This window comes from Mesorhizobium sp. B2-5-3 (genome assembly GCF_006441005.1).
GTDB lineage: Bacteria > Pseudomonadota > Alphaproteobacteria > Rhizobiales > Rhizobiaceae > Mesorhizobium.
This window is the reverse complement of the sequence record NZ_VFUS01000019.1, coordinates 1-56,897: the sequence shown is the minus strand read 5'-3', so window position 1 is coordinate 56,897 and position 56,897 is coordinate 1. Positions and strand designations below refer to the sequence as shown.

At 64.0% G+C, this 56,897-nt stretch carries 54 protein-coding genes (1 of these 54 running past the window's edge); 23 read left to right on the top strand and 31 right to left on the bottom strand.

The features are described 5' to 3' along the window. Positions 1-728: the 3' portion of an amino acid ABC transporter ATP-binding protein gene (locus FJ867_RS27850; RefSeq protein ID WP_140498412.1), read on the top strand. It extends 19 nt beyond the left edge of the window; 728 of the gene's 747 nt are visible here — the last part of the coding sequence; the start codon falls outside the window, past its left edge; it ends in the stop codon at positions 726-728. A gap of 27 nt (positions 729-755) precedes the next feature. Continuing rightward, complete coding sequence (locus FJ867_RS27845) at positions 756-1,874, top strand: mandelate racemase/muconate lactonizing enzyme family protein (RefSeq protein WP_140498411.1); 1,119 nt, start codon at positions 756-758, stop codon at positions 1,872-1,874. A gap of 38 nt (positions 1,875-1,912) precedes the next feature. Here FJ867_RS27845 and FJ867_RS27840 read toward each other — a convergent pair whose 3' ends face one another. From FJ867_RS27840 to FJ867_RS27780, 13 genes are all read right to left on the bottom strand, one after another. Further along, entirely contained in the window at positions 1,913-2,806 is an 894-nt protein-coding gene (locus FJ867_RS27840) for a carbohydrate ABC transporter permease (RefSeq protein WP_140498410.1), read from the bottom strand. 1 nt (position 2,807) lies between these two features. Further along, complete coding sequence (locus FJ867_RS27835) at positions 2,808-3,746, bottom strand: sugar ABC transporter permease (RefSeq protein ID WP_140498409.1); 939 nt, start codon at positions 3,744-3,746, stop codon at positions 2,808-2,810. Positions 3,747-3,852: 106 nt separating this feature from the next. Continuing rightward, positions 3,853-5,178: an ABC transporter substrate-binding protein gene (locus FJ867_RS27830; RefSeq protein WP_140498408.1), complete on the bottom strand. Its 1,326-nt coding sequence runs from the start codon at positions 5,176-5,178 to the stop codon at positions 3,853-3,855. 38 nt (positions 5,179-5,216) lie between these two features. Then, on the bottom strand, positions 5,217-6,299 hold the full coding sequence (gene ugpC / locus FJ867_RS27825; protein ID WP_140819141.1) for a sn-glycerol-3-phosphate ABC transporter ATP-binding protein UgpC: 1,083 nt from the start codon (positions 6,297-6,299) through the stop codon (positions 5,217-5,219). 230 nt (positions 6,300-6,529) lie between these two features. After that, positions 6,530-7,507: a branched-chain amino acid ABC transporter permease gene (locus FJ867_RS27820; protein ID WP_140632373.1), complete on the bottom strand. Its 978-nt coding sequence runs from the start codon at positions 7,505-7,507 to the stop codon at positions 6,530-6,532. A gap of 1 nt (position 7,508) precedes the next feature. Then, positions 7,509-8,396, bottom strand: a complete 888-nt coding sequence (locus tag FJ867_RS27815; protein WP_140729364.1) for a branched-chain amino acid ABC transporter permease — start codon at positions 8,394-8,396, stop codon at positions 7,509-7,511. Between the two features lie 7 nt (positions 8,397-8,403). Further along, the gene (locus FJ867_RS27810; protein ID WP_140819139.1) at positions 8,404-9,108 is read right to left on the bottom strand and encodes an ABC transporter ATP-binding protein; all 705 of its coding nucleotides are present in this window, start codon (positions 9,106-9,108) and stop codon (positions 8,404-8,406) included. After that, complete coding sequence (locus FJ867_RS27805) at positions 9,101-9,901, bottom strand: ABC transporter ATP-binding protein (protein WP_181167435.1); 801 nt, start codon at positions 9,899-9,901, stop codon at positions 9,101-9,103. The genes FJ867_RS27810 and FJ867_RS27805 overlap by 8 nt, the downstream gene beginning before the upstream one ends. Then, positions 9,898-11,106, bottom strand: coding sequence for an ABC transporter substrate-binding protein (locus FJ867_RS27800; protein ID WP_140819137.1), 1,209 nt, complete (start codon positions 11,104-11,106; stop codon positions 9,898-9,900). Before FJ867_RS27800 ends, FJ867_RS27805 begins: the two co-directional genes overlap by 4 nt. A gap of 238 nt (positions 11,107-11,344) precedes the next feature. Next, a complete protein-coding gene (locus tag FJ867_RS27795) occupies positions 11,345-12,454 on the bottom strand; it encodes an ABC transporter ATP-binding protein (protein WP_140819135.1) in 1,110 nt (369 codons plus the stop codon). Positions 12,455-12,467: 13 nt separating this feature from the next. After that, entirely contained in the window at positions 12,468-14,678 is a 2,211-nt protein-coding gene (locus FJ867_RS27790) for an iron ABC transporter permease (RefSeq protein WP_246671706.1), read from the bottom strand. 78 nt (positions 14,679-14,756) lie between these two features. Beyond that, positions 14,757-15,803, bottom strand: coding sequence for an ABC transporter substrate-binding protein (locus FJ867_RS27785; protein ID WP_140498400.1), 1,047 nt, complete (start codon positions 15,801-15,803; stop codon positions 14,757-14,759). 35 nt (positions 15,804-15,838) lie between these two features. Then, positions 15,839-16,639 carry an inositol monophosphatase family protein gene (locus tag FJ867_RS27780; protein WP_181168461.1) on the bottom strand — a complete coding sequence of 267 codons (801 nt, stop codon included), beginning with the start codon at positions 16,637-16,639 and terminating at the stop codon, positions 15,839-15,841. 236 nt (positions 16,640-16,875) lie between these two features. On the opposite strand from FJ867_RS27780, the gene FJ867_RS27775 reads away from it, so the two are divergent. Continuing rightward, the gene (locus FJ867_RS27775) at positions 16,876-17,901 is read left to right on the top strand and encodes a substrate-binding domain-containing protein (RefSeq protein ID WP_140498399.1); all 1,026 of its coding nucleotides are present in this window, start codon (positions 16,876-16,878) and stop codon (positions 17,899-17,901) included. 41 nt (positions 17,902-17,942) lie between these two features. Here FJ867_RS27775 and FJ867_RS27770 read toward each other — a convergent pair whose 3' ends face one another. Next, entirely contained in the window at positions 17,943-19,274 is a 1,332-nt protein-coding gene (locus FJ867_RS27770) for an aspartate aminotransferase family protein (RefSeq protein WP_140560389.1), read from the bottom strand. Next, positions 19,271-20,155 carry a MurR/RpiR family transcriptional regulator gene (locus tag FJ867_RS27765; protein WP_140558647.1) on the bottom strand — a complete coding sequence of 295 codons (885 nt, stop codon included), beginning with the start codon at positions 20,153-20,155 and terminating at the stop codon, positions 19,271-19,273. The genes FJ867_RS27770 and FJ867_RS27765 overlap by 4 nt, the downstream gene beginning before the upstream one ends. 107 nt (positions 20,156-20,262) lie before the next feature. Here FJ867_RS27765 and FJ867_RS27760 point away from each other — a divergent pair, with 107 nt between their 5' ends. From FJ867_RS27760 to FJ867_RS27740, 5 genes are all read left to right on the top strand, one after another. Then, positions 20,263-21,492 carry an ABC transporter substrate-binding protein gene (locus tag FJ867_RS27760; RefSeq protein WP_140498396.1) on the top strand — a complete coding sequence of 410 codons (1,230 nt, stop codon included), beginning with the start codon at positions 20,263-20,265 and terminating at the stop codon, positions 21,490-21,492. A gap of 77 nt (positions 21,493-21,569) precedes the next feature. Then, positions 21,570-22,469: a branched-chain amino acid ABC transporter permease gene (locus FJ867_RS27755; RefSeq protein ID WP_140524813.1), complete on the top strand. Its 900-nt coding sequence runs from the start codon at positions 21,570-21,572 to the stop codon at positions 22,467-22,469. 10 nt (positions 22,470-22,479) lie between these two features. Further along, positions 22,480-23,460, top strand: coding sequence for a branched-chain amino acid ABC transporter permease (locus tag FJ867_RS27750; protein ID WP_140498394.1), 981 nt, complete (start codon positions 22,480-22,482; stop codon positions 23,458-23,460). Next, positions 23,450-24,205, top strand: a complete 756-nt coding sequence (locus FJ867_RS27745) for an ATP-binding cassette domain-containing protein (protein ID WP_140515007.1) — start codon at positions 23,450-23,452, stop codon at positions 24,203-24,205. The genes FJ867_RS27750 and FJ867_RS27745 overlap by 11 nt, the downstream gene beginning before the upstream one ends. Beyond that, positions 24,205-24,963, top strand: coding sequence for an ABC transporter ATP-binding protein (locus tag FJ867_RS27740; RefSeq protein WP_181168460.1), 759 nt, complete (start codon positions 24,205-24,207; stop codon positions 24,961-24,963). The genes FJ867_RS27745 and FJ867_RS27740 overlap by 1 nt, the downstream gene beginning before the upstream one ends. 9 nt (positions 24,964-24,972) lie before the next feature. On the opposite strand, the gene FJ867_RS27735 is transcribed toward FJ867_RS27740, so the two are convergent. Beyond that, the gene (locus tag FJ867_RS27735; RefSeq protein ID WP_140819133.1) at positions 24,973-26,388 is read right to left on the bottom strand and encodes an amidase; all 1,416 of its coding nucleotides are present in this window, start codon (positions 26,386-26,388) and stop codon (positions 24,973-24,975) included. Positions 26,389-26,468: 80 nt separating this feature from the next. On the opposite strand from FJ867_RS27735, the gene FJ867_RS27730 reads away from it, so the two are divergent. From FJ867_RS27730 to FJ867_RS27715, 4 genes are all read left to right on the top strand, one after another. Next, positions 26,469-27,302, top strand: coding sequence for a 3-keto-5-aminohexanoate cleavage protein (locus FJ867_RS27730; RefSeq protein WP_210239614.1), 834 nt, complete (start codon positions 26,469-26,471; stop codon positions 27,300-27,302). Between the two features lie 213 nt (positions 27,303-27,515). After that, positions 27,516-28,136: a (2Fe-2S)-binding protein gene (locus FJ867_RS27725; RefSeq protein ID WP_140498389.1), complete on the top strand. Its 621-nt coding sequence runs from the start codon at positions 27,516-27,518 to the stop codon at positions 28,134-28,136. A gap of 1 nt (position 28,137) precedes the next feature. After that, positions 28,138-29,157, top strand: coding sequence for a xanthine dehydrogenase family protein subunit M (locus tag FJ867_RS27720; RefSeq protein WP_140515011.1), 1,020 nt, complete (start codon positions 28,138-28,140; stop codon positions 29,155-29,157). Positions 29,158-29,159: 2 nt separating this feature from the next. After that, positions 29,160-31,439: a xanthine dehydrogenase family protein molybdopterin-binding subunit gene (locus tag FJ867_RS27715; protein WP_140558655.1), complete on the top strand. Its 2,280-nt coding sequence runs from the start codon at positions 29,160-29,162 to the stop codon at positions 31,437-31,439. Positions 31,440-31,653: 214 nt separating this feature from the next. Here the strand turns inward: FJ867_RS27715 and FJ867_RS27710 are convergent, their stop codons facing one another. Then, positions 31,654-31,935: a hypothetical protein gene (locus FJ867_RS27710; RefSeq protein WP_224619155.1), complete on the bottom strand. Its 282-nt coding sequence runs from the start codon at positions 31,933-31,935 to the stop codon at positions 31,654-31,656. A 93-nt stretch (positions 31,936-32,028) separates the two neighbouring features. Next, the gene (locus tag FJ867_RS28905; protein WP_140498386.1) at positions 32,029-32,244 is read right to left on the bottom strand and encodes a hypothetical protein; all 216 of its coding nucleotides are present in this window, start codon (positions 32,242-32,244) and stop codon (positions 32,029-32,031) included. Positions 32,245-32,307: 63 nt separating this feature from the next. Between FJ867_RS28905 and FJ867_RS27700 the strand changes: the two genes are divergently transcribed. The 3 genes from FJ867_RS27700 (at position 32,308) to FJ867_RS27690 (ending at position 35,002) form a co-directional block, all read left to right on the top strand. Continuing rightward, complete coding sequence (locus tag FJ867_RS27700) at positions 32,308-33,327, top strand: isopenicillin N synthase family oxygenase (RefSeq protein ID WP_140685113.1); 1,020 nt, start codon at positions 32,308-32,310, stop codon at positions 33,325-33,327. A gap of 324 nt (positions 33,328-33,651) precedes the next feature. Next, on the top strand, positions 33,652-34,341 hold the full coding sequence (locus FJ867_RS27695) for an SDR family NAD(P)-dependent oxidoreductase (RefSeq protein ID WP_140515016.1): 690 nt from the start codon (positions 33,652-33,654) through the stop codon (positions 34,339-34,341). A 409-nt stretch (positions 34,342-34,750) separates the two neighbouring features. Then, entirely contained in the window at positions 34,751-35,002 is a 252-nt protein-coding gene (locus FJ867_RS27690) for a DUF768 domain-containing protein (protein ID WP_140498383.1), read from the top strand. Positions 35,003-35,054: 52 nt separating this feature from the next. Here the strand turns inward: FJ867_RS27690 and FJ867_RS27685 are convergent, their stop codons facing one another. The 3 genes from FJ867_RS27685 to FJ867_RS27675 form a co-directional block, all read right to left on the bottom strand. Then, a complete protein-coding gene (locus tag FJ867_RS27685) occupies positions 35,055-36,173 on the bottom strand; it encodes a P1 family peptidase (protein ID WP_140819132.1) in 1,119 nt (372 codons plus the stop codon). Between the two features lie 8 nt (positions 36,174-36,181). Next, positions 36,182-37,813: an exodeoxyribonuclease VII large subunit gene (xseA, locus tag FJ867_RS27680; RefSeq protein WP_140566441.1), complete on the bottom strand. Its 1,632-nt coding sequence runs from the start codon at positions 37,811-37,813 to the stop codon at positions 36,182-36,184. A 76-nt stretch (positions 37,814-37,889) separates the two neighbouring features. After that, positions 37,890-38,846, bottom strand: a complete 957-nt coding sequence (locus tag FJ867_RS27675; protein WP_140498380.1) for a LysR substrate-binding domain-containing protein — start codon at positions 38,844-38,846, stop codon at positions 37,890-37,892. A gap of 177 nt (positions 38,847-39,023) precedes the next feature. Between FJ867_RS27675 and FJ867_RS27670 the strand changes: the two genes are divergently transcribed. Beyond that, complete coding sequence (locus FJ867_RS27670) at positions 39,024-39,314, top strand: DUF1127 domain-containing protein (RefSeq protein WP_140819130.1); 291 nt, start codon at positions 39,024-39,026, stop codon at positions 39,312-39,314. A 169-nt stretch (positions 39,315-39,483) separates the two neighbouring features. Here the strand turns inward: FJ867_RS27670 and FJ867_RS27665 are convergent, their stop codons facing one another. The 4 genes from FJ867_RS27665 to FJ867_RS27650 form a co-directional block, all read right to left on the bottom strand. Further along, the gene (locus FJ867_RS27665; RefSeq protein ID WP_140819128.1) at positions 39,484-40,530 is read right to left on the bottom strand and encodes a DUF937 domain-containing protein; all 1,047 of its coding nucleotides are present in this window, start codon (positions 40,528-40,530) and stop codon (positions 39,484-39,486) included. 99 nt (positions 40,531-40,629) lie between these two features. Next, positions 40,630-42,003: a glutamate--cysteine ligase gene (locus FJ867_RS27660; RefSeq protein ID WP_140819126.1), complete on the bottom strand. Its 1,374-nt coding sequence runs from the start codon at positions 42,001-42,003 to the stop codon at positions 40,630-40,632. A gap of 243 nt (positions 42,004-42,246) precedes the next feature. Next, positions 42,247-42,981, bottom strand: coding sequence for a 16S rRNA (uracil(1498)-N(3))-methyltransferase (locus FJ867_RS27655; protein WP_140515024.1), 735 nt, complete (start codon positions 42,979-42,981; stop codon positions 42,247-42,249). A 31-nt stretch (positions 42,982-43,012) separates the two neighbouring features. After that, positions 43,013-43,672, bottom strand: a complete 660-nt coding sequence (locus FJ867_RS27650) for a hypothetical protein (RefSeq protein WP_140819124.1) — start codon at positions 43,670-43,672, stop codon at positions 43,013-43,015. 88 nt (positions 43,673-43,760) lie between these two features. Here FJ867_RS27650 and FJ867_RS27645 point away from each other — a divergent pair, with 88 nt between their 5' ends. Together FJ867_RS27645 and FJ867_RS27640 are read left to right on the top strand one after the other, a co-directional pair. Next, positions 43,761-44,459: a type 1 glutamine amidotransferase gene (locus tag FJ867_RS27645; RefSeq protein WP_140656748.1), complete on the top strand. Its 699-nt coding sequence runs from the start codon at positions 43,761-43,763 to the stop codon at positions 44,457-44,459. A 281-nt stretch (positions 44,460-44,740) separates the two neighbouring features. After that, entirely contained in the window at positions 44,741-44,881 is a 141-nt protein-coding gene (locus tag FJ867_RS27640; RefSeq protein ID WP_181165325.1) for a hypothetical protein, read from the top strand. 40 nt (positions 44,882-44,921) lie between these two features. Here FJ867_RS27640 and FJ867_RS27635 read toward each other — a convergent pair whose 3' ends face one another. From FJ867_RS27635 to FJ867_RS27625, 3 genes are read right to left on the bottom strand one after another with little or no spacing between them, the layout of a single operon-like run. After that, positions 44,922-45,689 carry a metallophosphoesterase family protein gene (locus tag FJ867_RS27635; RefSeq protein WP_140498373.1) on the bottom strand — a complete coding sequence of 256 codons (768 nt, stop codon included), beginning with the start codon at positions 45,687-45,689 and terminating at the stop codon, positions 44,922-44,924. A gap of 39 nt (positions 45,690-45,728) precedes the next feature. Further along, the gene (locus FJ867_RS27630) at positions 45,729-46,865 is read right to left on the bottom strand and encodes an alpha-hydroxy acid oxidase (RefSeq protein WP_140819122.1); all 1,137 of its coding nucleotides are present in this window, start codon (positions 46,863-46,865) and stop codon (positions 45,729-45,731) included. A gap of 25 nt (positions 46,866-46,890) precedes the next feature. Next, positions 46,891-47,694 (bottom strand): FCD domain-containing protein, encoded by an 804-nt coding sequence (locus FJ867_RS27625; protein ID WP_140515030.1) that lies wholly within the window; start codon positions 47,692-47,694, stop codon positions 46,891-46,893. Positions 47,695-47,904: 210 nt separating this feature from the next. Here FJ867_RS27625 and FJ867_RS27620 point away from each other — a divergent pair, with 210 nt between their 5' ends. From FJ867_RS27620 to glcF, 4 genes are all read left to right on the top strand, one after another. Beyond that, on the top strand, positions 47,905-49,227 hold the full coding sequence (locus FJ867_RS27620) for a DUF3422 family protein (RefSeq protein ID WP_140819120.1): 1,323 nt from the start codon (positions 47,905-47,907) through the stop codon (positions 49,225-49,227). A gap of 159 nt (positions 49,228-49,386) precedes the next feature. Beyond that, the gene (locus tag FJ867_RS27615; RefSeq protein WP_140819118.1) at positions 49,387-50,883 is read left to right on the top strand and encodes an FAD-linked oxidase C-terminal domain-containing protein; all 1,497 of its coding nucleotides are present in this window, start codon (positions 49,387-49,389) and stop codon (positions 50,881-50,883) included. 217 nt (positions 50,884-51,100) lie between these two features. Continuing rightward, positions 51,101-52,306, top strand: a complete 1,206-nt coding sequence (gene glcE, locus FJ867_RS27605) for a glycolate oxidase subunit GlcE (RefSeq protein WP_140819116.1) — start codon at positions 51,101-51,103, stop codon at positions 52,304-52,306. Positions 52,307-52,316: 10 nt separating this feature from the next. Then, positions 52,317-53,642, top strand: coding sequence for a glycolate oxidase subunit GlcF (glcF, locus tag FJ867_RS27600; RefSeq protein WP_140819114.1), 1,326 nt, complete (start codon positions 52,317-52,319; stop codon positions 53,640-53,642). Positions 53,643-53,656: 14 nt separating this feature from the next. On the opposite strand, the gene FJ867_RS27595 is transcribed toward glcF, so the two are convergent. Further along, a complete protein-coding gene (locus FJ867_RS27595) occupies positions 53,657-54,577 on the bottom strand; it encodes a bifunctional 5,10-methylenetetrahydrofolate dehydrogenase/5,10-methenyltetrahydrofolate cyclohydrolase (protein ID WP_140498366.1) in 921 nt (306 codons plus the stop codon). Positions 54,578-54,828: 251 nt separating this feature from the next. Next, positions 54,829-55,563: a L,D-transpeptidase gene (locus FJ867_RS27590; RefSeq protein ID WP_140632322.1), complete on the bottom strand. Its 735-nt coding sequence runs from the start codon at positions 55,561-55,563 to the stop codon at positions 54,829-54,831. A gap of 214 nt (positions 55,564-55,777) precedes the next feature. Here FJ867_RS27590 and FJ867_RS27585 point away from each other — a divergent pair, with 214 nt between their 5' ends. Then, positions 55,778-56,416: a DNA-3-methyladenine glycosylase I gene (locus FJ867_RS27585; protein WP_140632320.1), complete on the top strand. Its 639-nt coding sequence runs from the start codon at positions 55,778-55,780 to the stop codon at positions 56,414-56,416. A gap of 2 nt (positions 56,417-56,418) precedes the next feature. Here FJ867_RS27585 and FJ867_RS29415 read toward each other — a convergent pair. Beyond that, positions 56,419-56,897, bottom strand: a 479-nt coding sequence (locus tag FJ867_RS29415) for a hypothetical protein (protein WP_348641451.1), incomplete at its 5' end; no start/stop codon positions are given.

Below are 56,897 nucleotides of genomic sequence, written 5' to 3'. Positions count from 1 at the left end.
CCTTTGTGAAACTGCGCGACGCGGTGAAGATGTTCGGCGGGTTTCAGGCGCTCGATCACGTCAGCCTTGAGGTGGCGAAGGGCGAAAAGATTGTCGTCTGCGGGCCGTCGGGCTCAGGCAAGTCGACCTTGATCCGCTGCATCAACGGCTTGGAAGACCTGCAGCAAGGCTCGGTGGAAATCGACGGCAAACCGCTGGTCGAGAAGTCCCACGGACGTATGGTTCCGCGCCGGGACATCGGCATGGTGTTCCAGCAGTTCAACCTCTTCCCGCATCTCAAGGTGATCGAGAACTGTACGCTGGCGCCCGTCCGCGTGCTCGGAAAATCCCGCAAGGACGCTTCGGAGAGAGCGCTGGAGATGTTGCACAAGGTACGGATCGCAGATCAGGCGGACAAGTATCCGTCCCAGCTTTCCGGCGGCCAGCAGCAGCGCGTCGCGATCGCCCGCGCGCTCTGCATGCAGCCCAAGATCATGCTCTTCGATGAACCGACCTCGGCTCTCGATCCGGAAATGGTCAAGGAAGTGCTAGACACCATGGTCTCGCTGGCATCCGAAGGCATGACGATGATCTGCGTGACGCACGAAATGGGTTTCGCCAGCCAGGTGGCCGATCGGGTCGTCTTCATGGACAAGGGCCGGATACTCGAGGAGGCCACGCCGAAGGAGTTCTTCGCAGCCCCGAAGCATCAGCGTGCACGCGAATTCCTCTCGCAGCTCCTTCATTGACAAATTCATATCCGCCAAGGGTCATAGATGAAAATCGCCTCCGTCCGCCCGTTTATTCTCCATCTTCCACTCACCTCGGACTCCATTTCGGACTCGACCCACAGCATCACCCATTGGGGTGTCGTGGGTACGAAGATCGTCACCACGGACGGGCTGGAAGGTTATGGCTTCACCGGCACGCATGCCCATCTGGCCGCCGACCGGCTGATAACGTCCTGCATCGGCGAGTGTTACGCGCCGCTTCTGGTAGGCGAAGACGCCTCGGATCATCAGCGTCTATGGACCAGGCTTGCGCGCCATCCTTCGCTTCAATGGGTCGGTCGGGCCGGCATCACGCATCTGGCGCTGGCCGCAATCGATATCGCGTTGTGGGATATGAAGGCGAAACGGGCGGGCCTGCCGCTGTGGAGTTATCTCGGCGGCGCGCGCACCGATGCCCTGGAGGCCTACAATACCGATATCGGCTGGATTTCGTTCGATCTGGACACGTTGCTGCGCGGCTCCGCGAAAGCCGTCGAGGAGGATGGATTCACACGCATCAAGATCAAGGTCGGCCATGACGACCCAAATGTCGACGTCGAGCGCCTGGCGGCTGTGCGCAAACGTGTCGGACCAAGGATCCGGATCGCAATCGACGGCAACGGCAAGTGGGATCTTCCGACCTGCCAGCGGTTCTGCGCGCTGGCGCGCGACCTCGATATCTACTGGTTCGAGGAGCCGCTCTGGTATGACGATGTCGCCAGCCACGCCACGCTCGCGCGCAATACATCGATCCCGATCGCGCTCGGCGAGCAGCTCTACACGATCGACGCGTTCCGCTCCTTTGTCGATGCAGGAGCCGTCGCCTACGTCCAGCCGGACGTCACGCGGCTCGGAGGAATAACCGAATACATCCAGGTCGCGGACCTGGCACTGGCGCATCGGCTTCCCGTCGTTCCGCATGCAGGGGAGATGAGCCAGGTGCATGTGCATCTGAGCTACTGGCATCCTGCATCGACGATCCTCGAATACATCCCCTGGATCAAGGATCACTTCGAGGAGCCGATCCGCGTCGAAGGCGGCATCTACAAACGGCCCGAACGGGCCGGTGCGAGCACGACCGTCCTGGCCGAAAGCTTTGCCCGCTACGGCAAAAGCCTGGGCTAGGGCATTCCAGGAAAAGCGCCCGCGGCATCGGGGCGGCGCTATTCCTTCACCGCGCCGGTCATCGAGGAGACATAGTGCTCGACGAAGAACGAATAAAGCACGACGACCGGCAGGGATCCGATCAGCGCGCCCGCCATCAGGGCACCCCACTCATAGACGTCGGAGCGGACGAGTTCGGTGAGCACCCCGACCGGCACGGTCTTGTTTTCGGACGACTGGATGAACGTCAAGGCATAGATGAACTCGTTCCATGACAGGGTGAATGCGAATATGCCCGCCGAGATCAGGCCTGGCACCGACAGGGGCAGCACGATCTTGCTCAGGATCTGCCAGCGGCTTGCCCCGTCTATGAGCGCACATTCTTCCAGTTCGAACGGGATGGAGCGGAAGTAACCCATCAGCAGCCAGGTGCAGAAGGGGATCAGGAAGGTCGGGTAGGTGAGGATGAGCGCGAAGGGTGTGTCGTAAAGCCCGAGGTTGAACACCATCACCGACAAGGGGATGAACAGTATCGAGGGCGGCACGAGATAGGCGAGGAACACCGCGAGGCCGACCTGCCGTGCCCCGGAGAACCGCAGCCGCTCGATCGCATAGGCCGCGAAAACCGACGCCACCAGCGACAGGAAAGTGGCGGCGGTCGAAATGATGATCGTGTTGAGCAGCCAGCCCGGATAGGACGTCTCGAAGAGAAGATAGCGGATGTGCTCCAATGTCGGATGCACGACCCAGAGCGGGTTGAAATTGGCATAGTCGGTCATTTCGACATTGGGCTTAACCGCTGTGATCGTCATCCAGTAGAACGGGAACAAGAGCACGATGACGAACACGAGCAGCGGGAGATAGACCGTCACCACACGGCGCGGCACGCTCTGCAAATAGCCCATGCCGCCTTCGTCGAGCTGCGGCTGTTTTGTCTTCCTGGTGGCAGCCATGTCAGTCTCCGCCCCCCTGCTGCCATTTGCGGCGCTGCAAGCCGAAATAACTGAACAGGATCGCGGCAAGGAGGAATGGGATCATGGCGACCGCGATCGCGGCGCCCTCGCCGAGCTGGCCGCCCGAAATGCCGCGCTGGAACGACAGCGTCGCCATCAGATGGGTGGCATTTACCGGTCCGCCGCGGGTCAGCACATAGATCAGCTGGAAATCCGTGAAGGTGAACAGCACCGAGAACGTCATCGTGATCGCGATGATGGGGGTGAGCAGCGGCAGCGTCACATGGCGAAACAATTGCCAGCGGCTGGCGCCGTCGAGCGTGGCGGCCTCGTAAAGCGATTGGGGGATTGTCTGCAAGCCGGCAAGCAGCGTGATGGCTACGAAAGGGATGCCGCGCCAGACATTGGCCGCGATCACCGAAGCACGCGCGTTCTCCGGATCGCCGAGGAAATTGATGCGATGGTCGATCAGCCCCATCTGCTGGAGTGCCCAGGACAGGATCGAGAACTGCGAATCGTAAATCCACCAGAAGGCGATGGCCGACAGCACCGTCGGCACCACCCACGGCAACAGGACAATCGCGCGGAAGAACGATTTGAAGGGAAGGTTCTGGTTGAGGATGAGCGCCAGCCAGAGGCCGAGCGCGAATTTCAGGATCGAGGCGCTGACGGTGTAGAGCAGGGTGTTGAAGACGGAGAGCCAGAAGACGGCGTCGCTCCACAGATATTCATAGTTCTCGATGCCGATGAAGATGCCGGGACGGCCGATGCGGGCATCGGTGAAGCCGAGCCAGACGCCGAGCCCAAGCGGATAGGTCAGGAAGACAAGCAGCAATGCCGCCGCCGGCAGCATGAAGCCGAAGCCAAGCGCGTTCCTGCTCTCGGCCAGGCGCGACAGCATCGAGGAACGCGGCTGAGCGGCGACGGACGGCACGGCCATGGGGCGGGCTCCCTGCAAGGGTCTCGTTGATCGGCCTGGCGGCCGCCCTGCGCTTCCGGAGGGTCGGATAGCGCGGGGCAGAGCCGCCAGGCTCAGCTGGCATGGATCAAACGCGATAATACCGGTTTGCGCGCTTCTCCGCCTCTTCCATTGCCTCCTGGGGCGTGGCCTGCCCCGTGACGGCCTTGGCGAACATGTCGACCAGGACATAGTCGGCCATGGTCGCCGCCGAGGCATAGCCGAGCGGCCCGGCATAGCCGTTGGGCCGCAGCGTCGCCGAAGCCTTGGCGTAAGCGGCATTGTTCGGATCGGCTGTCCACACCGGATTGTTGTCGAACGCCTTGAGCGTCTGGCAGCAGTAGCCCGCCGAGGAGGTGATCCAATCTGGCATTTGCGGGTCCTCGAACATGAATTGCAGATAGGCTTTGGCCGCGTTGGGGTAGGGCGTGTAGTCGAAGATGACGGCTGTGGTCACCTGGAACAGTTCGACGGATTTGCCGACAGGACCGATCGGCAGGTTGGTGGTGCGTATGTCCTTGGCCATTTCCGCCAGCTTCGGATCATTGTCCTTGTTGATCTTGGCCGTGTTGTAGGCGGAAATGCCATTGGCGATCACACTGAGTTCGCCGGCCAGGAAGGCGCGATTGTTGTTGACGTCGAGCCAGCTTTCGGTGCCTGGAATAAAAGTCTTGTAGAGTTCCTGCGCGTATTCGATCGCCTTGAGGGTCTCGGGGCTGTTGATCGTCACCTTGCCGCTCTCGTCGACCATCTGGCCGCCATGGCTCCACAGCAGCCAGTGCGCGTAGTTGTTGCCGTCGCCGACACCATGGCCGTGCGTGAAGCCGGCCGGATGCCCCTTCGCCTGCAGGGCCTTGCAAAGTTCGAGGAAGCCTTTCGTATCCTTGGGGAACTCCGAAAAGCCGGCCTCTTTCACCCAGCTTTCCCGATAGACGATGGCATTTCCGATGGTGGCGAGCGGCAGGCCGATGAATTTGCCTTCCCGGGTCGCATATTGCTTTGGTCCGTCGTGCCAGCCGCCATATTTCGACCCCAGATACTCGCCCAGTTCCGTCACGTCGTGCAGCTTGTCGGGATACTGATGCGGGTCGTCGAACCAGACGAACATCAGATCCGGACCTGAACCGACATTGGCGGCGACCGCTGCCTTGGGGCGAATGTCTTCCCAGCTTTCCTTGTCGACACGTACCTCCACGCCCGTCGCTTCGGTGAACCGCTTGGTGTTTTTCAGCCACTGGTCCTCGTCACCCTGCACGAAAGGCGACCAGCGCAGCAGCCTGAGCTTCGCACCGTCCTCCGGCTTGTACTTCAGCCCCTCCTGGGCGAATGCCGGAGAGCCGGCGAAGCGGCTTCCCAAAACGCCGGCAGCAGCGCCGGCCGTCGTGCGGATCACGTCACGTCTGGTGAATTTCATGCTCGTTCCTCCTGTTTGTTTCTCTTGCCCTTTGGTCTCTACAGCTTGCTGCGCGTTTGAAGCCGCTGCCCGGTTTCGCCGTGGAAGAGATGAATGAGGCCGGGTTCGGCGGTGAGCCGGATGGTTTCGCCCGGCGTGAAGGAATGACGTTCCCGGAAGTTGGCCACGATCTCTTCACCGCCGGCTGTCCGGCCGATGAGCTGTACCTCCGACCCGGTCGGCTCGATCACCGCGATGGTGACCGCAATGCCCTGGTCGGACAGCCGCAAATGCTCGGGCCGTATGCCCAGCACCACCGGCTCGCCGCCTTTGACGGACGATGCTGCGTCCAACGGCACGGAAATTCCGCCCGCGCCCCGAAAGGACGGCGACCCGTTCGTCGCGATTTCGCCCCGCAGCAAATTCATGGCGGGCGAGCCGATGAAACTGGCGACGAAGAGATTGTCCGGCCTGTCGTAGAGTTCCAGCGGCGGCCCGATCTGCTCGACGATGCCGTCATGCATGACCACGATCTTGTCTGCCATGGTCATGGCTTCGATCTGGTCATGGGTAACATAGACCGTCGTGGTTTTCAGGCGCTGGTGCAGTTCCTTGATCTCGGCGCGCATCTGCACCCTGAGCTTGGCGTCAAGATTGGACAGCGGCTCGTCGAACAAGAAAACCGCCGGATCGCGCACGATCGCCCGCCCCATGGCAACTCGCTGGCGCTGTCCGCCGGAAAGCTGGCGGGGATAGCGCGCCAACAGCGGCACGAGCCCCAGAATCTCCGCAGCGCGCTGGACGCCGGCGCCGCTCTCAGCCTTCGAAACGCCCTTCAGCACGAGCGAAAACGCCATGTTCTCGGCGACGGTCATATGCGGGTACAGCGCATAGTTCTGGAAGACCATGGCGACGTCGCGTTCCTTCGGCGCAACGTTGTTGACGACACGCTCGCCAATCGCGATCTGGCCCCGCGAAATCTTTTCCAGGCCCGCGATCATCCTGAGCAGGGTTGATTTTCCGCAACCCGACGGCCCGACCAGCGTGACGAATTCGCCGTCGTCGATGTTCACGCTGACGCCGTGCAGAACCTCGACGGTCCCGAATGATTTGTAAACCTCGCTAATCGCGACAGACGCCATCGATCCTCCTCCCGAACGATTCCCGCGACGTCTCTTCGAAGGAACCGCTGACCTCTCCCGGCGACGGCCCTCCAACCTTCATGTGGTCACGCGATACGGAGACGGTAGCGCTACCAAACCTGCCTGTAAAGCAGGCGCCTCGATAAACATCCAGGCTGCATTCCCGGTTGCTCACTGGACTGCCCACCACATGGCTGGAGACAGCAGGGAGATCGGCCACGGGATGAATATCAACCACTTCCACCGTCCGCCGGCCTGGGCAGCCGCGCATGGAATTCGCCGACGATGCCGCGCCGGAAGACGAGCACGCAGATCATGAATATCAGGCCGGTGGCGATGGTCACCGGAAAGCCGGAGGTGGCGAGTGTGTTTTCAAGGCCGACGACGAAGCCGGCGCCGACGACCGGCCCGACCATGGTACCGATGCCGCCAAGCAGCGACATCAGGATCACCTCGCCCGACATCTGCCATGTCACGTCGGTGAGCGTCGCGAACTGGAACACGATTGCCTTGACCGCGCCGGCAAGCCCGGCTAGCGCGGCCGACATCACGAAAGCGGCGAGTTTATACCTGGCGACGGAATAGCCGAGCGAGATGGCGCGGTTCTCGTTCTCGCGGATCGAGCGCAGGATCATGCCGAACGGCGAGTTGATGATCCGCCAAATGGCGAAGACGCCGATCAGGAAGATGGCCAATACGACATAGTACATGTTGACCGTAGCGTTCAAATCGATGATGCCGAAGAGGTTGCCGCGCGGAACGCCCTGGATGCCATCCTCGCCTTGCGTGAACGGTGCCTGCACGCAGAAGAAGAAGAACATCTGCGCCAGCGCCAGCGTGATCATGGCGAAATAGATGCCTTGCCGGCGGATGGCGAAGAAGCCCATGACCAGCCCGAGCAGGGCCGCGCCGGCGGTACCCAGCAGAATGCCTGCCTCTGGCGGCCAGCCCCATACCTTGACGGCATGCGCGCAGAAATAGGCGGCGCCACCGAAGAAGGTCGCGTGGCCGAAGGACAACAGGCCGGTGTAGCCGAGCAACAGGTTGAAGGCGCAGGCAAACAGCGCAAAGCACAGCATCTTCATAAGGAAGAACGGGTAGACGAAGAACGGCGCGGCGATGAGCGCCAATACCGCCAGCGCCACCAGCGCGCGTTCCAGCCGCACGGAGGCCGCGGCGCGCTTTTCGTGAAGCGTCAGCTCGCTCATCTCAGGCGTCCCTTCCGAACAGGCCGGCCGGCCGCAGTAGAAGCACGATCGCCATGATGACGAAGACGACAAGGTTCGACGCCTCGGGATAGAATACCTTGGTTAGGCCCTCGGCGAGGCCGAGCATGTAGCCGGTGACGATGGCGCCCAGGATCGAGCCCATGCCGCCGACCACGACGACGGCGAAGACGACGATGATCAGATCCGACCCCATCAGCGGACTGACCTGGTAGACGGGAGCCGCCAGGATCCCGGCAAAACCGGCAAGTGCCGCACCCAGTCCATAGGTGAGTGTCAAAAGCAGTGGCACGTTGACGCCGAAAGCCTGGACCAGTTCTGGATTTTCGGTCGCGGCGCGCAGATAAGAGCCAAGCCTGGTCTTCTCGATCAAAAGCCATGTGCCCAGGCAGACGAGAAGCGATGCCAGCACCACCCAGCCGCGATAGTTGGGCAGGAACATGAAGCCGAGATTGGTGCCGCCCGCAAGTAGCGCCGGCACCGCATAGGGATTTCCCGAGACGCCGTAATAATAACGGAAGACGCCCTCGATGACCAAGGCCAGGCCGAAAGTGAAGAGCAGGCCGTAGAGAGGGTCGAGCTGGTAGAGCCGCGAGAGCGCTGCACGCTCGACCGCAATGCCGAACAGCCCGACGGCGAGCGGCACCAGGATCAGCGCCGGCCAATAGCCGATGCCGAGATGGACAAGCAGCAGATAACCGATGAAGGCGCCCAGCATGTAGAGCGCGCCGTGGGCGAAATTGATGATGCGCAGCAGGCCGAAGATGACGGCGAGGCCAAGGCTCAGCATCGCATAGAAGGAACCGTTGATCAGCCCGACCAGCAACTGCCCGAGAAAGGCCTGGATAGGGATGCCGAAGATCATCGTCATGGCGCGATCATACTCCGAGCACCTCGTGAAGTTGAGCGTCGTGGGCGGCCAGTTCGCCGACCGGAAACCCGCTCAGCACCTTGCCGTGCTCCATCAGGTAGAAGCGGTCGGCAATGCGGGCGGCGAAACGGAAATTCTGCTCCACGAGCAGGATCGTCATGCCGCGCTTTTTCAACGTCGAAAGCAATTCGCCGATGCGCTGGACGATGACCGGCGCCAGGCCTTCGGTCGGCTCGTCGAGGAGCAGCATCCGGACACCCGTCCTCAGGATGCGGGCGATCGCCAGCATCTGCTGCTCGCCGCCGGATAGCCTGGTGCCCGGGCTGTTGCGGCGCTCCTTCAGGTTGGGAAAGAGCTCGAAGATCTCCTCGACGCTCATGCCGCCCTTGGCCACCACCGGCGGCAGGATCAGGTTCTCGTCGACTGTCAGCGTGGCGAAAATGCCGCGCTCCTCGGGAACGAAACCGATGCCTTGGTGGGCGACACGGTGCAAGGGCAGGCCGATCAAGTCGTTGCTGTTGAAGACGACACTGCCGGTGCGCTTGCGGATCAGCCCCATGATGGCGCGCAGCGTCGTGGTCTTGCCGACGCCGTTGCGGCCAAGCAGCGTCACAGTTTCGCCGCGGAACACATCGAGGTCGACGCCGTGCAGCGCGTGGCCCTCGCCGTACCAGGCATGGAGATCGCGCACGGCAAGCAGCGGCTCACTCATGCTCGGTTCCCATATAGGCTATCCGGACGCGTTCATCCTGGCTGACCGTCGGATAGTCGCCCGCGGCGAGCACCTTGCCGCGCTGCATCACGGTGATCCAGTCGCAAAGATCGGCAACGACGGTCAGATTGTGCTCCACCATGAGCACGGCCCGATCGCGGGCCAAGGCGCGGATGATCCCGGAGATCATGCTGACATCCTCGTGCCCCATGCCGGCCATCGGCTCGTCGAGCAGCAGCACCTTTGGATCGAGCGCCAGCGTGGTGGCGATCTCGAGCACGCGCTTGCGGCCATAGGAGAGATCGCCGGCGAGCCGGTGCGCCGCGTCGTCGAGGCCGACCGTGCCGAGAAGCTCGCGCGCCCGCGGCGTCAGTTGGTCGAGCGCCGAAAGCGGGCGCCAGAACTGGAAACCCAGCCCCCCTGGCCGCTGCAGCGCGACGCGCACATTGTCGAGCACGCTCAGATGCGGAAAGATCGCCGAGATCTGGAACGAGCGCACGAGGCCCATCCGCGCCACCTTGGCCGGCGGTGTCCGGGTTATGTCGGTGCCGAGCAGTTCAATCGTGCCGCTGGTCGGCTGCAGGAACTTGGTCAAAAGGTTGAAGATCGTGGTCTTGCCGGCGCCGTTGGGTCCGATCAAGGCGTGAATCCTGCCGTGATGAACGTCGAGATCGACATCCTTCACCGCAACGAACCCGGCGAAATCGCGCCTGAGGCCGCGGGCGGAAAGCACCACCCGCGGCACGGCTCCATCGCCGTCAGGCCTGACGGCCGCGGCGGTTGCCGTCGTCACTTGCTGACGAGCGGGCAGCCGCTATCCGTGGCCTTCATGAAGGCCTGGTCGCCCGGAATGGTCGCAAGATAGGTGTAGTAGTCCCACTCCTTCTTGCTCTCCTCGGGCTTCTTGACCTGATAGAGGTACATGTCGTGTACCATAGAGCCGTCGGCCTGCACCTTGCCGTTGGCGGTAAAGACGTCATTGACCGGCATCGAATGCAATTCCTTGGCCACCGCTTCGGTTCCGTCGGTGCCGGCCTTGTCGATGGCCTTGAGATACTGCGACACCGCCGAATACGTCCCGGCCTGGATCATGTTCGGCATCCTGCCGGTGCGTTTGAAGAAGCGGTTGGCGAACTCGCGGCTCTTGTCGTCGCGATCCCAGTAAAAGCCTTCGGTCAGCACGACGCCCTGGGCCGCCTGCAAGCCAAGGCCATGCACTTCGGCCAGCGTGAACAGAAGTGCCGCGAGCCGCTGGCCGCCGGCGACGATGCCGAATTCGGCCGCCTGCTTGATCGAGTTGGAAGTGTCGAGACCGGCATTGGCAAGGCCGACGATCTTGGCGCCGGAGGATTGCGCCTGCAGCAGGAAGGATGAGTAGTCGGTCGAGCCGAGCGGATAGCGCACTTCACCAAGCACCTTGCCGCCGCGATCCTTGACGAGCTTGGCGGTCTGCTCCTCGAGCGAATAGCCGAAGGCGTAGTCGACGGTGATGAAATACCAGCTGTCGCCGCCTTGCTGCACCAGGGCACCGCCTGTGCCGACGGCCTGGGAATGGGTGTCGTAGGCCCAATGGAAACCATAGGGCGAGCACTGCTTGCCGGTCAGGTCGGTCGCAGCCGCGCCGGTGACGATGTCGATCTTCTTCTTTTCCTTGGAAAGTCCCTGCACGGCGAGCGCCACCGAGGAGGTGGTCAGTTCCATTATGGCATCGACCTGCTCGGTGTCGTACCACTGGCGCGCTATGTTGGAGGCGATGTCCGGCTTGTTCTGGTGGTCGGCACTGATGACCTCGATAGGCGCATTCTGGACCTTGCCGCCGAAATCCTCGACAGCCATCTTGGCCGCCTCGACGGACCATTTGCCGCCGAAATCGGCATAGACACCCGACTGGTCGTTGAGGATGCCGATCTTGACCTTGCCGTCGGAAATTTCGGCTGCCGCCGCTGGCATCGCGGTCCCCACAAGCAGCGCGGCTGAGATGAGATAGGATGCTTTCACTGGTATTTCCTCCCTTGTGGCCACTGTCGAAAACGCCCATTGCGGCCCTGCGACGGCTTCGAGTGCACCGTCTGGTCCCGCGTGAAGAATACGTCCTGTGCTCGCCACAGTTCCAAAGTGCCCGGACACATGGTCACAAGCGCACATTCGGAATGCACAGAGATTCGTAACATCGACATGGAACGTCGAGAACCACTATTTTCGTATCAGCCGCACCGGTAGCGGTGTGCGCTGCTGGCTAGGACTTGTCGCGCGCTATCAGCACGATCTTTGCCGGATCGAAATCGACCGCGACGACGCTGCCTTCCGGCAGGGCGGGTGTGACGATCGGCGACGTCGCAAACAGCTCGACCGCCGGATCGTTTATCGCGACGCGGTATTCCATGTGGTCGCCGAGATAAGAACTCTTGACCACGCGCCCTCTCATCCCGCCGGCTGCCGGCTGGCCGGCGACGAGGCGCACGGCATTCGGCCGGACGGCCAGCACCGCCGGCCCCGCCGCGATGCCGCGATGCGGCATGTCGAGCCGCAGCGGCCCGATCTTTACCTCGGCATTCGTCCCATTGCTGGCGAGAACCTCGACATCGAGCAGGTTGGCGTCGCCCATGAAGTCGGCGATGAAAGAGTTCCTGGGTTCGTTGTAGAGGTCGCGCGGGGTCCCGTCCTGAGCGACGCGGGCAGCGTTCATGACGATGATGCGATCGGACACGGCCAACGCCTCCTCCTGGTCATGCGTCACATAGACAACGGTCAGCGCGAGGTCCTGCTGAAGACCGCGGATTTCATCGCGCACGCGCCGGCGCAACTTGGCATCGAGATTGGACAGCGGCTCGTCGAACAGAAGCACCTTCGGCTCCAGCACGATGGCGCGCGCCACGGCCACGCGCTGCTGCTGGCCGCCCGAAAGTTCGCTCGGCTGGCGCTTCTCGTAGCCGGACAGGCCGACCTGTGCCAGCTTCTCGGCGGCGCGCCCCGCGGCCTCAACCTTGCCGAGCCCGGTCGCCCGCAGGCCGTAGCTGACATTTTCTATGACGTTCATGTGCGGGAACAGCGCGTAGGACTGGAAGACCATGCTGACGTCCCGTTCGGCGGCTGACAGCAAGGTGACGTCCTTGCCGTCGATGACGACGCGCCCGTGGCTTGCGTGCTCCAGCCCGGCAATCAGCCTAAGCGTCGTCGTCTTGCCGCAGCCGGAAGGTCCGAGCAGCGTCACCAGGCTGGCCGGTGCGATGTCGAAGCTGACATTGTCGGCGGCAGTGACGGCGCCGTATTTCTTGGTGACGCCCTCGAAACGCACTGCCGGTCTGTCCACCACGCCGGGGGCAGCGTTCTTCGCCGTTTGATCCATACGCGTCTCCCGATCAGATTGGTGCCACGACGGCTTGCGCCTCGGCCCGGCGCCGGCCAAGCCGGCGTTCCCCGACCAGCAGCTGGATGCCGATCAGAATGATCATCATGACGACGATCAGCACCGCCGAATAGACGATGGCGATGCCGTATTCGCCGACATCGGCTCGCCCGACAATATAGACGGTGGCGAGATTGAAGCGGCCGGTCGCCAGGAAGATGACGGCGCTGACGGCGGTCACCGCACGCACGAAACTGTAGATCATCGCGGTCACGATAGCCGGCTTCAGGATCGGCAGGATCACCCGCCGCAAGGTGGCGAAGGAACGCGCCCCCAGTGTCAGCGATGCCTCGTCCAGGCTCTTGTCGATCTGCCCAAGATTGGCGAGGCCCGCACGGATCGCAACCGGCATGTTGCGGAAGATGAACGAGATGACGATGATCAGTCCGGTGCCGGTCAGTTGCACCGGCGGCACGTTGAAGGCGAGGATATAGCTGACGCCGACGACCGTGCCGGGAATGGCAAAGCTCATCATGGCGAGGAATTCGAACATCGTGCGCCCGGCGAAATGCTGCCGGTCGAGCAGATAGGCGGTCAGGATGCCGAGCGCGGCGGTGAACGGCATCGCCACCAGCGCAAGGCCGATGGTCATCAGCAGCGACGGCCAGGCCGACCCGCTCAGGAACCAGCCATTGACGCCTTTCTCGACGGAGAAAGCGGTGAGGAAATATTCGAGCGTCGGCGTGTTGTCGCGGCCGATCGATTGCACGAAGCCGCCGCCCAGGATGATGCCATAGACCACGATGGTCAGAAGCAGCCAGGGAATGACGGCGGCGTAGCAGCCGATGCGCAAGCCCTTGGGCAGCGTGGCCGGCACACCGCCATCGCCCTTGCCGGCGACGGTGACGTAGCTGCGGCTGCCGATCCAGCGGCGCTGGATGACGAAAGCGGCGAGCGTGAATCCCAGAAGCACGATCGCCAGCACCGCCGCACGGCCTTGATCATGCGCAGCGCCCACCACCGCAAAGAAGATGTCCGTCGACAGCACGTTGAAGTTGCCGCCCAGCACCAGCGGGTTGGCAAAGTCGGCCATGCTCTCGATGAACGAGATCAGGAAGGCGCTGGCCAGCCCCGGGCGGATCAACGGCCAGGTGATTGTGCTGAAAGTGCGCCAACGGCTGGCGCGCAAGGTCTGCGAGGCCTCCTCCATGCTCGGGCTGACGCCCTGCAGCACGCCGGCCAGGACCAGGAAGGCGATCGGCGTGAAAGCCAGCACCTGCGCGATGGTGATGCCGGCCATGCCGTAGATCCAGCGGCTGCGCGGAATACCGAGATGTTCTGACAAAAGATTGGTGACGATGCCGGCCCGGCCGAACAACAGGATCAGCGCCAGGCCGATGACGAAAGGCGGCGTGATGATCGGCAAGATGGAGAGGCCGCGCAGCAGCCATTTGGCAGGCAGCCTGGTGCGCAACGCAATCAGCGCCAGCGCCAGGCCTAGCGCCGTGCAGAAGAATCCGACCAGCACCGCGATCGCCACCGTATTCCACGCCACCCCGCAGGAACCGTCGCCGTAGAGGCAGCGCAGGCTCCAGATGTTGGCACTGAACAGCTTTTCGGCAAACAGAGCCGGCACGATATCGCCGTCATTGTCCTCGATGGCGGAAGCGAGGATCGACAACAGCGGATAAGCCACGAACAGGATCAGCGAAGCGATCACGATCAGCAGCGAGCCGACGACAAAACGGTCGCCCTTGCACCAGCCACGCGCGGCCAGCGCCTCGGCGATGAACATCAGCATCGTCACCGCGTACAGCACGGCACCCCAGCCGAGACCCGGCTGCACCGGCCCCGGCGTACTGGCGAGATGCCCAAGCCAGGCAAATCCCCAACCCGAATGGATGATGGAAAAACCCTCGATCGCCAGCCAGGCGAGACCGGCAGCGCCCGCCGTCGCCAGGCCGGGGAGGTTCCGGCGCGCGACGAGCCAGCTTGCCAGGAGAAGTGGCAGGATCAAGGGAAGCAGCCAGAGCCGACCGTTCAGCGACAGCAGGATGGCTGGTGCCGCCTCTGCCGGACGCGCCAGCCAGTCAAAGGAAAGCAAGCCGCCTTCGACTTGGTACCATGGCAGCACAATGAAGCTCGCCCATGCCAGCGCCAGCCATCCGGCGGCACTGCGCCCCGGGAGGTCATTGGCCATGGGATAGGGCGAAGCCCGTGCCATTCGACATCTTCCTTTGGTATGGTCGGGGTTGCGCCGGCTGCCCCGCAGGCAGCCGGCGGATCGGCCGTACGGACCAGATCAGCCGCCGTTGCGGACCTCATCGGTGAATTTCTTCAACAGCCGCTTGCGCTCCGCTGACGATCCGTATTTGGCGAAGTCGTAGTCGATCAGCTTGATCTTGCTAAGGTCCGGCGCCTCGGGCGGCACCGGGGTGCCGGTGTTCGACGGGATCTGGTAGCTGCCGTTCGGAGCCGCCAGTTTCTGCGCGTCTGGCGTCAGCGCCCAGTCGTAGAATTTCCGCGCCTCGTCGATGTGCTTGGCCCCGGCAACAATGCTCATCGACCCGATCTCGAAACCGGTGCCTTCACAGGGCGAGACCACCTTGACGGCCGGGTTCTGCTTGGCGGCGTTGATGACGTCGTGCTGGAAGGAAATGCCGACCAGCGTCTCGCCCTTGCCCACGGCGAGCGCGGGTGCGGCGCCCGCCTTGGTGTATTCGGCGATGTTCTTGTTGAGCTGCTTGAGATAGTCGAAAGCCTTGTCCTCGCCCATCAGTTGCACGATTGTCGCCAGCATCGTCCAGGCGGTACCCGAGGAATTGGGGTCGGCCATCTCGATCTCGCCCTGGAAATCGGGCTTGACCAGATCCGCCCAGCAGGCCGGCGCCGTCAGGCCGCGCTGTTTCAGGTCTTCCTCGTTGTAGCCGTAGCCAAGCGCGCCGAGATAGATGCCGACGGTGCGGTTCTTGGCGCGTTCAGCCTGCCTCAAAGCCCAGTCGCGCAGGTTCGCCAGCTGCGGCGACTTGTATTCCTGGGTGAGACCTTCTTCCGCCGCCTGAAGATGCGGGTCGCCGGTGCCGCCCCACCAGATGTCGGCTTGCGGATTGTCCTTCTCGGCCCGCAGGCGCGCATAGATCTCGCCGGCGCTCATGCGGGTCATGTCGACGCTGACGCCGGTTTCCTTCTGGTAGGTCGTGGCCATGGCCCGGCACCAGGCTTCGTCGACGCCGCAATACATCACGAGGTTGCGATCCGCCGCATGGGCGCCGCCGGCCAGACCGAAAATGGCCAGCACCGCAAGGCCAAGCCACGTCCTGCCTTGTCTGCGATCAAATGGACCTTTCATCGATAATTCCTCCCTTTCATGCTCTCTGGAATTGGTTATTCGTCGTCGAGCGGCACTCCGATCACCTGGGACAATCTCGCCGCCACACCCGGCGCCGCAGCAAGCACCGGATTGCCCTTCGCCATGCCGTCGCCGTCGAGAAAGCGGTTGACGCGCCCGCCGGCTTCCTCGACCAGCAGCAATCCGGCCAGGCAGTCCCATGCATTGATATGAAGCTCGGCATAGGCATCCGAGCGGCCGTCGGCCACATAGGCAAGGCCGAGCGCCCCCGAACCGGAGCGGCGCACATTGGCGCCCAGCGACCAGACCAGGGCCACCTTGTCCAGATAGTCGCGGTTGGGAATCCGCGGCGACCAGCCGAACTCCACGGAGGCGCGGTCGAAGGCCTGGGTGCGCGAAACATGGATCGCCGCGCCGTTGCGCGTCGCACCGTGCCCGCGGCGGGCAAAATAGACCTCCCCGATGGCCGGATTGGCGATGCCGCCGATCTCGCTGCGGCCGTCCTGGACGAAGGCGATCGAAACGCAGAAATGCGGAATGCCGCGCATGAAATTCGCCGTACCGTCGATCGGGTCGACGACCCACATGCGATCAGAGCCGCCGCTGCCACCGGTTTCCTCGCCCAAAAACCCGTCCTCGGGAAAGGCCGCGGCCAACGTCGTGCGGATGTGATGCTCGACCTTCCCGTCGGTCTCGGTCAGGAAATCCTGCGGGCCCTTCATCTCCACAGGCTGCGCGGCGTCGATTTGGCTGTAGCCCTGCATCGCCATGTTTCCCGATGACAAGAGCAGTTGCCGGCAAACATCGGCGCGCCTGTCGAGTTCGGCTTCGGACATCCGGCTCGGTTTCGGCCGCACCGCCACGCTGTTCATGCTGTCCGTCCAGGCGATGGCAGCTTCGATGCGGTCCGCGAAGAAATGGACAAGGTAGCCTCCGGCGCCGGCTTCATGCACGGCTGTGCAAAGCTGTTTCATTTACGCATGTGTGTCAAGGCCGGCGGTGACACCTGTGACTGGCTTGCGCTATGCTGCACGTGCGTGCAACGAATCGGCGAACGCCAGTGGGAGTGTGCATGACGACGCCAAGAGGCCGTATTGGCTTTTCCAGTGCCCAGCAGGTCGCGGAGCTTGCCGGCGTTTCGCGCTCGGCCGTGTCGCGCACCTTTACGCCCGGCGCCAGCGTTTCGGAAGAAACCCGGGAGCGGGTGCTGCTGGCGGCCGAGCAGCTCGGCTATCACGTCAACCATCTGGCGCGCGGCCTGATGCGGGCATCGACGGGCATCGTCTGCCTTGTCGTCGCCGATGGCGACACGCCCTATCAGGCTCGTATCCTGCGGGCGCTGACACAGCATTTGAGGGATGCCGGCAAAGTGGCCATGGTATTCAACACGTCGGGCCCCAGCCACCATGTCGACCAGGCGCTGCGCAACACGCTGAACTACCGTGCCGATGCGACGATCGTGCTGTCCGGCACGCCGCCGCAGGAGCTGATCCGAACCTGCCTCGAGAACGGGCAGCGCCTGATCCTGATCAATCGCGACGACCGGTTCGACGGACCGCATAACATCGGCGTGGACAACGCCGCCGCCGCCGAGGCGGCACTTCACGCCTTTCTTCGTGCCGGTTGCACCAGGCCTGCCCTGGTGACGTCGGCAGCCGGCACGCCCAGTCTGGTGGCGCGCGAGACGGCCTTTCTTGCCGCAGCGCGCAAGGAAGGACTGGAGGTGATCCAGTGGCGCGAGGGCCGCACGGGTTATGCGACCGGGGCAGAAGGCGCAAGGCGCCTGCTTTCGGGCCGGCAGCGACCGGATGCGGCATTCTGCGTGACCGACCTGATCGCCTGCGGTTTTCTGGACGCGGCGCGCCACGAGTTCGGCGTCGACGTCCCGCGCGATCTCTGCGTCGCCGGCTTCGACGACATCGAGCAGGCTGACTGGGCTTCCTACCGGCTGACGACCTTTGCGCCGCCGATTGAGGAGATCGCCACGCACGCCGTGCGACTGGCCGCCGGTTCGCGCGAGGAAGCAGGCGCCGGCAGTCGCCTGACCTGCCACGCGCCGATGGTCTGGCGCGGCACTGTGAGGCCAGGTCGGGGCTGATGCCGATTGGACCAGAGTCCGGTCGGTGAGCGTCTCATGCGCTAGATCGCAATGCTGCCGATCGCGGCATCGACGGCGTCGCCCAAACGGTCGACGATAATATCGACCGTGCCGTCGTCGACGATGAATGGCGGTGCAAGCAGGACGTGATCGCCGGCCCGCCCATCGACGGTGCCGCCCATCGGATAAACCATCAACCCCCGCTGCATCGCTTCCGATTTTATCCGGGCATGGACCTTCAGGCGCGGATCGAACGGGGCCTTGGCCGAGCGATCCGCGACAAGTTCGATGCCCTGGAAAAGGCCGCGCCCGCGAATGTCCCCGACATGGTGATGGTTGCCGAAGCGCTCACGCAGCCGTCGTTCGAGCGTGGCGCCTCGCGCCGCGACATTGGCAAGCAGACCATCACGCTCGATGACCCGCTGCACGGCGAGGCCGGCCGCACAGGCGAGCGGATGACCGATATAGGTGTGACCGTGCTGGAAGTCGCTGCCTTGCGAAAAAGCATCGAATATCCGGTCGGATGCCAGCACCGCCCCGAGCGGGGCATAGCCGCCGCCGAGCCCTTTGGCGATCACCATGATGTCGGGTGCGACGCCTTCCTGGTCGCAGGCATGCAGTGTTCCGGTACGACCCATGCCGCACATGACTTCGTCGAGGATGAGCAGCACGCCGTGGAGATCGCAAATCTCGCGGATGCGCCTGAAATAACCGGGTGCGGGTGGCACGGCGCCGAGAGTCGCTCCAACCACTGTCTCTGCGACAAAAGCAATGACCGTTTCCGGCCCGAGTTCCTGCAGCTTCGTCTCAAGCGCATCGGCGGCGCGCAGCCCGTAGGCCTCGCTGCCTTCATCCGGCCGCTGATGCCGATAGGCATAGCATGGTTCGATATGATGGTTTTCGATCAGCATGGGCTCGAACGGCGCCTTGCGCCAGGCGTTGCCTCCCACCGAAAGCGCGCCCAGCGTATTGCCATGATAGCTCTGCTGACGGGCCACGAAGCGGCGGCGCTGCGGCTCGCCGCGCTCGACGAAATATTGCCGCGCCATCTTCAGGGCGGTCTCGATGCCTTCCGATCCGCCGGAGACGAAATAGACGTGATGAAGATCGCCCGGCGCGTGAGCGGCAAGTTCGTCCGCCAGTTCCTCCGCCGGCCGGGTGGTGAAGAAGCTGCTATGCGCATAGGCGAGCCGGTCGAGTTCGGCATGCATCGCGGCAAGAACAGCCGGATGCTGATGGCCAAGACATGAGACGGCCGCACCGCCGGAGGCGTCGATATAGCGGCGTCCCTTGCTGTCGATGACGGTGACGCCATCGCCGCCGACGGCAACGGGATAGTCGTGGTGGATCTGGCGATGGAGGATATGCGTCATGACCGTTGCCTGGTTTCGTAGATATGGGTGGAAAGGGTATCGAACTGACGTTCGACGTCGCGCATGGCGGCCAGCGCGCGATCGCCGGCGGCGGCCGCCAGGATCGCGGCCAGCGTTTCGGCGATGGCAAAGGCCGGCGCCATGGTGTGGAAAAAGGACGGGCTCTCGGTTGGCACGATGATGACGGCGCCCGCCCGGTTGACGAGAGGCGAGACGACGCTGTCGGTAATCGCCACGATTTCGAGCCCACGGCTGCGTGCATAATCGACGAGTTCGACGGCGGCGCGCGTATAGGGCTTGACGCTGATCGCCAAAAGCACGTCGCCCGCTCCCGATTCCCACAAAGGATCAGGTCCGGTTCCGCCGACGCCGTCAAGCAGACGCACCGCGCCGCCGGCGAGGCCATAGACGTAGGCGAAATGGCAGGCGACGGGGTAGCTCGACCGATAGCCCAGCGCATAGATGCGCTTGGCGCCTGCCAGCACCGAGGCTGCCCGGGTCACCGCCTCCAGCGTCGCCGGATCGCAAAGCTTCGCCATATGGCGCTCGAGCGTTTCGGCCAGCTCGAAGGCCAGCGCGCCGTCTCCTCCGCGCTTGCGCCGCGCCATCAATGCTTCGGCCTTGCCCAAGAACTCCTTCTCGCCGCGGCGAAGTTGCTCGGCGTAGAGGTCGCGCAGGCTATCGTAGCCGTCGAAGCCCATGCGCTGGGCAAGCCGCGTCATCGATGCCGGGGTCACCCCGGCGCGCTGCGCCTGGACGCGCATCGACAGGAGGGCAACGTCACGCGGATTGTCGAGCACCCATTGCGCCGCCGCGCGAAGCTGGCGCGGCATCGTCTCGAAACTCTCGAGCAGGCGCGAGCGGAAGGCGGGTTCCAACATGGCGCGAATTTACGCCGGCCGTTGACGAGCTGCAATGAATATTTCAATCTGCCAGAAATGAGCGTAGTGTTTCATTCAATCAGAAAACAAGAACAGGGGAAATTCGCATGAAACAGACCATATCCAGTCATTTGGGAGCGCTGGCGGCACTCGCGCTGGCTTCCTTGCCGTTCGCAGCCGCACCGGCTCTGGCCGAGGATCCAATCGCGCTAGGCTGGGTGGGGCCGCTGTCGCCGCCCGGCAACTATTCCGGCGGCCAGGAAATGCAATGGGCGGTGCAGCTCGGAGTTGACGAGGTCAACAAGGCCGGCGGCGTGCTCGGCCGTCAGCTGAAGGTGAGCTACGAGGACACCAAAGGGCAGCCGGCCGACGGCAGCGCGGCGGCGGTTCGGCTCATCACCAAGGACAACGTCGCCGCAATCTTCGGCGAATTCCATTCCTCGGTCGCCCTCGCCGAAATCGAGGAGGCGCACAAATACGGCGTCGCCTGGGTCGGTACAGACGTATGGGCGGATGCCATCACGGCCAAGCAGTATCCGGAAGTCTATCGTCTCGCTCCGGCCAACTCCCTCGTTTACGTCAAGGCGGCCGACTGGACGGTCGAGCAAGGTTTCAAGAACATTGCCATTATCGCCGAAAACACGGATTTCGGCCAGGGCGGGGCCAAGGTCATCGCCGATGAGCTGAAGGCCAAGAACGTCCCCTATACGCTGGCGACGATCGACCTCAACCAGCAGGATTTCACGCCCGCGCTGCTGCGGCTGATGAATCAGAGCCCGAGGCCCGATGCGATCCAGATGGTGATCGCCGGACAGGCGCAGTATCAACTCGTCAAGCAGGCCTGCCAGCTCGGCCTCGCACCGACTGCCGAAACGGCCCTCATCGGCTCCTCGGGTCTGCTGCAGAAGGAAGTGTGGGAAGTCGACGGCGAATGCGCCAACAATCTTCTCATCGTCAACGTCGCGCAGCCCAAGTCGCAATGGAACGACAAGGCCAAAGCATTCGTGAAGGCGTTCACCGAACGCTACAATAGGGCACCGACCGGCGTGGCCATGGAGGCCTATGACACGTTCGGTGTCGTCGTCGAAGCGATCAAGAAGGCAGGCTCGGCTGACCGCGCGGCGATCGTGAAGGCACTGGAAGAGATCAAATATGAAGGGGTGAACGCCACCTACACCTTCCCGACCACCAAATCTCCCGACTGGGCTTTCCATCAGTTCGTCGACGTGCCGTTCACGATCATCCAATACACGGCCGTGAACCAGGCGCCGGAGGATGCTGCGATCGTCTATCCGAAGAAGTGGGCCACCACCGACAAGGTCATGCCCGGCAAATGAACGGCACGCCGGCGGCTCCATAGCCGCCGGCGGCCGCTTCACTGGACAGGCGGCCGACAACGAGGTGATGTGAACCCATGAGCTATTTCCTCCTCCTGGCCGTCAACGGCCTGGTCATCGGCCTCATTTTCGCGCTGACGGCGGCGGGGCTCACTTTGGTCTTCTCGGTGTTGAAGGTCGTCAATTTCGGCCATGGATCGCTCTATATGCTGGGCGGCTATGCGTCCTACTACATCATCGCCTGGTTCCATGCGCCGCCGCTTGTCGGTGTCGCCGGCGCGATGGTGGCCCTGTTCATCTTCGGCGTGCTCTTCGAGAGGCTCGTCATAGCGCCGATGTATACCGACAAGGTCGAGCGCAAGGACGAATACGCCATTATCGTCACCTTCGGCCTCACCATTCTGATCACCAATCTCGGCCTTGTCGTCTTCGGTCCCTTCGCCAAGGCGCCGCCGTCCTTCATGACAGGAGCGCTGATCCTCGGTCCGTTGATCCTGCCTTACGACCGGCTGATCGCTGCGGTCGCTGCCGTCGTCCTGCTTGTCGGTCTGACGCTTTTCCTGAAGCGCACCTCGCTTGGCCAGGCACTCGATGCGGTGAGCCAGAGCCGCGAGTCCGCCGCGGTCATCGGTATCGATCCACGCCGCATGTACACCATCGCTTTCGGCATCGGCTCGGCGCTTGCCGGCGGGGCAGGGGCGTTGATCGCGCCGATCTTCGCCCTGTCGCCGTCGATGGGTGAGTTGCCGGCCGTGCAGGCCTTCATCATCATCGTGCTCGGCGGCATGGGTTCCGTCGGCGGAAGCATTACCGGCGGCATCCTGCTCGGCCTGGTGCAAGGGCTGGGTGTCGGCTATCTGCCGGATCCCAATCGCGCGCTTGCCTATACGCAGGCGTTCGGAGCGCTGCTGCTCGTCATTGCGTTGCTCTTCCGGCCGACCGGCCTGTTCGGCCGCTCGCATCTGCGGCTGGAATAGGGGCACGGCAATGATCCGTCCAACATTCTCGCAATCGGCTCAGGCGATTCTGCTCGTGGTAGCGTTGCTGGTGCCGCTCGGCGTCGGACCATACTGGACCCACGTCGGCGCCATCGCCTGGTACTATGCGCTGCTTGCCGCGAGCTGGGCGCTGCTTGCCGGTTTCGCCGGTCAGTTCTCCTTCGCCCATGTGGCTTTTGCCGCGCTGGGCGGATATGCCTCGGCCTTGTTCGTTGGCCAGATCGGCATGCCGCTGCCGCTTGCCATTCTTGCCGCCATCGCTCTTGCCGTCGTGGCCGGCGCCCTGATCGGCGCGCTCGTCCTGAGGCTTTCCGGGCCTTATCTGGCCCTCTTCACGCTTGCCATTTCGGAAATCTTCCGCCTCGTTCTGGTCGCGGAGGAGGACATCACACGCGGCATGCTGGGCTTGCCGGTGCCCGGCCTCTTTTCCGGTCGATCGGACCTGCCTTATTACTATCTCGGCCTTGCGCTCGTCGTCCTGGCGGTATTGGGAATGAATGCCTTGTTGGCGACCCGCGTCGGTCTTTTTCTACGTGCCATCCGGGAAGACGAGGGCGCCGCGCGCGCCAGCGGGGTGGATACCACGCGCTACAAGATCCTCGTCTTCGTGGTAACCAGCGTGATCGCGGCGATAGCCGGCATTTATTACGGCCATTTCATCGGCATCCTGACGCCCAACATGGCTATCCTGCCGGAGATGGGTCTGGTTATCGCGATGGCGGTGATCGGCGGCATCGAAAGCCTGCCCGGCGCCGTGGTCGGCGCAGTCGTCGTCTTCCTGCTTTCCGAGACGCTGCGGTCCTACGGCGAATGGCGTTTCGTGCTGATGGGTCTGGCGCTTATCCTGGTGCAACGCTTCGCGCAGAACGGCCTGTATCCGATGGTCGAAAACTGGGCGCGCTTCCGCGCGCGGCCACGGGAACAAGCGCCTGTTCCAACTGCTACCACCGAGGAACCCCATGCCGGTTGAGAAGGACACCGCTTTTTTCTCGGTCAGTGGTCTTGCCAAGCATTTCGGCGGCATCCATGCCGTCGAAGGCTTATCCTTTGCCTTGGCCCGCGGCGAAATTGTCGGGTTGATCGGTCCCAACGGCTCGGGAAAGACAACCACCATCAACATGGTGACGGGCGCGCTCAAACCCGACGGCGGTGCCATCCTCGTCGAGGGCACCGACATGGCGCGCTCGCCGGCCAATCTTTTCGCGCGCCGCGGTGTTGCCCGTACTTTTCAGGTTCCCCGCCTGTTCCGCCGCATGACCGTCCTGGAAAACCTGATCGTGCCGGCGCTTTCCGACCCGGCGGAACGGCGCGCCGCGGCAGAGGAGCGCGCCCGTGGGGTTCTTGCTTTCCTGAGGCTCGACCATCTCGCCGACAGTTATGCAAGAGCGCTTTCCGGCGGCCAGCAGAAGCTGCTGGAACTCGGCCGGGCGCTGATGCTCAAACCGAGATTGCTGCTTCTGGACGAGCCCTTCGCCGGCGTCCACCCGCGCCTGCTGGAGGAGATCATCGAGCACATAAGGAGCCTCAATCGCGACGGTCACACCATCGTCGTTGTCGATCACAACCTCGAGGCTATTCAGTCGGTCGTAACGCGCGTCATGGTGATGGCGCGAGGGCGCAAGATCGCCGACGGCGCGGTCGCCGAGGTGCTGCGCAATCCCGAGGTCGTGCACGCCTATACGGGATCCCGCGCAACGCATCGGGAAGCACGATGATGGAAACCGCTTCCCTGCCATCGACCCCGCCGCTGATCGCCTGCGAGAACCTTGTCGCCGGCTATACGCGCGACATCGACATATTGCGCGACGTTTCGGTCAGAGCCTGGTCTGGCAGCATTTCCTGTGTGGTCGGCCCGAACGGCACGGGCAAGTCGACGCTTCTCAAGGCGTTGTTCGGCTTTCTGAAACCGAGTGCTGGCCGGGTGCTTCTGCGAGACGTGGACATCACCGGAAACCCGCCCTTCCGGATGCTGGGCCTTGGCCTGGCCTACCTGCCGCAGCGGCCGAGCCTCTTTCCTCATCTCTCGGTCGAATCGAACCTGAAACTCGGTCTCTGGCATGCCAGGCCGAAGAAGACGGTGCTGACCGAGAAACTGGAACATGTCTATGAGCGGTTTCCCGTCGTTCGGGAGAAACGCACGCAGCCTGCCGGCCAGCTCTCGGGAGGCCAGCAGCGACAGGTCGAGATCGCACGCAGCCTGATGGCCGATCCGTCGGTCTACCTGATCGACGAACCGACCGCCGGCGTCGATCCGCAGACCAGCGAGACGATCTACGACATCGTCCGCGATCTTGCCCGCGAACTCGGCAAGGCCGTGCTGCTGGTCGACCAGGATATTCGCGCCGCGCTTGCCATCACCGACTACGTCTATGTGGTCAAGAACGGCACGGTTTTTTCCGAAGGCGCGCGCGCGGATTTCGGTGCCGACACCGACGCTCTTGTCGCACGTTGGCTGTATGCGAGCGGTGAATGAACGGGCAGCTTACGGCGTGGCGTAGCCCGGCGGCTGTTCGAACAGGCCGCCGCGCCGGATCTCGAGCGCCCGCCCGATCCTCAGCGCCAGCGGATCCTGGAAGCGGCGAACCGCGATCTGCAATCCTGCGGGCAGACCATTGACGAGACCGATGGGGACGCTGAGCGCTGCCATGTCGAGGAGGTTCACCATGCGGGTAAACGTCCCAAGCGGCGTCGTTGTCTCATCGATGTCGGCCAATGGCGGCGCGGTAATCGGCGCCGTTGGCGTCAGGAACGCATCGGCGCCTTCGAGATCGCGATGAAACTCGATCTGCGCGGCCCGGCGCCTTGCAATCAACTCGTGATAAGCGGCGAGGCCGATTTCCCTGCCCTTGAGAACCCGCATGCGGATCGCCGTGCCGACGCCGCTGTCCGCGGGTTCCACGTAACGGCCGAGATGATGCCAGGCTTCGACGGCCATGATGTCGCCGGCCAGGGCCTTGTAGGTGTCGTAAGATTGCGGCATCGGCATCCGATCGACATTGGCACCGAGCGCCTCCAGTTCAGCGACGGTGGAGTCGAAGCGGTCCAGGATGCCGGGGTCTACGCCGGCAAGGTCCACGGCCGAGGGGATGCGCAGGCGAAGGCCCGATATGCTCCGCTCGAGCCCGTCGAGCGGCGAGGTCGGCGCCACGCCAAAGGTGGCCGGATCGCCGGGATCGGGACCCTCGAGCGCGGCCAGCAGAAGGGCTGCATCCTCCACCGACCGGGTCATGGGACCGATGCTGTCGAAGGACATGGCAAGCGGCAGCAAGCCGCCGCGCCCGATAAGGCCGAAGGACGTCTTCAGGCCCACGATTCCGCACATGGCGGACGGATTGCGGATGGAGCCCGTAGTGTCGGTGCCGAGCGCGACCGGCACCAGTCCGGCGGCGACGGCCACGCCCGAACCGCTCGACGATCCGCCCGGCGCGCGCGGGATGGCGCTGTCACGCGGGTTCAGGGGCGTGCCGGCGACCGGGTTGGTCCCCCAACTGCCAAAAGCAAATTCCACGGTGTGCACCTTGCCCAGCAGGATCATCCCGGCCGCGACAAGGCGTTCGATTGCCGTTGCCGTGGCGGTTGCGGGTTCGCCCGCAAGCGCTTTCGAGCCTGCCAGGGTCGGATAGCCTTCGACGTCAAGCAGGTCCTTGGCCGCGAAAGGGATACCGTCCAGCGGCCCTTTCGAGACGCCGCGACGGCGACGCTCGTCGGCTTCGCCGGCGGCCTGGAGCGCAGCCTCAGGAAACAGCCGGACGAACGCATGCAGCGAATTGTCATGAACGTCGACACGATCCAGCGCGCGCCGGACGATCTCGGTCGAGGATGTGTTGCCATCGGCGAGCGCGCGGCCGAGTTCGGCGGCGGTGGCGAAGGCGGAAATCCCTTGGGCGGTGGCGTTCATGCTGTCCTACCTGTGCGAGTCGGTGAAATGAAGCATGGAAAACCACGTTGCGGGAGAGCCAATTGGGCCCGGAGATGAAATTGAAGCCGTTGCTGATCATGGTTGCGCCGAACGGAGCGCGCAGAACGAAGGCCGATCATCCGGCTCTGCCGATGACCGCCGACGAACTTGCCGAAACGGCGAGGCAGTGTCTCGCTGCCGGCGCCGCCGCCATCCATGTGCATGTCCGCGATGCTTCAGGCCGGCACACGCTTGACGCCGCGCTTTACCGGGATGCCATCGCGGCGATCCGGGAGCGGACGCAGGGCGTCATGGCGATCCAGATCACGACTGAAGCGATCGGGCTCTATTCGCCACGCGAACAGATGGACCTTGTTCGGGCGCTTCATCCGGTTTCCGTCTCGATCGGCTTGCGTGAGATAATCAGCGATGGCGAGGCGGAGCCGGCCCGCTTCTTCGCGTGGGCCGGTCGGGAAGGCATCGCGGTCCAGCACATTCTCTATGATCGGGCCGATCTCGACCGTTTCATCGATCTGCGGCGGCGAGGCATTCTGGCGGAGCCCACAAGCCCCCGGCTGCTGTTCGTCCTTGGACGCTATGCCGCCGATCAGGAAAGCCGGCCCGAAGACCTCGATGTCTTCCTTGAAGGGCTCGATGCGCATGGTCTTGAAGGCGCCGTATGGTCGGTCTGCGCCTTCGGACGGGGCGAGACCTTGGCGCTGACGGCGGCGATCGCGGCGGGAGGGCACGTGCGGGTCGGCTTCGAGAACTCTCTCTGGCACGCCGATGGCAGCCTCGCCCGCGACAATGCCGAACGGGTCGCGGCAATCGTCGAAGCCGCTGGCCGCACGGGGCGCCCGATTGCTTCTGCCGCGCAGGCGCTTGATATTCTCGGAATTGCCCGCCAGCAGTGAGGGCCCGCGCGCCTTGTTAGGGGATCGGCCGCGCGCCTGCAAATTCGCCAGGGTAGGACGGGCACGGTCTCGAACGGACCCGTCATATCCTTGCATCCAAATCGGGCGGCTTGCCTTGCGAGCCGTCTTCCTTGTGCGTTTTATCGCGGATGGCCCGGAACAATGGCCCCGATGAGGGGTTTGGTCGCGACATAGCGAGCGACGGAGCCAGCGATGTCCGAGCATGTTCCCCCAAACTCCTCCAGTCTCAGCAGACGAAGCTTTATGACCGCGACCGTCTCCGCGGCTGCGGTGACTCCGCTTCTGGCCTCGACAGCCAGGTCCGAGGAGCCTCCGGCTGCTGCCGCCAAGCCAAACGAGCCTGTCATGACAACACTGACCATCAACAAGCAGCCATACAATCTGGCGCTCGACAGCCGAACCAGCCTGCTCGACGCCTTGCGCGACCATGTCGGCCTGACGGGCACGAAGAAAGGTTGCGATCATGGCCAATGCGGTGCCTGTACGGTGCTGGTCGATGGCCATCGCGTGCTCTCCTGCCTCAGCTTCGCGGTGATGAACGAGGGCAAGGCGGTAACCACCGTCGAAGGGTTGGCGTCGACGGATGGCGGCCTGCATCCGATGCAGCAGGCCTTCATCGATCACGATGCGTTCCAGTGCGGCTATTGCACGCCCGGCCAGATCATGTCCGCGATCGGCTGCGTCCACGAAGGACATGCCGGTTCAGAGGACGACATTCGCGAATATATGAGCGGCAACCTTTGCCGATGCGCGGCATACCCGAACATCGTCGCGGCAATCGTCCAGGCCCGCGACCAGATCAGGAGGGCCTGAGATGCATCCTTTCGTCTATGAGAGGCCCGCCAGCCTCTCCGCGGCGGTCGCCGTCGCCTCGCGCTCGGCCACCAGGCATCCGCCGACGCAAGCCCCCGCGCAGTTCATTGCCGGTGGCACCAATCTCGCCGACTATATGAAACTCGGCGTCGCCCGGCCGGAACGCTTGCTCGATTTGAACGGTCTCTCCGAACCGGCATTGCGGCGGATCGAGACCGATGGTGAGGGTCTGCGCCTTGGCGCTCTTGTGCGGATGGGCGACGCGGCCGAGAATGCCGAGATCAAGCGTCGGTATCCGGTGATCGCGGAGAGCCTGCAACTGGCGGCAAGCGGCCAGCTGCGCAACATGGCAAGTCTTGCCGGCAACATCCTGCAGCGCACCCGCTGCGAATATTTCCGCGAAACCTCATGGCCATGCAACAAGCGCGAGCCAGGCTCGGGCTGCGCCGCGATGGACGGGTTCAACCGCCAGCATGCCGTGCTGGGGACCAGTGAGAACTGCATCGCGACCTATCACGGTGACTTTGCCCAGGCCCTGATCGCGCTTGACGCCACGGTTCATGTCCAAGGCCACAACGGGCGGCGAAAGATTCCGTTTGCCAGCCTGCATCGCCTGCCCGAGGACAGCCCTCACATCGAGACCGACCTGGCACCCGACGAGATCGTCACCGCCATAGAGGTGCCCGCCGGCGCATGGACCAGGCGTTCGCGCTATCTCAAGATCCGCGATCGGCAATCCTATGCGTTTGCCCTTGCATCGGCCGCGGTCGCCCTCGACCTCGACGGCGAGACCGTGAACGAGGCGCGCATCGCGCTTGGCGGCGTGGCGACCGTACCCTGGCGGGCAAGAGCGGCGGAGGAGATCCTGCGCGGCAAGGTGCTCGACGAGGCAGCGGCGGCCGAGGCCGCCGAAGCCGCGTTCGCCGAGGCCCAGCCGCGTCGGCACAATGCATTCAAGATAAAACTCGGCAAGCGAACCTTGATCAGGGGGCTGCTCGAAACCCGTGACATGAAGGTGTGATCATGAACGTCGCCGCTCCACAGCCGAAGGAAAACATGGGACAGCCGCTGCCGCGTATCGATGCGCGGCTGAAAGTGACCGGCCAGGCCGAATACGCGGCGGATCTCCCGGCTGCCAACATTGCGCACGCCGTGCTCGCGACGAGCAGCATCGCCAAGGGCAAGGTCGCCAGGCTTTACCTGGATGACGCGCGCTCGGTGCCCGGCGTCCTCGACATCGTCACCTATGGCGACCTCGACAAGGTCGAGACGCCGAAATTCGGAAATACCGGCGCGAGTTCTATCGGGCCGCTGCATGACAAGGCGATCTTCCATGACGGTCAGATCATTGCGCTGGTGGTCGCCGAGACCTTCGAAGCAGCCGAGGAGGCGGCGCAAAGGATCCGCGCGGACTATGCCGAGGAAAAGCCGACCGCCAGTTTCGACATGCCGGGGACAAAGACCATCGACGCCGCCGGCAAAAGCCCGTTGTTCAAGGAGGACGTCAAGGCCGGCGATTTCGATGCCGCCTATGAATCGGCCCCGATGAAGATCGATGCGCGGTATTCGACGCCGACCCAGCATCACAACCCGATAGAGCTGTTCTCGACCACCGCTGTTTGGCAAGGCGACCAACTCACCGTTTACGAGCCCTCCCAGAACGTGACCGGCTGGAAAGTCGAGTTGGCGCGGCAATTGAGGCTCGACCCAGCGAATGTGCGCATCGTCTGCCCCAACGTAGGCGGCGCATTCGGCTCGAAGGGGCCGATGACGGCGCGAACGGCCATCGTGGCTGTGGCCGCCAGGCGGCTTGGCCGGCCGGTGCGCTGTGTGGTCAGCCGCATGCAGGCGTTCGGCACCCAGACCTATCGGGCCGAAACCCGGCACCGCATCCGCATCGGCGCCGGCAAGGACGGCCGCATCACTGCTTTCGGCCATGAGGGCTGGGAGGTGACCTCGAGACCCGATTCCTATGTCGTCGGCGGGACTTCGGCCACCGGTCGCATGTATGCTTATGGCTCGGTGCTGACGCATGTCTCGCTGGTGCAGGCGGATCGCAACACGCCCGGTTATATGCGCTCGCCGCCCGAGACGCCCTACGTCTATGCCCTCGAGAGCGCCATGGACGAAATGGCCGTCGCACTCGGCATGGACCCGATCGAATTTCGCCGGATCAACGAGCCCCAGAAGGAGCCGATCGGCGGCAAGCCGTTCTCCAGCCGGTCGCTAATGAAATGCTACGATCAGGCCGCTGATGCCTTCGGCTGGACGAGACGGGATGCGAAAGTCGGCTCGATGCGCGACGGCGACTGGCTCGTCGGCATGGGCTGTGCGACGGCAGTCTACCCGACCGCTGCCGCGCCATGCGCGGCCCGCGTGCGCCTGACCGCCGAAGGAGACGTGCGCGTGCAGTGCGGCTCGCATGAAATCGGCACAGGTGTGCGAACCGTTGCCGGCCAGATGGCGGCGGAACGTCTCGGTGTCGACATCGGCAAGGTCGCCGTCGAGATGGGCGACAGTGCCTTGCCGCCGGCGCCGGTATCGGGAGGTTCGATTTCCACTGCCAGCGTCTGTTCGGCCGTGCTCAAGGCGTGTGATGCTGTGCGCACGAAATTGTTCGCCGCAGCGGTCGCGGAGGGTGGCCCTCTTGCAGGCTCGCACAATGAGGAACTGGACCTCCACGGGGGACGGATCCTCACCAAGGGCGGGGCGTCGGCAAGCACCGCCGATATATTCAAGGCCATGCAGGTAGGCGCCATCGAGGAATATGCCGAATTCGCGCCGAAGGGCTCGACCCCCGAAGCGCTCAAGAAGCTCTATGCCGGCCAGTCGGAATTCCACGGCGGCGAGTCCGACGCGGATTCGGTGAAATATGCGTTCGGGGCCGAATTCGTGGAGGTGCACATCAACAGCTACACGCGCGAAATCCGTGTGCCGCGCATCGTCGGGGCGTTCGCGGCCGGCCGCATCATGAACACGCGCACCGCGCGCAGCCAGCTGATGGGAGGCATGATCTGGGGCATCGGCCAGGCCCTGCATGAGGCGACCGAGATCGATACCCGCTATGCCCGCTATGTGAACCGCGACCTGCAGGATTATCTGGTCCCGGTGAATGCCGATGTCAGGGACCTTGACGTCATACTGGTTCCGGAGATCGACCATGAGGTCAATCCGGCTGGTGTGAAGGGCCTGGGCGAACTCGGCAATGTCGGCACCGCCGCTGCCGTCGCCAGCGCTGTCTACCACGCGACCGGCAAGCGGATCCGCGACTTGCCGATCAGAATTGACGATCTGATCGTTTGAGGACCGAGACAAAGAGGATTGCTCCGCCGCAACAAGCGTGGGTTTGTCCTCGCCCAGTTTCACTGCCTTGCGGATCGGGATGCTGATGCGTCAGGAACCGACTGTTTCATGCCAGGGTGATCCGGAACAGCCGGAACCCTTCTCGCCCCATCGAACGGAACTGACCGTAGGAGCGCTCAGCCTTGGCCGCGCAGGATGCTGACGACGAGCAGCGTCAGCGCCGTATTCCACAGCGCCGGCTCGGCCCGGTATTTGCACCGGCAGCCACCACGCCCTGCGCCTGGTCGATGGCGTGTCCCAGCAGGCGCGGAATGAAAAGCTGCAGCGTCGCGGCGATGAAGGTCGAGACGATGGTGATGGCGACCTGCCAAGGGTGGCGCAGCGTCATGCGCATGATACGTAGCAAGGTGCCAGGGCCCTTGCCCCAGGAGGCTTGCGCCACATGGGCAAACGATTTGCCGCGCCCCGCCGCGCTGCCGATTGCTTGCGTGTTCAAGGACCTATCCAAACCGATCCGGACTTTAGCCCGGACGAATGAAACAGATTCAAATTCAAGTGCCACGATGTTACGCGCCTCCCGCGCGGCCGTTCAAGGGCCAATGACAGCTTCGCGCTGTGCCTGAAATGACACGCCGCTGTTTCGCGCAATGATCGCGCTCATCGTCAGGCTGCCCGCCCAAATAGAAAAATTGTTCGTCCCGGCGGCATCGAAAAGCCGATCGTTCCTTTCCCGGCGCACTGAACTCCGTGAGATTTGGGGCATCGATGGCGGCTTCGGCCGCTGGAAAAGGAGCAGCACATCCACGGGCCCGGGTTTCCGGGCGAAGTTTTCAAGCAGCACCCGGAAAGAACCCGAAAAGGAGCTGACATGCCCAGAATAGTGCCCGTGCTCGATCTGAGCCGTCTCGAACAAGGCGCATCGGAGCGCCGGACGTTTCTGGCGGATCTGCGCTCCGCCTCGCGCGATATCGGTTTTTTCTATTTGGCGGGCCACGGCATCCCATGGGCCGACATCAGCGAGACGCTCGCCGCTTCGCGGCGTTTCTTTGCCTTGCCGGAAGCCGACAAGCTGTCGATAGAGATGGTCAATTCCTCGCAGTTCCGCGGTTATACCCGCGCTGGCGGCGAACTGACCAAGGGCAAGGCCGACTGGCGCGAGCAGCTCGACATCGGCGTCGAGCGCCCGCCCATCGCGCAAGGCCCGGGAATTCCTGCTTGGACGCGGCTGCAGGGGCCGAACCTGTGGCCGTCGGCGTTGCCGGAGCTGAAGCCGGCGCTGCTGGCCTGGCAGGCGAAGGCGACGGCCGTGGCCATTCGTCTGCTCAAGGCCTTCGCGCTGTCGCTCGACCAGGCCGAGGACGCTTTCGATCCGATCTATGGCGGCGAACCCAATCATCGCATGAAGATCGTGCGCTACCCCGGCCGCGAAGCGACCGGCGGCGACCAGGGCGTCGGCGCGCATAAGGATGGCGGCTTCCTGACGCTGCTGCTCCAGGACGACAACAAGGGCCTGCAGGTAGACTATGACGGAAGCTGGGTGGACGTGGATCCGATTCCCGGAACGCTCGTCGTCAACATCGGCGAGCTGCTGGAGCTCGCCTCGAACGGCTATTTGAGAGCCACCGTGCATCGCGTCGTGACGCCGCCCGCCGGCGTCGAACGCATCTCGGTGCCGTTCTTCTTCAGCGCCAAGCTCGATGCCACGATACCGCTGCTCGAGCTTCCCGAGGAACTGGCGGCGCAGGCGCGCGGGCCGGCCAGCGATCCCGACAATCCGCTGTTTCGCGATGTCGGAACCAATGTGCTGAAGAGCAGGCTGCGCTCCCATCCCGACGTTGCGCGGCGTCATTATGCCGATCTGTTTGAGCCCGAGACCCGGGCAGGCTGAGCCATTCGGCAGGTAGAAATTTTTGTAGGGCAGCAAAATTTTAGAATTCTATTCGTCGTCAGCGCGCGAAAATGGGCTCAAGATAAAATTATCGTTCGAGGTTTCCTCCCATTCCCCCGAACGGTGTTCCCCTCTGAAGGTTATGACCTTCTTTCTGGCCGGGCGTCTTCGCGCCCGGCCATTTTTCTTTGCCGGGAACAGTTTTTGCGGCCTGGGAGCGCGCCACGACGACACGCCATTTTCTTGGAAATGCTTTCTCTTGCGTTCCACTTGGGAAGGCGCAACCCTCTCCAATCCAGTCACCACCGCGAAAGAGAGATGCTCATGACATCCAATGTCGCCGTCATTGCCGGAGCGGGATCCGGATTGAGCGCCTCGCTTGCGCGCCTTCTCGCAAGGGAAGGTTTTCGTGTCGTGCTGGCCGCCCGCAACGTCGAGAAGCTCGACCCGTTGCTGGCGCAGACCGGCGCCCAAGCCGTGGCAACCGATGTCTCCGATGCCGCGTCGGTGCAGCGCCTGTTCGAGGTCGCTGACAAGGCCGGCCCGCTGTCGCTCGTGGTCTTCAATGCCAGCGGACGCGCCCGTGGCCCGATAGCCGAACTCGATCCAGAGGCTGTCAGGCAGGCCTTGCTGGTGGGGGCCTATGGCGGCTTCCTGGTTGGCCAGCAAGCAGCCAACCGGCTGCTTTCGCAAGGCTCGGGCTCGATCTTCTTCACCGGCGCGACGGCAAGCGTCAAGGGATTCGCCGGCTCGGCCGGTTTCGCGATGCCCAAATTCGGCTTGCGTGGACTGGCGCAATCCATGGCTCGCGAACTGGCCCCCAAGAACATCCATGTCGCGCATTTCGTCATCGATGGCGCCATTGCCTCGACCGTGCCGGGAGGGGCTCCCGACCCGCAGGATCGACGGTTATCGCCGGACGCGATCGCCGAGGCCTATCTCGGCATCCATCGCCAGAACCGCAGCGCCTGGACCTGGGAACTCGAGCTCAGGCCCTGGGTCGAGACCTTCTGATCGGCACGGTGACCTATGCAGCTTTCGCGGGGCTTCCATGCAAGGCGGCGGAGAGAGTCGACATTGCATGGGGATGTCACTATATAGCGGCGGCTTCGATGGCTTGTGCCTGGAAACGGCAACGTCATCGGGCAGCTGTTGTGACAGCCATTGAGATGCAAGCGGACCTGAAAACCGTAAGAAGCAAGTAGAAGCAGCCTCTCGAGGCGGGACAGGATTCCCGCCAAACGATACCCGCCCCCCAGAAACAGAAAATGTTCTTCAATCCTCTATTTCCTTTGGCTCTGTGGACCTTGGACGACATCGGCTTGCCGTCCGGTGGCGACTCGGCTGGAATGGGGACATGCATCCTTCACCGGATGCCGACGTTTATGATTACCAACCGGCTTCGCCGCCAGGGAAAAGCAATATGAGTGAGCACGCCATCGAATTCTTGCAGGGATGGATTGGCGAAAAAGTCCATTGCCAGTCCCACGCCAGGATCGAGAAGCAGGCCGAGACGCTGGCCAGGGAATGCGCTGCCAAGGCGGCCGAGGTCGGCATACCGCTGGAGGATATCCAGGAAGAAGTCGGCGACATCCAGGAACTCATCGCCTCCCGGCTCGAGGAAGCGGCCGAGGCCGACGAGCACCAGCAGGCCGCGAGCAAGGCCGCGGAATAATTCAGGAGCAATCCTGTATGAATACGCGGACCATTCGGTCCGCGTATTTGTCTCAGCCGAATTTCTCCTTCAGCCACGCCTTCGGCAGCGCCGGCACGAAATTGCCGTCGCGGCCGGTCATGTCCTCGTTGGCGACCATCGCATTGAGGACGGCTTCCTCGACGCCCTGGACCACGGCATCGAAGAACGGATCGATGTCGCTGTCGGGGATAAACTCGGCGCGAGCGATCCGGCCCGGCGGCGCCAGGGCCGCGTCGGGATTGGCGGTAGAGAAGGCGAGGAAGATGTCGCCGGAACTGTGATAGCCGAAGCCGCCGGTCATGGCGACGCCGAGCGGCACACGGCGGGCCAGCCGCTTCATCTGATGCGGCAGGAACGGTGCGTCGGTGGCAATAACGGCGATGATCGAGCCTTTTTCGGCACGTGGCGTGCCTTCGCGGATCGCGGGTTCGACGAGCTCCGGCCCGGCGCGCAGGCCTCGAAGCGTGAAATTGCGCCGCTTGCCGAAATTCGCCTGCACGAAGGCGCCGACAGTATAGGCACGCCCTTGCCATTCGGTGATGCGCGACGCGGTGCCCGAACCGGCCTTGAAGCCGAAGGCGATCATGCCGGTGCCGCCGCCGACGCTGCCTTCCTCGATCGGTCCGCTGGCGGCACAGTCGAGCGCCTCGGCAACATGCCCTGATGTCACATGGTGACCGTTGATGTCGTTGAGGAAGCCGTCATAGGTTTCCGCTGCCACCGGCAGTCCCCAGCCGCTGTCGAGTGCGGCTGGCAGCACCTTGCTCATCCAGCGCAGCGTGCCGTCGCGCGAAACGCCGCAGGAATGCGTGTTGGTGACGGTGATGGGGAAGTTGAAGGCGCCGGTCTCCTCGACGATATGCGAGCCGGTCAGTTCGCCATTGCCGTTCTGGCTGAAGATGCCGGCGAAGACCGGTGTGGCAAGGTCGGCCCGCGGCCTGGGCAGGATCGCGGTCACGCCGGTGCGCACCGGTCCCTGGCCCACGACGAGCGGGCCGTCGCCTGAAATCAGCGTGGAATAGCCGACCGACACTCCAGCCACGTCGGTGATCGCGTTGAACGGGCCGGGCGTGCCGTCGAAGCCGATACCGAAGCTTCGCGCGCGCGGCTTGCCGGAGGGCGTTTTGTGATGATGCGGATTGTCTGTCATGTCACGGTTCAGAATAGGGAGCCCTGGCTGCCGGGCTCCTTGGCCTTGGTCGCGGTTTTGGCGACCGGTCGTGGCCGCGCCGAGCCGCTGGTCGCGACAGCATCCGCCGTGCCGTCGGCGAACTCCAGGGACAGCGCCATCCCCGCCGTCAATTCCGCCGCACGCTTGACGACGGCGCCGTCGGCATCCTTCACCAGGGCGAAGCCGCGTGCCAGCACGGCCTTGTGCGACAGCGTCGCCAGCAAGCGGTCGGCCTGGGCGACGCGACTGCGCAGCCGCTCCAGCCTCAGCGATGCCGCATGCGTGCTGCGCCGCGTCAGCGCGGTCAGGAAATCCCTTTGGATCCGCTGCCGCCGCGCCGTGGGCTCTATGGTGATGCGGCCCTGCAGCGCCGCCAATTGCTGCCGGTGCCGCTGCAGCGACGCCCGGGCGCATTTCGGCAACTGATCCGCGGCGCGATTGAGCTCCGCGCGCCGGGCCCTCGTCAGCGTGCGCAACGCGCCCTGTGCCCGCAGGAGATTGCGCTCGTTGGTCCGCCACGCCTCGGCAATTCGCTGCGACAGCATTGCCGGCGTCAGTTTCAGGGCGAGGAAGCGTCCGCGCTTTCGTTCGGTCGAAACCATGAGGCCGCGCCCGAGCCGGCTCGCCGCCTCGTCGAGGCGACGACGTGGCAGCGCCAGCAACTGATCGGGCGAGGGCAGCGCACGCGCCGCCGCGCGCACGGACTGGCGCTTGCGCTCGAAATTGCGCGAAACCGCAGCCTTGAGCCGTGCGCCGAGACTGGCGAGCGTCGCTTCGAGGTCGGCCTTCACCGGGACGGCGATTTCGGCCGCCCCCGTCGGCGTCGGCGCTCTCACATCCGCGACGAGGTCGATCAGCGTCCAGTCGGTTTCGTGGCCGACGGCCGAAATCACCGGAATGGCGGAGGCGGCGACGGCGCGGGCCAGCGCCTCGTCGTTGAAGCCCCACAAGTCCTCGAGGCTGCCGCCGCCGCGCGCCACGATCAGCAGGTCCGGGCGCTCGATGGTGCCATCCCTTGCCAGCGCGTTGAAACCGGCGACGGCGGCGGTCACCTCGGCGCCCGCGGTTTCGCCTTGCACCCGCACCGGCCAGACGAGCACATGCAGCGGAAAACGATCCTTGATCCGGTGGATGATGTCGCGGATGACGGCACCCGTCGGCGAGGTGACGACGCCGATGACGCGCGGCATGAAGGGCAGCAACCGCTTGCGGCCTCCCTCGAACAGTCCTTCGGCCTGCAGCCGGCGCTTGCGTTCCTCCAGCAGCGCCATCAAGGCTCCGGCGCCCGCCGGTTCCAGATTGTCGATGACGATCTGGTAGTTGGATTTGCCGGGATAGGTGGTGAGCCTGCCGGTGGCGATCACCTCCATTCCTTCTTCGGGGCGGAATTTCAGCCGGCCCATCGTGCCTTTCCACACCACGGCGTCGAGCCGAGCGCGGTCGTCCTTCAGCGTGAAATAGGCATGGCCGGAGGAGTGCGGCCCGCGATAACCCGAGATTTCACCGCGCACCCGCACATTGCCGAAGGCATCCTCGACCGTGCGCTTCAGGGCGCCTGATATTTCGCTCACCGTATATTCGGTGGCGTTGCTGCGTGATTCGGATGCTGCTTCGCTCATCGGCCGATTGGGGGGTGGTTGCGCGCCGGCGTCAAGCTGGCTGTTTTCAGGTCAGCGTTCAGATGCGTCTGATCGCCTACCAGCCCGGCAGGATCTGGTTCGGCTTGGTTCGCCGCATCTTGCTGAAGGCGAGTGCCGCGAAATCGAACGTTCCCGCCTCTTCGCCAAGCGGCACCGAGATGTTGTCCAGGCTTTCCGAGATGTGCCGGGCCAGTGCATCGACGATCTCCGGCCGCGAGGTTTGGCCGCGCATGATGCCGATGCGGCAGTCGGGCAGGGCGCCGAAGCCGTCGGCCTCGCCCAGCACCCGCATGCCGGGCCTGAGCGCGCATTCCGGCAGCACCGAGATCGCCAGGCCCGACAACACCGCAGCGGTGATGACCGTTGCGGAAAAACTGGTGAACAGGATGCGGTAGTCGCGGTTCTGCTGGTCAAGCACGTCGACGGCGGCGCGCCGCCAGATACAGTTTGGCCGGCCAAAGGCCATCGGCAGCGTTTCCTGCTCGTGCGTGGCATGGTTGGCCGAGGTGACCCACAGCAGCGGTTCGCGCCGCACCACCTCGGACTGGCCGCGCACGTCGTTATGCGTCACCAGCGCCAAGTCGAGATTGCCGCGCTTGATGTGTTCGACCAGCCCCGGCGTCGGTTCGCAGACGACGGTCAGTTCGACGCGTGGATTGGAACGCGTGAAGCGCGCCATGATCTCGGGCAGGAAACGGTCGGCGTAGTCGTCCGGCGTACCGATCCGGATGGTGCCTTCGAGTCGCCGGTCGTCGAAGGCAGCCAGCGTTTCGCGGTTGAGATAGAGCAGCCGTCTTGCGTAGGAAAGCAGTTTGTCGCCTTCCTCCGTCAGTCGGTTGCTGCGCCCCTCCTTTTCGAACAGCGGCTTGCCGATCCGCTCCTCCAGCCGGCGCATCTGCATCGACACCGCCGACTGGGTGCGGTGCACCTCTTCGGCCGCCCGGGTGAAACTGCCAGTGTCGGCGATCGAGATGAAGGTCTGCAACTGATCGAGATCGAGCGGCGCTTTCATCGGCATGATCCATCACTGGTGTTGATGCTTAAGATTAGAAACATTCGTTGGATTAATCAATCGAGCAATGGCAAATTACTGATGTCCACATGAAGGCATGTGAATCGAAGCCGGAACGGCCGCTGTCGCCAGCGCCGATCGCCTGGTTTTGCCCGTTCGAGTCTGAAGGAGACCGACATGGTTACGTTTGATTTCGCCACCGAGACCTCGCGCATCACCACGCGTCCGGCCGTTGCGACGCGCGCGATCAATGCGGTCTCCAATATCTATCAGGCCTGGAAAAACCGCCGTGCCTTCTATCGCCTCGGCGAGATGTCGGACGCCGAGCTTGCCGATATCGGCCTGACGCGCGCCGACCTGCACGTCGCCATCGACGTGCCGTTTGGCCGCGATCCGACGGCGATGCTGCGCGAAATCGCCAGCGATCGCGTCGAAACCATCGAGGACATCGCCCGCAGGGTGGCCTGATCGGTTGAGTTTCGGTCCCGCTGAACCTTTTCCTCAGTCAGCGCGACAAAGGTTATGCAGGCTTCCCACTCCCTGCCGGTCCCCCGCCGGCCTGCCTGCACGCTGCCCGGTCCTCCCAAGGACCGGGCTTTCTTTTTGCGCTAGGCAAAAGCCAAAACCTGGGCGACGGCTACCGCCGATCCATGCCGCGCTTGAACTGGTCAAAAATCGACTCCATGCCTTTCTGGTAGTCGTCGCGCTGCTGCGCTCCGGTCTCGAACATCTTACCGAACAGATCGTCGAACGGGTTCGTCGGCCTGCCGCTCGGATTGGCCTGCGGCTGCGGCGCCTGGGGCTGCCGCCGAGCTTGGGGCTGCGGCGCCGGCTTCCCGCCGCCTGATACACCGCCATCTTGCCGCAGCATCTCCTCGAAGATCTTGCCCAGCGGACTGTCGCCATAGGGGCTCTGGGTCTGCTGCGGCTGAGGCTGGCCTTGCGGCGGCTGCGCGCCACCGCCGAACATGTCCTGCAGCACCTTGCCGAGCGGATTGTCGCCAAAGGGGTTCTGTGTCTGCTGCGGTTGTGGCTGGGATCGGCTTTGCGGCTGTGGCGCGCCGCCGCCGAACATGTCCTGCAGCACCTTGCCAAGCGGGTTGTCCATCGGGTCTTGCGATGGCGGGCTCGGCTGCGGCGCCGGCGCCTGGGCGCCGCCCAGGCCGCCTCCCTGGCGCATCATCTGCTCGATGATCTCGCCCAGCGGATTGCTGCCGGCGGCGCCGAAGCCGCTGGCCGCCTGCATCTGCCCCCCGGCCAACTGATTGGTGGTCTGCTTGAACAGCCCGCCCATCATCATCGAGGCCAGGGCCGGCAGCATCTGTTGCAGCACCTGCTGGCTGATACCGGTCGCTTGCGCCGCCTGGCCGGCAACCGCGCGCGACAGATCCTTCGAGCCGAACAGATGCCCCAGAATGCCGTTGCCCTCATTGATGCCTTGCGGCGAGAAGGCCCGGGTCGCGTCCTCGAAATACTTGGCGTGCTGACCGCTCGCCATCGCCGTCATGAAGGCGCCGAGCCCATAGGGATCGGCGGTGTTGCGCCTCAGTCCTTGCGAAAAGGCAGGCAGCAACGCCTCCACCGCAGATTGCGTCTGCTGCATCGAGAGCCCGTATTGTTGGGCAAGCGCCTGCATGCCGCTGCCGTTCTGGGCTTGTGCCAGCATGTCGAACAAGGAAGGCATTGGTCTCTCCTCCGGAAATCCCCGCCGGAGAAGCCTAATTCGTTTCCACCGCCGATTGAAGCGGCTTTTGCAGGAGCTCGGCCGCCTCGAAGCCGAGGGTTAATAGGCGTATTCCATGAACACCGGCTCGATCGAGCCGCCCCAGCGTGTGTGGTAGGCCGACAGCATCTCCTCGGCGCTGGTGGTGCCGCGCGCCACGACTTCGTCGAGCGTGTTGAGGAACGAGGTCTCGTCATAGCCGTCGCGGTTCTTCTTGCCGCGGTTCTTCAGCCCCATGCGCGAGATGGTGAGCACGTCGCGAGCGATGTCGCGCAACGTGGCGTTGCGGAACGGCGCCGAAATGCCTTGTTCGGGCACGGCGTTGCGCATCGCCAGCACTTCCCCGTAGGTCCAGCTCGAGGTCAGCGCCTCCGCCGTATCGAGCGCTGCCTCGTCGTAGAGCAGCCCGACCCAGAAGGCCGGAAGGGCGCAGATGCGCCGCCACGGCCCGCCATCGGCGCCGCGCATCTCGAGAAAGCGCTTCAGCCGCACGTCGGGGAAGAGCGTCGACAGATGGTTAGCCCAGTCGCCCATCGTCGGCAATCCGTCCGGGATTTCATTGCGGACGGCCCCGGCCATGAACTGACGGAAGGTGACGTGCGTCATGTCGTGGTACTGGCCGTCGCGGATGACGAAATACATCGGCACGTCGAGTGCCCATTCGACATAGTCGGCAAAACCGAAATCGGGCGAGAAGCAGAATTCGAGCAGGCCCGAGCGTTGGTTGTCGGTGTCGCGCCAGATGTCGCCGCGCCAGCTCTGCAAGCCGTTCGGCCGGCTTTCCGTGAAGGGCGAATTGGCGAACAGCGCCGTCGACAGCGGCTGCAGCTTCAGCGACACCTGCATCTTGCGCCGCATGTCCACCTCGCTCTCGAAGTCGAGATTAACCTGGATCGTGCAGGTGCGGTACATCATGTCGAGGCCCTTGGTGCCGACCTTGGGCATGTAGCGCGTCATGATCTCGTAGCGCGACTTCGGCATTTTCGGCGTCTCGGCCAGCGACCATTTCGGGCTGCCGCCAAGGCCAAGGAAGCGGATGCCCATCGGCTCGGCGATCTCGCGCACCTGCGCCAGGTGGGCATTGCCCTCGCGGCAGGTCTGGTGGATCGTCTCCAGCGGCGCGCCGGAGAGTTCGAACTGGCCGCCGGGCTCCAGCGAAATCGCGCCCTGGCCGGTCGGCTCGACCAGGCCGATGATGCGGCCGTCATCGATGATGGGGTCCCAGCCGAGCTTTGACTGCATGCCTTCGAGGATGGCGCGTATGCCGCGCTCGCCGCCATAGGGCACGGGCCCGTTGCCGTCGACGTAGAACGGGAATTTCTCGTGCTCGGTGCCGATGCGCCACTTGTCCCGCGGCTTGTTGCCCTCGGCCAGATGCGCGACGAGTTCGTCCATGCCTTCGATCGGCCGGAAATCGGTTGTGTCGCGCGCCATCATCAAGCCCCTGCGGCGCTATGATCCCGAAATCGACCTCGATTTTCGGGATATGCGCCAAAATCAAAGTACTACAGCGGCCTTTGCGCGTCGACGCGCGGCACTGCAGGGCGGCCGGACGACCGCCGGCGCTAGATGGACGAAATGTCAGTAGCCGATCAAGCGAAAAATCCTGAGCCAGAGGTCAACAGGAATTGAACGATGCGGCTCTTCCCATCTCCACAAGAGGGGAGAAAGAAACCGTCACCAATCGCCGATTGTGGCCTGCATCACCGCCAGTGCGGCCACGGCGGCCGTATCGGCGCGCAGGATGCGCGGGCCGAGCGGAATGGCAGTGACGAAAGGCAGAGCGCGCAACAGCTTGCGCTCCTCATCGGAAAATCCGCCTTCCGGCCCGACCAGCAGGCCGAGCTTCCTTTCGCTTACCGCTTGCAGCGCGGGCAGGGGATTGTTGGTCGAAGCGTCCTCGTCGCAGAAGACCAGCCGCCGATCCGTGTCCCAGCCGGTCAGCAGGCGTTCGAACTTTTCCGCTTCCCGCACCTGCGGCACCGCAAGTATGCCGCACTGCTCGGCCGCCTCGACGACGTTGGCGCGCAAGCGGTCGATGGAGGGTTTGGCCACTTGCGTGTGCTGGGTGATGACCGGCTGCAGCACGCCGGCGCCCATCTCGACAGCCTTCTGCACGAGATAGTCGAGCCGGCCCTGCTTCAGCGGTGCGAAGCAGTAGACGAGATCTGGCAGCGGCGGCTGCGGCCGTTGCCGCGCCAGCACCCTCAGCTTCACCGCCTTCTTGGATTTGGCCGCGATGGCCGCCGACCATTCGCCGTCGCGGCCGTTGAACAACAGGATCTCGGCGCCCTCGCCAAGCCGCAGCACGTGCAGGAGATAATGGCTCTGCTGGTGGCCGGCGTCGAACTCGATCTCCGGCCCGAGATCGTCGGGCACGAACAGGCGTTGCATCTTGTAATTGGCGCGCATGGCCGAGGAATGGGCGAGCCGGCGGTTGGCGTCAAGCCTTGGCGGAAGGATGCCAGACGGGTTCGTAGCCTCGCCTCAACACCCCGATCGTGGTCGGCGGCGTCAGCAGCCGTAGCGGCCGATGAGCGAGGTCGTTGAAATCCTGCGCTCCGCAATATCCTGCGAACGACCAGCGCAGCGCCTTGCCGCGACGCAAGGCGTAGGCATTGCCTCCACCCTCGACCATCGTGCCGTCGGGCAGGCCTGCAAGCTCGTCAGCCGCCACCGGCGGCTTGCCGCCCGCGGCCAGCCGCTCCTTGTGCAGCCGCTTGTCGACCTGCGGCGCGCGCGGCTCCGTTATGCCGAAGGCTTCGCCGAAGCGACCCACAAAATCCCTGGCCCGTTCGCGCCGGCAGAAGAAGCAGGGCCGATGGCCCGCCGCCAGCGCCGTCACCTCGTCGAGGAAGAACAGTTCCGTCCAGCCCGCCTTGGGTCCCGATAGATCATCACGTCGCCGGTTGCGGCCCATCGGCTCGCGCCGCACGTCGCCGAAGTCGCAGACGCAGATGATCCAGGCGTGAAGCGCCCAGCGTTTTTTCAACAGCGTCCTGGTCTCGGGATCGTGGATGATGCCGCGATTGCCCATGAACAGGCCGCGCTCGGGCACGGCGTGGATGGCGCCGAACGGATCGACCCGGTTTTGCAGTGGCATAGTTTTCTCCGCGCGCCCGCATCTTGGCTGAAATGCCGGCGCCATGATATCGCTCGTCGCATCGTTTTCACGTCAGCAGGGTTTTGCGATGCGGGTGCTGGTGGTCCAGAACTACGACAACACCGGCCTCGGCCAGGTCGGCGCGGCACTTGCGGAAGCCGGTGCCGATCTCGACATCCGCCTTCCTTACAAGGGCGATCCGCTGCCGGATGATGCGAACGGCCACGACGCCATGGTGGTGCTCGGCGGCGGCCAGAACGCGCTGGCCGACGATGAATATCCCTATTTTCCGGCGCTGCTCGAACTTATCAGCGATTTCGCCGGCCAGGACCGCGCGGTGCTCGGCATCTGCCTCGGCAGCCAGCTGGTTGCCCGCGCCTTCGGCGGCGAGAACCGCATCGGCGGCGCCAACGAATTCGGCTGGCGCGGCGTTTCGCTGACGCCGGACGCCAAGGCCGATCCGGTGCTGGCCGAGCTTCCGGAAAAGTTCCCGATCTTCCAATGGCACGACGACACCTTCGTGCTGCCTGAAGACGCCGTGCGGCTCGCCGGCAATGATGTCGCCGAGAACCAGGCGTTCCGCGTCGGCCGCGCCATCTACGGCTTCCAGTTCCATTTCGAGGCCGATCGGCCGCTGGTGAAAGACTGGAGCACCTCTTTCGCGCCGCTCATTGCAGCGCGCCACCCCGACTGGGCCGGCAAGCTCGAGGGCGAAATGGCCCGTAACGGACCGGATGCCGATGCTGCCGGCCTTGCCATCGCCCGCGCATGGGTGGCGACGATCTGAGCATCATCTCTGCGGACCAGGGCGTGGCATAATTGGCACGCGGCGGTGAATCCGCCTGGGGAAAACCGGTTTCGTCCTTGGCTTGTGTACGCCCGCCATCCTAGAAGGCGCGCGCTCTGCATCACCGGTGCAACCGCGATGGACCTTTGTGTGGCCCGTGCGACACACCGCCGATACAGAACATGCCTAGAAGCGCGAAATAGTCGAAACTTTGAGACGTATTTTCGGTTTCAACGCATTGGTAACCGCCTCGTGCACAGATGCAGGAAGCTCAACAAGAGATGACGTCCGTGAAAGCAGCGCTTCTGTCCTTTGCCATGATGTCCGCCATCGTGATTTGCGGTCTCGGTATCTATGCGGCCGATGCCGCCAACAACCACAACGCCGTCGACGGCTACGGCGTCACCGCTTCGCTGCGCTGAATAGCCGGACCGTTCGCGTCGTTTCCGCGACGCGCGCCACTCAAGCTTCCCTTATTGTCATTGTCAGAATGCGTTTGTCGGCGTCCTCGACAACGAGCGCGCTCAGCATGCCTGATTGCCAGGCGAGCGTATCGACATTGACGCGGTTGGCCATGACTTCCGCCTCGGGAACGGGCGTGTGGCCGTGCACCACGATCTTCGGGAAAAGGCCGGCGTGATCGTGGAAAACGTCGCGGATCCAGATCAGATCCTGCGGATTCTGGTTCTCCAGGGCAACGCCTGGCCGGATGCCGGCATGGCAGAAGAAGAAGTCGCCGAAGCTGATTGAGAAGGGTAGCGAACGCAGGAAATCGATATGGTGTTGCGGTACTGCTTCGAGCAGAGCCTGATGCCCCCGTCTCATCGTCTCCATCCTGCCGAACCAGCCGGCGTCGGCCGCGAGGGGCACACCGTAGGATAGCGCCGTCTGGACCCCGCCATAGCGCATGAAAAGCCCGTCCGGGTCAGGGGTATCGAGAAAATCGAGAAAGCCGAGATCGTGATTGCCGGCAAGCATCAGGTTTCGCGGATCGCGTTTGCGCGCCTCGATCAGGAAATCGACGACGTCCTTGGAGTCCGGCCCACGGTCGACATAGTCGCCGAGGTGGATGACGCGCCAGTCGCGAGCCGGCTTCCATTCGAGCTCGCTCTCGATTCGCTGATGCATGGCGGCCAGCAAATCGAGCCGGCCATGGACATCGCCGATTGCGTAGAGCCGCATGCCGTCCGGTCCGCGCGCGTCCAGGAAATGAATGTCGGGTTCTGCCAACGTATCGCTGTCTCCGTGATCAGGCCGTCGCCGACCTGGCTAGCGCCGGATCTGGTCCTTGCCCATGTCGGTCACCAGACGTTTTCCGCACAGCGCCAGTGTGATGTCCATCTCCTTACGTATGATTTCCAGCGCCTTGGTAACGCCTTCCTTGCCGAGCGCGCCCAGGCCGTAGAGAAACGGCCGGCCGATATAGGTGCCCCTGGCGCCGAGGCACAGTGCCTTCAGCACGTCCTGGCCGGAGCGGATGCCGCCATCCATGTGCACCTCGATCCTGTCGCCGACCGCGTCCGCGATTTCCTCCAGCGACATGATCGACGAGGATGCGCCGTCCAACTGACGCCCGCCATGGTTGGAAACCACGATCGCATCGGCGCCCGTTTCAGCGGCCATCAACGCGTCTTCCTTGTCGAGAATGCCTTTCAGGATCAGCTTGCCGCCCCAGCGTTCCTTGATCCAGGCGACATCCTTCCACGACAGATGCGGGTCGAACTGCTCCGTCGTCCATGACGCCAGCGAAGCCACGTCGCCGACGCCCTTGGCGTGGCCGACGATGTTGCGGAACGTGCGGCGCTTCGTGCCGGCCATGCGCATCCACCAGCGCGGACGGACCGCGATGTTGGCGATGTTGGCCAGCGTCATCTTGGGCGGCGCCGAAAGTCCGTTGCGGACATCCTTGTGCCGTTGGCCGAGGATCTGCAGGTCGAGCGTCAGCACCAACGCCGAGCATTTCGCCGCTTTTGCCCGGTCGATCAGGTCGAGCACGAAGTCCTTATCGCGCAGCACGTAAAGCTGGAACCAGAACGGCTTCTTCGTCACCGACGCGACATCCTCGATCGAGCAGATGCTCATCGTCGACAGCGTGAACGGCACGCCGAATTCCTCGGCCGCCTGCGCCGCCAGCATCTCGCCATCGGCATGCTGCATGCCGGTCAGGCCGGTTGGGGCCAGCGCCACCGGCATGGCCACCTTCTCGCCGATCATGGTCGATTCCAGTGAGCGGTTGCTCATGTCGACCAGCACGCGCTGGCGGAACTTGATTTTCTGGAAGTCGTCCTCGTTGGCCCGGTAGGTGCTCTCGGTCCATGCGCCGGAATCGGCATACTCGAAGAACATCCTGGGCACGCGCCGTCGCGCCAGGTCCTTGAGGTCGGCAATGGTGAGAATGTCGCTCATCGTGTCCCCGCTTGATCGATATCGTTCAGGAGCGTTTGCGCGCCGGTTCGGCATCGCCGGCTTCAGAGCGTTGCCTGAGCCTGAGCCGCGATACGCGCTGCCAGTCGCCGCTGCGCTCGGCTTGCGCCATCGACCGCTCGACATAGATCATGTGGTCCATCGCCGCCTGCCGCGCGCCGGCCGGGTCGCCGGCCTTGACCGCGATGTGGATCGCCCGGTGCTGGGCCAGCAGCGCATCGCGCGCGCCGGGCACGGTGAACACCAGCAACCGGTTCTGAAACACGCCTTCCGACAGCAGCCTGTAGCAGGAGCGCAGCGTATGCAGGAGCAGGATGTTGTGCGCGCATTCGCAGATCGCATGATGGAATTCGACGTCGATCTCGGCTTCGTCGTCGAAATCCCCGGTGCGGTGCGCTTCGTCCATGCGTGCCATGATGCGGTCGAGCAGGGCCAGGTCCTCCGGCGTGGCGCGCCGCGCCGCATATTCGGCGGCGATCCCCTCCACCTCGCGGCGATATTCCAGGTAATCGGCCACCGCCTTGCGATGCGTCGAGATCAGGTCCGCCACCGGCTTGGTGAACAGCTGGCCGATGATGTCGGCTACATATGTGCCGCCGCCCGGCCGCGTCGTCAAAAGGCCGCGTCCCTCGAGCGCCTTCAGCGCGTCGCGCAGGATCGGCCGGGACACATCGAACTGGCGTGCCAGCTCGCGCTCGCCAGGCAGCCGGTCGCCGGTGCGCAGCACGCCTTCGAGGACGAGGCTTTCGATCTGCTGCACCACCTCGTCGGCGGTTCGCGAGTGCTCGATCCTGGAAAAAATGTCGCTCAACGGCATGCCTGGGAGTGTTGAACCGGTGTCACGCAAGATAAAGCCAGCGTCGCCAACTGGTCAAATTATTTATCCAATTGGTCGAAGCGTGTCGGCTTCCCCGCTCGCGCCCATATCGTCTTCGGCTAAACTTTGCTGTTTGCGTCAGGAGCCTATTGGCTCTAGAGGACGCAACTGCAAGAGGGTTCAAAGAAACCCGGGGAACAAGCCGTGTCGCACGACCCGTCCAATCTCGAATTTCAGCCGCGCGCCAAGGGCAGCGTGCTCGGCTTTCCGGCGCATGAGGGACGGCCCGGCGCGCTGGGCGAAGTCCATGCCCGTCCGCACCCGCTGGTCGAGAAGCCGCGTGTGCTGATCCAGCTCGCCTTCATGACCGAGGGTGGCGCCGGCGTCGATCATTCGGTGCTTTCCGAGCTGTCGCGCCGGCTCGGCATAGCCGCGCCCGACCGTCAGGCCCGCCATCACGCCATGAGATGGGGCCAGGGCTCGTTGCGCTGGGAGCGGCATACCGAATTCTCCACCTATCTGTGGGAAGGGCCGCTTGCCGAAGGCGGCAAGGGCCAGGAGGATTCGCCGTTCGGCAACGGATTTTCTCCACCCGGAACCGTTATTTCAGGCATCCGGCTCGAGATCCGCAAATGGACGCAGGCGGGCGAGCGGTCGATCGCCGGCTTCGATCCGACCAGCCTCTGCTATTCGCTGGTCGAACGTGGCAATGCAGCAATCGTCACCGATTTCCGCCAGGATGGCGACGGCCTGACCCGTATGCTGATCCTTGAACGCGCCCTGACGCCGGCCAGTACCGGCGCCTTGTCGCAGCGGCTGATCGACATCGAGACCTACCGCACGCTGGCCATGCTCGGCCTGCCGTTGGCGCTGGCCTTGTCCGGTCGCGCCCGCCGTATTGAGGACAGGCTGGCCCAGATCACGCTGGAGATGAAACTCGCCGAGACCCGCGACAGCCAGAAATTGCTTGCCGACCTGACCGAACTCGCGGCTGAGTTGGAGGCCGACGCGGCGTCGAGCCTCTACCGCTTCGGCGCCAGCCGTGCCTATGACGGCATCGTCGGCGAAAGGCTGGAAGCGCTCGAGGAAGAAGCCGTACAGGGATATGACACCTGGGCGGGGTTCTTGCGGCGGCGCATGGCGCCTGCCATGCGCACCTGCCGTTCGGTCGAGGAGCGTCAGGCCAACCTGTCGCGCAAGCTGACGCGCGCCACCACGCTGCTGCGCACCTGGGTCGATGTCGAGGTCGAGAAGCAGAACCGCGACCTGCTCGCCTCGATGAACAATCGCGCCCGGTTGCAACTGCGCCTGCAGCAGACCGTCGAAGGCCTGTCGGTCGCGGCCGTTTCCTACTATGTCGTCGGCCTCGTCGGCTATGTCGCCAAGGGCGCCTCGATCTTCGGCCATGCCTTCGCGCCCGAAGTGGTCACGGCGGCGTGCGTGCCGCTCGCCATCCTGCTGGTCTGGTGGGGCGTGCGGCGGGTGCGGCGCATGCATTCCGAGCCGACGAAACATCCGGGCGAGTAGGCGCGCCTTTACTTCCCACAGGGTAAAGCGCGCCAGCGGCAGATTGCCGCTACGGAAGGCGTCCGTTGCGTCCGTGCCCACTCTCGGTCAAGCGGGGTTTGCAACCGACGCGCTTAACTGGTAAAGGATTTTGACCAGTCAAGCGAGATGAGGCTGCCGATGTCCGGCCTTGCCATGCCCAAGCCAGACGACGCCACGATGCGCCGGCGCGGCGAGATCGTCGCCGACATGCGCATCATCGTGCCGGGCGAGGGTGTGGTCGACGCGGCCAACGAAATGCGCGCCTTCGAGAGCGATGGCCTGACCGCCTACCGGCAATTGCCATTGGTCGTGGTGCTTCCCGAAACGGTGGCACAGGTTTCGCGCGTGCTGAAATACTGCAATGACCGCAACATCCGCGTCGTGCCGCGCGGCTCCGGCACCTCGCTGTCGGGCGGTGCGCTGCCGCTGGAGGACGCGGTGCTCCTGGTCATGAGCCGCTTCAACCGCATTATCGAGATCGATTTCCCCAATCGCATCGTCGTCGCCCAGCCGGGCGTCACCAATCTCGGCATCACCACCGCCGTCGAGCAGGAGGGTTTTTACTACGCCCCCGACCCATCTTCCCAGATCGCCTGTTCGATCGGCGGCAATGTCGCCGAAAATTCCGGCGGCGTGCACTGCCTCAAATACGGCCTGACCGCCAACAATGTGCTCGGCATCGAGATGGTGCTGATGAGCGGCGAGGTGGTGCGGCTCGGCGGCAGGCATCTGGACGCGGAGGGCTACGACGTGCTCGGCGTCATGACCGGCTCCGAAGGCCTGCTGGGCGTCGTCACCGAAGTCACCGTGCGCATTTTGAAGAAGCCGGAGACGGCACGTGCGCTGCTGATCGGCTTCCCGACCAGCGAGCAGGGTGGCCAATGCGTCGCCGACATCATCGGCGCCGGCATCATTCCCGGCGGCATGGAGATGATGGACCGCCCGGCGATCCACGCGGCGGAGGATTTCGTCCATGCCGGATATCCCCTGGATGTCGAGGCGCTGCTGATCGTCGAGCTCGACGGGCCGGGCGTCGAGGTCGATCATCTCATCACCGCGGTCGAGGCGATCGCCATCCGCAACGGTTCGACCACCTGCCGCATTTCGCAGTCGGAGCAGGAGCGGCTGAGCTTCTGGGCAGGGCGCAAGGCAGCCTTCCCCGCGGTCGGCCGCATCTCGCCCGACTATTACTGCATGGACGGCACCATCCCGCGCAAGGAACTGCCGCGCGTGCTGGCCGGCATGCGCGAGCTCTCCGAAAAATACGGGCTCGGCGTCGCCAATGTCTTCCATGCCGGCGACGGCAATTTGCATCCGCTGATCCTCTATGACGCCAACGTGCCGGGCGAACTCGACAAGGCCGAGAGTTTCGGCGCCGACATATTGCGGCTGTGCGTCAAGGTCGGCGGCGTCTTGACCGGCGAGCATGGGGTGGGCGTCGAGAAACGCGACCTGATGCCGGAAATGTTCAACGGGATCGACCTCGACCAGCAGATGCGCGTCAAATGCGCCTTCGATCCCAATCATCTGCTTAACCCGGGCAAGGTGTTCCCGCAGCTGCGCCGCTGCGCGGAGCTGGGGCGCATGCATGTGCATCGCGGAGAGTTAGCGTTTCCGGACATTCCGAGGTTTTGAGGGTTATGTCAGCGCCTGAACGCCCCCCTCTGTCCTGCCGGACATCTCCCCCTCACGGGGGGAGATTGGCAGCTTCGTCGCTTCGCCCTTCCGCCAACGCTGGAGATTGGCGAAACCCGGCGCGGCATCCAATCTCCCCCCTTGAGCGGGAGATGTCCGGCAGGACAGAGGGGGGCGCGAAGGAACGCGGCATTCCCGCATATTGCGCATCGGCGCCATGACCACCTTCACTCCCATCACCCCTTCCGAAGTTCTCTCCACCGTCGCCTGGGCGGCGGCGGAAGGCTCGCCGCTCGAAATCCTCGGTCACGGCTCCAAGCGCGGCATCGGCCGTCCGCTGCAGACCGAGCACACGCTCGACCTGTCGAGGCTCGCCGGGGTCACGCTCTATGAACCAGCCGAACTGGTGCTGTCGGCAAAGGCCGGCACGCCGCTGGCCGAAATCGAGACGCTGCTGGCGCAAAACGGCCAGCAACTCGCTTTCGAGCCGATGGACTACGGCCCGCTGCTCGGCGGCGAGCCGGGCAAGGGCACGCTTGGTGGTGCGCTTGCAGCGAATCTCTCCGGCCCGCGCCGGCTGAAAGCGGGGGCGGCGCGCGATCACATCCTGGGCATCCATGTGGTTTCCGGGCGCGGCGAGGCCTTCAAATCCGGGGGCCGCGTGGTGAAGAACGTCACCGGTTATGACTTGTCCAAGCTGATGGCCAACAGTTGGGGCACGCTGGCCGTGTTCACCGACGTCACCTTCAAGGTGCTGCCATCGGCCGAGACCGAGGTTACGCTCGCCGTCCGCGGCCTGCTCGACGATGCGGCCGCCGCGGCGATGGCCCTGGCGCTCGGCTCCAGTGCCGAAGTATCGAGCGCCGCCCACCTGCCGGAGCGGATTGCCGCACGGGTTGCCGCAGGCGTGCTCGGCAACGATGCGGCCACGCTGCTGCGGGTGGAAGGTTTTGGCCCCTCCGTCGCCTATCGCATCGCCGCGCTGAAGACGTTGCTCGGAAATGCCGGACCACTGGAGGAGATTTGCAGCGAAGCGTCAGCTGCCCTGTGGCGTGACGTGCGCGATTGCAGGCCTTTCGCGGACAACAACGACAAACCGCTCTGGCGCGTATCGATGGCGCCTGCCCAGGCGCACCAGATGGTTTTGACGCTGCGCATGCAGGCCGCCGTCAGCGCCTTCTATGACTGGCAGGGCGGACTGGTGTGGCTGCGCATGGAGGAGGGTGACCCGGAAGCGACGCTGCTGCGCGGACTTCTGAGACAACATGGCGGCGGCCATGCGACATTGGTGCGCGCGGCTCCTTCGCACCGCGCCGCCCTGCCGGTGTTCGAGCCGCAGGCTCCCTCACTGGCAGCGCTCAGCCAGCGGCTGAAGCACGAATTCGACCCCAAGAACATCCTCAATCCCGGCCGCATGGCCTAGGACATCAGAGATGCAGACCAATTTTTCGCTTGCCCAGCTTGCCGACCCGCATGTCGCCGAGTCGGAAAAAATCCTGCGTAAATGCGTGCATTGCGGCTTCTGCACCGCCACCTGTCCAACCTATGTGACGCTGGGCAACGAGCTCGATTCACCGCGCGGGCGCATCTACCTGATCAAGGACATGCTGGAAAACGGCCGCCCGGCCGACAAAGAGATCGTCACCCATATCGATCGCTGCCTTTCCTGCCTCGCCTGCATGACCACCTGCCCGTCTGGCGTCAACTACATGCATCTGGTCGACCATGCCCGCGCCCATATCCAGCAGACCTATAGGCGGCCGCTGCTCGATCGCCTGACCCGCGCCATGCTGGCCTTCGTCCTGCCCTATCCCCCGCGTTTTCGCGCCGCGCTCAAATTGGCGAAACTGGGCAAGCCGTTCATCGGCCTGTTCGAGAAGATCCCGGCATTGAAGCCGCTTGGCGCAATGCTCAAGCTCGCGCCGGAATCGATCCCGGGAGCATCGCCGATGGCTTCGCCGGGCACCCATACCGGGCAGGGGGCGAAGAGGGGCCGCGTCGCCATCCTCACCGGTTGCGCGCAATCGGTGCTCGATCCCGCCATCAACGACACGACCATTTCACTGCTGACGCGGCTTGGCGTCGAGGTCGTGGTGCCGCCGGGCGAGGGCTGTTGCGGCGCGCTCGTCCATCACATGGGCCGCGAGCAAGCCGCCCTTGCTTCTGCAAGGCAAAATGTCGATGCCTGGACCCGCGCGATTGAACAAGGCGGGATCGATGCCATCATCATCACCGCGTCGGGCTGCGGCACGACCATCAAGGATTACGGTTTCATGCTGCGGCTTGATGCGGCCTACGCCGAAAAGGCTGCACGTGTCTCCGCGCTGGCCAAGGACATTACCGAATACCTGACCGCCATCGACCTGCCCGAACCGGTGCGCAAGCCGGGCACGGTCGTCGCCTATCATTCGGCCTGTTCGATGCAGCACGGCCAGAAGATCACCCGCCAGCCTAGGGAATTGCTGGCCAAAGCCGGTTTCATCGTTCGCGAGCCGCGCGAAGGGCATTTGTGCTGCGGTTCGGCCGGCACATACAACATTCTGCAGCCGGATATTTCGGCCAGGCTGCGCGACCGCAAGGTGAAAAACATCGAGGCTACCGGCGCTTCGGTCGTCGCCACCGGCAATATCGGCTGCATAACGCAGATCGCGTCTGCCGCGAAGCTGCCGGTGGTGCATACGATCAAGCTGCTCGACTGGGCCTATGGCGGGCCGAGGCCGGAAGGTGTCGCCGAACCCGGCCTGATCGCCGCTGAGTAGGGGCCGCCCCGGCGTTATTCGGCCGCCAGCCTGTCGATCGTGCCGTAGGTCGCCTCGTAGAGCGCGCGCTGGCGGCTGAGCGCCACCATCGTGTTGCGCAGCAGGATCGCAACGGTGATCGGGCCGACGCCGCCCGGCACCGGCGTGATCCAGGAGGCCACGTCCTTCACGCTGTCGGTGTCGACGTCGCCGACGATACGGGTGGAACCGTCCGGCAGCGTCTCGGAATTGATGCCGATATCGATGACGGCCGCACCCGGCTTTACCATGTCGGCCTTGATCAGGCGCGGCTTGCCGACGGCGACGAACAGCGCATCGGCGCGGCGCGCGTGCGCGGCGACCGAGCGCGTCATGTGGTGGCAGACCGTGACCGTCGCGCCTTCGCTCATCAAGAGGAAGGCGATCGGCTTGCCGACGATCTCGGAGTGGCCGACCATCACCACTTCCAGGCCCTTGAGGTCGAGGCCGGTTTCCTTGAGCAACTCGACCGAGGCGGCCGCCGTGCAGGGCGCCAGATCGAGCTGGTTGTAGACGATGTTGCCGATCGAGGCCGGATGCATGCCTTCGACGTCCTTCAGCGGATGCACCGCCGCCTGCAACGTCCTGATCGGGATATGTGCCGGCACCGGCCGCTGGATGATGATGCCGGTAACGCGCGGATCGGCGTTCAGGCCGTGGATCGCCGCTTCCAGTTCGCCCGCGGTGATGGTGGCGGGAAAGCGCCGTTCGTCGAAATCGATGTCCGCCAGCTCTGCCTTGGCGCGCTGGTTTCGTACATAGACATCCACCGCCGCCGTATCGCCGACGGTGATCGACACCAGTTTGGGCGGGAACCCTTCGGCCCTTGCGATCGCCGCATCCTCGCGCACGGCGGCGATGATGCGCCGGGCAACCGGGCCGCCCTTGAGATAGCGGCTGTCGTCGGACAGTGACATGATCGGACTCTTCTGACCTGAGCGTTGCCTTGCCATAGCAAAAGAACAGCGGCAATGGCAGCACGAATGCGAACCGTCATGCCTTTTGCGCGACGTGCGGGCGCGGCAGTGCTTGGTCCGAACGGAAAGGGCAGCACGGTTTCCCGTGCCGCCCTTTCTGACCGGCCGCATCCCCATACGGCCCGTCCCCCGTTATTCCTTCCGATCCCGGGAAGCGCTGCGCTTCCGGATCGGGTGATTCGCAGCAACTATTATATCACCTCGACAGTGGTTCCGACATCGACCCGTTCATAAAGGTCGACGACATCCTCGTTGCGCATGCGGATGCAGCCCGACGACACGGCGCCGCCGATCGTCCAGGGCTGGTTGGTGCCGTGGATCCGATATTCCGTACTACCGAGATAGAGCGCGCGCGCGCCGAGCGGGTTCTCCATGCCGCCGGCCAGGTAGGTTGGCAGGTAGCGCCCCTTGGCGGCCTCGCGCTTGATCATCGCGGCCGGCGGGCGCCAGTCCGGCCAGACCCGCTTGTTGGTGATCTTGTGCGTGCCCGACCATTCGAAGCCCGGCTTGCCGGTGCCGACGCCATAGCGCCGCGCCTTGCCGTCCTTCTCGACCAGATAGAGGAAGTTCTGGGTCGTATCGATGACGATGGTGCCCGGCTTCTGGGAGCCGTCATAGGCGACTTCCTGCGGCAGGTAGATCGGATTGATCTGCGGGCGCGCGACCATGCGCTTGGCCGGGGCCTGCACGGCCGCCGTTTGCACGCGGTCGGGCTGCGCATAACGCGGGCGCGGCTGCTGCGCGACCTGCCGGTTCTGCCGCACGATGCCCGGCGCATGGCCAAGCTGCAGCACCCAGGGCGCGGAAAGGTCGGGGCTCACCATCACCGGCGGTCTGTCGGCATAGCGGTCTCCGGCCGTGGAAGGTGTGACGCCGGCAGCAACCGCAGCCACGGCGCCGAGCACGGGAAACAAAACTCTCTTCATCGGGAAAGCACCTTGATCGTCTGACAAACCGGGTGGAAACGACCTCCCGGTTCAGCGATCATTGGCGCGGGAACAGCAACCGAAACATGAATCGGAATGTGTAAAATGCGGAACTGTCGGTAAACCTTTCGGTGTGGTTACCGCCGCGTTCAGGAATCTGGTAAAGCCAAGGTAAAGCAGCGCAACCAGCGCGTTAACGAATGGAATTCTCGCCATGGACAAGGAACAAACCGGCCTTCTCGCCGGACCCGACGGTGTCGCGCGCTGCTTCTGGCACGGCAATCTGCCCGACTACCTGCATTACCATGACCATGAATGGGGCCGCCCGGTGGCGGACGACCGCCGGCTGTTCGAGAAGATCTGTCTCGAAGGTTTCCAGTCGGGCCTGTCCTGGCTGACCATCCTGCGCAAGCGGGAGAATTTTCGCGCCGCTTTCGCCGGCTTCGATTTCGACAAGGTCGCCGCCTTCACCGACAAGGACGTCGAGCGCCTGCTCGGCGATGCCGGCATCATCCGCCATCGCGGCAAGATCGTCTCAACCATCAACAACGCCAGGCGTGCCCGCGAGATGGCCGATGAATTCGGCTCGCTCGCTGCCTGGTTCTGGAAGTTCGAACCCGGCAGGGAGGAACGGCCGCAGGTCGTCGACCTCGCCCATCTGCGCGCCAATCCCACCACGGCGGTCTCGATCCGCATTTCCAAGGACCTGAAGAAGCGCGGCTGGACCTTCGTCGGCCCGACCACGGTCTACGCCTTCATGCAGGCGATGGGCCTGGTCAACGATCATCTCGAGGGGTGTGTGTGCCGCAAAGAGGTCGAGAAAGAACGGAAGGCTTTCAAACGGCCGAAATAGCCTCAGGCGCCGTTTGCACTTCCCAGGAACAGGCCGGCGACGATCGCGACCACGGTGGCGACGGTTGGATAGATCACCAGCAGGCCGGTCACCAATGCGTCGCGCAGGGAAGGTCCGGTATCGGCGTGTACCTCGAACGGTCCGGCCGGCTGGCCGATCATGCTGGGAGCTTGGACATCTGCGGCGCGCAGGCGTGCCGGCATGTCGCCCGCATCCCTGTTGTCGTGAAATTCCACCGCGCTCATCATGTCCCGAACCCCTCCATTGCGGTGCGCTGTATCGGCCTCGATTATGTCGGCACGATGCCGCGCCGATGGCGGGATTGTTTCATTTTCGGTGCGTTTTTGTTTCGGCGAACGCCCGCGTGCCTTCTCGCATGCATGGAGACAGCGCCTGCCGCCGGCCTGTCGGTAGCTAATCAAGTTGTCCGGTTTGGTAGCACATGATCTGTCCGCTTCTGTTTTGGCGTCGAAGCGGTTCA

Bases quoted from the DNA above. Each gene is read 5' to 3' on its own strand.
- FJ867_RS27640 (WP_181165325.1), top strand. From the start codon at position 44,741: ATGACGTCCGTGAAAGCAGCGCTTCTGTCCTTTGCCATGATGTCCGCC.
- FJ867_RS27655 (WP_140515024.1), bottom strand. From the start codon at position 42,981: ATGCGCGCCAATTACAAGATGCAACGCCTGTTCGTGCCCGACGATCTC.
- FJ867_RS27735 (WP_140819133.1), bottom strand. From the start codon at position 26,388: ATGAACGCCACCGCCCAAGGGATTTCCGCCTTCGCCACCGCCGCCGAA.
- FJ867_RS27755 (WP_140524813.1), top strand. From the start codon at position 21,570: ATGAGCTATTTCCTCCTCCTGGCCGTCAACGGCCTGGTCATCGGCCTC.
- FJ867_RS27830 (WP_140498408.1), bottom strand. From the start codon at position 5,178: ATGAAATTCACCAGACGTGACGTGATCCGCACGACGGCCGGCGCTGCT.
- FJ867_RS27670 (WP_140819130.1), top strand. From the start codon at position 39,024: ATGGTTACGTTTGATTTCGCCACCGAGACCTCGCGCATCACCACGCGT.
- FJ867_RS27740 (WP_181168460.1), top strand. From the start codon at position 24,205: ATGGAAACCGCTTCCCTGCCATCGACCCCGCCGCTGATCGCCTGCGAG.
- FJ867_RS27650 (WP_140819124.1), bottom strand. From the start codon at position 43,672: ATGCCACTGCAAAACCGGGTCGATCCGTTCGGCGCCATCCACGCCGTG.
- FJ867_RS27780 (WP_181168461.1), bottom strand. From the start codon at position 16,639: ATGTCCGAAGCCGAACTCGACAGGCGCGCCGATGTTTGCCGGCAACTG.
- xseA (WP_140566441.1), bottom strand. From the start codon at position 37,813: ATGAGCGAAGCAGCATCCGAATCACGCAGCAACGCCACCGAATATACG.
- ugpC (WP_140819141.1), bottom strand. From the start codon at position 6,299: ATGGCGTCTGTCGCGATTAGCGAGGTTTACAAATCATTCGGGACCGTC.
- FJ867_RS27815 (WP_140729364.1), bottom strand. From the start codon at position 8,396: ATGACGATGATCTTCGGCATCCCTATCCAGGCCTTTCTCGGGCAGTTG.
- FJ867_RS27690 (WP_140498383.1), top strand. From the start codon at position 34,751: ATGAGTGAGCACGCCATCGAATTCTTGCAGGGATGGATTGGCGAAAAA.
- FJ867_RS27660 (WP_140819126.1), bottom strand. From the start codon at position 42,003: ATGGCGCGCGACACAACCGATTTCCGGCCGATCGAAGGCATGGACGAA.
- FJ867_RS27840 (WP_140498410.1), bottom strand. From the start codon at position 2,806: ATGGCTGCCACCAGGAAGACAAAACAGCCGCAGCTCGACGAAGGCGGC.
- FJ867_RS27595 (WP_140498366.1), bottom strand. From the start codon at position 54,577: ATGTCACTGTCCGACGACAGCCGCTATCTCAAGGGCGGCCCGGTTGCC.
- FJ867_RS27665 (WP_140819128.1), bottom strand. From the start codon at position 40,530: ATGCCTTCCTTGTTCGACATGCTGGCACAAGCCCAGAACGGCAGCGGC.
- glcE (WP_140819116.1), top strand. From the start codon at position 51,101: ATGACCACCTTCACTCCCATCACCCCTTCCGAAGTTCTCTCCACCGTC.
- FJ867_RS27795 (WP_140819135.1), bottom strand. From the start codon at position 12,454: ATGGATCAAACGGCGAAGAACGCTGCCCCCGGCGTGGTGGACAGACCG.
- FJ867_RS27790 (WP_246671706.1), bottom strand. From the start codon at position 14,678: ATGGCACGGGCTTCGCCCTATCCCATGGCCAATGACCTCCCGGGGCGC.
- FJ867_RS27845 (WP_140498411.1), top strand. From the start codon at position 756: ATGAAAATCGCCTCCGTCCGCCCGTTTATTCTCCATCTTCCACTCACC.
- FJ867_RS27645 (WP_140656748.1), top strand. From the start codon at position 43,761: ATGCGGGTGCTGGTGGTCCAGAACTACGACAACACCGGCCTCGGCCAG.
- FJ867_RS27765 (WP_140558647.1), bottom strand. From the start codon at position 20,155: ATGTTGGAACCCGCCTTCCGCTCGCGCCTGCTCGAGAGTTTCGAGACG.
- FJ867_RS27585 (WP_140632320.1), top strand. From the start codon at position 55,778: ATGGACAAGGAACAAACCGGCCTTCTCGCCGGACCCGACGGTGTCGCG.
- FJ867_RS27685 (WP_140819132.1), bottom strand. From the start codon at position 36,173: ATGACAGACAATCCGCATCATCACAAAACGCCCTCCGGCAAGCCGCGC.
- FJ867_RS27810 (WP_140819139.1), bottom strand. From the start codon at position 9,108: ATGAGTGAGCCGCTGCTTGCCGTGCGCGATCTCCATGCCTGGTACGGC.
- FJ867_RS27820 (WP_140632373.1), bottom strand. From the start codon at position 7,507: ATGAGCGAGCTGACGCTTCACGAAAAGCGCGCCGCGGCCTCCGTGCGG.
- FJ867_RS27720 (WP_140515011.1), top strand. From the start codon at position 28,138: ATGCATCCTTTCGTCTATGAGAGGCCCGCCAGCCTCTCCGCGGCGGTC.
- FJ867_RS27785 (WP_140498400.1), bottom strand. From the start codon at position 15,803: ATGAAAGGTCCATTTGATCGCAGACAAGGCAGGACGTGGCTTGGCCTT.
- FJ867_RS27775 (WP_140498399.1), top strand. From the start codon at position 16,876: ATGACGACGCCAAGAGGCCGTATTGGCTTTTCCAGTGCCCAGCAGGTC.
- FJ867_RS27760 (WP_140498396.1), top strand. From the start codon at position 20,263: ATGAAACAGACCATATCCAGTCATTTGGGAGCGCTGGCGGCACTCGCG.
- FJ867_RS27700 (WP_140685113.1), top strand. From the start codon at position 32,308: ATGCCCAGAATAGTGCCCGTGCTCGATCTGAGCCGTCTCGAACAAGGC.
- FJ867_RS27750 (WP_140498394.1), top strand. From the start codon at position 22,480: ATGATCCGTCCAACATTCTCGCAATCGGCTCAGGCGATTCTGCTCGTG.
- FJ867_RS27630 (WP_140819122.1), bottom strand. From the start codon at position 46,865: ATGAGCGACATTCTCACCATTGCCGACCTCAAGGACCTGGCGCGACGG.
- FJ867_RS27835 (WP_140498409.1), bottom strand. From the start codon at position 3,746: ATGGCCGTGCCGTCCGTCGCCGCTCAGCCGCGTTCCTCGATGCTGTCG.
- FJ867_RS27675 (WP_140498380.1), bottom strand. From the start codon at position 38,846: ATGAAAGCGCCGCTCGATCTCGATCAGTTGCAGACCTTCATCTCGATC.
- FJ867_RS27715 (WP_140558655.1), top strand. From the start codon at position 29,160: ATGAACGTCGCCGCTCCACAGCCGAAGGAAAACATGGGACAGCCGCTG.
- FJ867_RS27615 (WP_140819118.1), top strand. From the start codon at position 49,387: ATGTCCGGCCTTGCCATGCCCAAGCCAGACGACGCCACGATGCGCCGG.
- FJ867_RS27695 (WP_140515016.1), top strand. From the start codon at position 33,652: ATGACATCCAATGTCGCCGTCATTGCCGGAGCGGGATCCGGATTGAGC.
- glcF (WP_140819114.1), top strand. From the start codon at position 52,317: ATGCAGACCAATTTTTCGCTTGCCCAGCTTGCCGACCCGCATGTCGCC.
- FJ867_RS27725 (WP_140498389.1), top strand. From the start codon at position 27,516: ATGTCCGAGCATGTTCCCCCAAACTCCTCCAGTCTCAGCAGACGAAGC.
- FJ867_RS27770 (WP_140560389.1), bottom strand. From the start codon at position 19,274: ATGACGCATATCCTCCATCGCCAGATCCACCACGACTATCCCGTTGCC.
- FJ867_RS27745 (WP_140515007.1), top strand. From the start codon at position 23,450: ATGCCGGTTGAGAAGGACACCGCTTTTTTCTCGGTCAGTGGTCTTGCC.
- FJ867_RS27590 (WP_140632322.1), bottom strand. From the start codon at position 55,563: ATGAAGAGAGTTTTGTTTCCCGTGCTCGGCGCCGTGGCTGCGGTTGCT.